This is a genomic window from Bradyrhizobium sp. SZCCHNRI20481, from assembly GCF_032485055.1.
Classification (GTDB): domain Bacteria; phylum Pseudomonadota; class Alphaproteobacteria; order Rhizobiales; family Xanthobacteraceae; genus Bradyrhizobium.
The window spans coordinates 229,793-285,571 of sequence record NZ_JAUEUE010000006.1 but is presented as its reverse complement, the minus strand read 5'-3'; the positions used below and the strand labels follow the sequence as shown (position 1 = coordinate 285,571).

The following is a 55,779-nucleotide window of genomic DNA, read 5'->3' as shown; positions in this document are numbered from 1 at the left end:
GATTGTTTCATGCGTCTCGAAGTAGACGAGGCGCTTGATGCCATAGCGGCGCGTAAAGCTCTCGGCGAGACCTTCGCGGTGCTCATAGACGCGCCGGACGAGATCATTGGTCACGCCGACATACAGCGTGCCGCCCGGCTTGCTCGCGAGAGTGTAAACCCAGTAGGCCATTTGTAAGGATGGATGGCCCGGTGAAGCCCGGCCATGACGGGTTAAACTCGATCTCGCAGCAGTCTCGCCTCACACCCGCATCGGCATCAGCACATACAGCGCGTTGCGGTTGTCGCGGTCCTGGATCAGGGTCGGCGAGCCCGGATCGGCGAGCCGGAGCACCGCGACCTCGCCCTCGATCTGCGCGGCGATGTCGAGCAGATAGCGCGAGTTGAAGCCGATATCGAGCGCGTCCGAGGCGTACTCGACCTCGAGCTCTTCGGTCGCGCTGCCGGAATCCGGGTTGGTGACGGAGAGCACCAGCTTGCCGGGGGAGAGGGCGAGCTTCACGGCGCGGCCGCGCTCGGAGGAAATGGTGGAGACGCGGTCGACGGCGGCGGCGAAATCGGCCTTGTCGACGACCAGCTCCTTGTCGTTGTTCTGCGGAATGACGCGGCCGTAATCAGGGAAGGTGCCGTCGATCAGCTTCGAGGTCAGCACCACCTGTCCCAGCGTGAAGCGGATCTTGCCCTGCGACAGCTCGATCCTGATCTCGCTGTCATTGTCCTCGATCAGCCGCTGCACCTCGCCCACGGTCTTGCGCGGCACGATCACGCCCGGCATCTCGGCGGCGCCGGCAGGCTGGGGCAGGTCGACCTGGGCGAGGCGGTGGCCGTCGGTGGCGACCGCGCGCAGGGTCGGCTGCTTGGCGGTGCCGCCGGCGTGCAGATAGATGCCGTTCAGGTAATAGCGCGTCTCCTCGGTGGAGATCGCGAACTGCGTGCGGTCGATCAGGCTCTTGACGTCCTTGGCGGGAACCCCGAACGCATGCGTCATGTCGCCTGCGGCGAGATCCGGGAAGTCGCTCTCCGGCAGGGTCTGCAGGGTGAACTTGGAACGGCCGGCGCGGATCGCGAGCACTGCGCGCTCGCCGTCGCTCTCCAGCACGATCTGCGAGCCGTCCGGCAGCTTGCGGACGATGTCGTAGAACATGTGCGCCGGAACGGTGGTTGAGCCCGCGGTGGCGGTCTCGGCGGCCAGGGTTTCCGTCACTTCGAGATCGAGATCGGTCGCGCGCAGCGACAGCCGGGCATTCTCGGCGCGGACCAGCACGTTACCCAGAATCGGGATGGTGTTGCGCCGCTCGACCACACGATGGACGTGGCCCAGCGACTTCAGGAGCTGTGCGCGTTCGACGGTCACCTTCATTGCACTATACCCGCCCGTTCCAACTGAGCTTGTCCTGGAATGCCGGCGGGCTGAGCAGCGCCGCGGCCGATGGCACCTCGCGCCCGAACGGCGCTTGGCCAGCGTCCAGGAGCGTGAGGGGGAGGCGTAAAGTGGCGCGGATGAGGCCCGAGCGCAAGGGATGGCGGGCCGATTTCCCACGTTTCGGCAGGTGCTTCCGCGATCCGCAGGCCGGGTCCGAGAACGACGTCCGAGCATGACGTCCGAGGACAGCGTCGAAGGGCCGGGACAACGGCCCGGCTGGGGGCGAACCTTCTGTCCGCTCCCCTGGCCGTGCGTGCCGTCTAGTCCTGCAACTGGCGCTTGAGCGACTCGACCTCGTCGTTCAGCGCGATGTCCTTGCCGACCAGCGCTTCGATCTTGCGCACCGCATGCAGCACGGTGGTGTGATCGCGTCCACCGAAGCGGCGGCCGATCTCGGGCAGCGAGCGCAGGGTCAGCGTCTTGGCGAGGTACATCGCGACCTGGCGCGGACGCACCACGTTGGCGGTGCGGCGCGACGACAACAGGTCGGAGCGGCTGACGTTGTATTGCCGCGCCACGACGCGCTGGATGTCCTCGATCTTGATGCGCTTCGGTTCCTGCGGCCGCACCAGGTCGCGCACCTCGCGCTCGGCCATGTCGAGCGTGACCGGCTGGTTGTTGAGCTTGGAATGCGCCAGCAGGCGGTTGATCGCGCCTTCGAGATCGCGGCCGTTATGGGTGATGGAGCGGGCGAGATAGTCGAGCACCGGCTCCGGCACGTCGAAGCTCGCATGATGCGCGCGGGCCGCGGCGACGCGCGACTTGAGAATGCCGAGGCGCAGATCCTCGCCGAGCGAGCCCATCTCCACGACGAGGCCGCCGGCAAGCCGCGAGCGGACGCGATCATCGAGGCTTTCGAGGTCCGACGGCGGCCGGTCGGCTGCGATGACGACCTGTCGTCCCGCATCGATCAGCGCGTTCAGCGTATGGCAGAACTCGGCCTGGGTCGATTTGCCCTGCAGGAACTGCAGGTCGTCGATCACGAGCACGTCGATGCCGCGCAGCGCTTCCTTGAAGGCCAGCGCGGTCTGCGATTTCAGCGCCGCGACGAAGCCGTACATGAATTTCTCGGCGGTGAGGTACAGCACCTTGCGCTCGCCGCCGGCGTTGCCGGCCCAGGTGACCGCCTGCAGCAGATGCGTCTTGCCCAGCCCGACGCCGGCATGGATGTAGAGCGGGTTGAACATCACGGGATCGCCGCGGCGGCCGTCGGCGACCTGGCGCGCTGCGGCATGGGCCAGCGTGTTGGCGCGGCCGACGACGAAGCTCGCGAAGGTCAGCCGCGGATCGAGCGGCGAGCCGCCGAGCGCGTCATGGCTCGTGGCGAGCGAAGCCGCAGCCGACGCAGTTCGCGTGTCGGCGCTCGTCGCCGGCCGGTTGTCGTTGCGCTCGGCCCGGCGGGCTTCGACGGCGACGGGGGCTTCCTTGACCGGCGTCGCGCAGCGCATTGCGGTGCGAACGGACAGATCGATGCGATGCACCTCCGGCATCTCGGCCTGCCAGCACGACAGCACGCGCTCGGCATAATGCGCCTGGATCCAGCTCTTCAGGAAACGCGTCGGCACCGACAGATGGACGCTTTCGTTCTGAACGGCCTCGAGGTCCATGCGGGCAAACCAGCTCGTATAGACGTCCTCGCCGACGGTCGAGCGCAGCCGCCCCTTCACGCGAGACCAGCGATCCTGTTCCGAATTTGTCATGGCAGTCGCAACTTTTCGAATTGAGTGGTGGTGTCGTGTGATCGCCGGGCAGACGTCCCGTGAAAGGACACGTGTGCCGCAGCGAGACCTCGAGCGGAGGCTCAACTCCAGACATGGCTCGCCGTTCGGCGCGGACGCCGTCGGGCCATCAATGCTGGTGGAAGAAGCTTCTCCGCGAGGTCAGCGCATACTCAGATGCGCGATGGACGCCGGAGGGCCGATCGCCGTGCTGGCAATGGCCGGGCTGGAGATGTCGATCACTTCAGTGTTGACCGCCAAGGGTGCGTTATCCGGAACCAGCCTATGGTGTGTGCCCGCAATGTGTCCGTAAAACATGCAACCTCCCCGCCCTGCCGTGATTGCTCATGGCAAGTTGTCATCCCAATGCCGCCGCGCCTGAACCCCAAGATTCAGCCGCACCGCCGTACATCCCGTCCAACTTGTCCACTCGGTGAGCGAAGCCGCCACGAGCTTCAGCCGGGTCGACCGATGTCGTATTTCTCTTGTTCAAAGCGGCGCAACGATGATGCTGCGCCCGAGAAATTTCGACAAAGTTCAGTCGCTCCCCATATTGCTATGGGTACAGATCCGGCCATCGCTTTGGAAAGCGTCGCCAACGCGCACACCGCCGCCGATTTGCACGTCCGCCCCGTTTCTAAAACCGCGCTGGTCTCAAGATCGTGGGCGCCGCGAGTGATTAAAGAAATACACGATGCGTCGGGACTCGCAATCCATAAGATCGGAGCACGCGTTACGAGTCTTCGCGGCGGTTGCGACGCGGTGTTGCGCGTTAAGAAAGCAACGTTTTGAATCATCGCGAGGAATCTCGGATGTGACAAACAACATCGTCTGCCCAAAATTTCTTCATAATTTTTTTATGTTTCGACCGGCCTCACCCGCTTTTCCAATCACTTGGTCGCGCTATGCACTTAAGTCATTTTCGAAACGATGTTTTTCGCGATTGCTCGAAGCGGGTAACTCCCGCGATGCGCGGTGCGCAAAGTGAGCGGCGCATCGCGCGCTCTTGACAGCGATGCGCAAGCGCGGCGCGCAGATTCGCAGCCGTTTCAGATGAGACAATATTGTCACTGCGTAAAAATACGGAACTTCACGTAGTTCCGACGGAACCTGTGTCAGGCGCGCACGACATCGCGCGGGTTCCACCACGCGCGAAGATCGTATTCGCGATGCGATATCACCATCAAGATGTGACCATCAAATGGAGAAGGCGCGGCGAGCGATGGAGGGATGCGCGACAGCGGAACGCGCAATTGAAAATGGCACAAAAGAAAAGCCCGGCGCGAGCCGGGCTGTTTGCATCTTGATAGTTCGTCAGCCGCGCGATCGCGTCACTTCGCGAGCTTGGCGATCTGATGCGTGAGGCGCGACACTTTGCGGCTCGCGTTGTTCTTGTGAATGATGTTGCGCTGTGCGGCGCGCATCAGCTGCGGCTCGGCATTGGCCATCGCCTTCAGCGCGGCGTCGCGATCGCCCTTCTTGATCGCGTCCTCGACGGAGCGAACCGCGCCGCGCATCTGGGTGCGGCGCGACTTGTTGATGATGGTGCGGCGGGCAATCTTGCGCGTCGCTTTCTTCGCGGAAGTCGTGTTGGCCATGCTCTCAAATATCCTTCGGCGGCGAGCAGTCGCCGCTCTTGCGGGTACGCGCGCGGCCCGCTTGACGCGGCCCCATCGACGCGGTGGGTTGTTCGGACGCCTCTCTGAGAATGCCATGACCGGAGCAGTTGCTCGGCGGATCGGCGCTGCTCAAAGAACAGCGGCGGCGGGATTGCGCCCACCGCCATTGACGACCTTATAGGGGCAGGCCTGGCGAGCGTCAACGGTCTCGGAGCGCCCCGCCGCGGCTGGAATCGGCCAAAACCCGGTTCTAAGCCCCTGACGAGGTTGAATTTCTGCGGGGCCCCCGCTATGGCCTTGCTGCCCGAGAGGGCGTGCGAGAGAGGGCAGGTGAGGCATGATCCGCGGTTTTTTCCGTCTGGTGGGGCTGTTGCTGCTGGCCGGAAGCTTCATCTTCCTGGTCTATGACGGCGCGCGCTGGGTGGCCGACCAGACCCTGCAGTTCACCCGGTTCGGCCAGCTCTGGAACGACGTCCACCAGGCGAGCCAAGCCGCCTTCAAGGCCTGGATCGAGGCCAAGGCCCCGTTCTTGTGGGAGTGGATCGTCAAGGTGTTTTTGGACCAGCCGGTGTTTGCGGTGCTTGGCCTGCTCGGAATCCTGCTGATGCTGCTGTTCCGGCCGCGCAAGCCGCTGATCGGCTATGGACGCGACTGAGCGCGGCGGTTCGTCTCGCCGCGCCGGCAGCAGTACTGGATTCCGCTCGGAGCGTGACGCGGGAACCGCTGGCGCGGCGTAACGGCGCTACTGCTCGTCCCGTAGAGCCCTATATATTCCCCTGACAAGAGGTCATCGCGCCGTGGGCCGTCCCGCGGGCGCTGGCCATGAGCGGAGACATCCCATGTTCTTCATGCGCAAAGCCCCTGCCATGCCGTCTGCCGCCGAGGCGCTGCCCGGCCGCGCCCTGCCGATCCCGACCGCCGCGACGCATTTCGTCAACGGTCGCCGCCTGTTGCCGCCCTATCCGGACGGCCTCGAGCAGGCCGTGTTCGGGCTCGGCTGCTTCTGGGGCGCGGAGCGCAAGTTCTGGCAGCTCGGTGACGGCATCCACGTCACCGCCGTCGGCTATGCCGGAGGCCATACGCCGAACCCGACCTACGAGGAGGTGTGCTCGGGGCAGACGGCGCATACGGAGGTCGTGCTGGTGGTGTTCGATCCCAAGATCATGTCCTACGAGCGCCTCTTGAAGACGTTCTGGGAGAGCCACGACCCGACCCAGGGCATGCGTCAGGGCAACGACGTCGGCACGCAATATCGCTCAGCGATCTACACGTTCAGCGACGCGCAACGCGAGGCGGCCGAGGCGTCGAAGGCGGCCTACGAGTCGGCGCTGCGCGCCAAGGGGCTCGGAGCGATTACGACCGAGATCGTCCCGGCGGGGCCGTTCTATTTCGCCGAGGATTATCACCAGCAGTACCTGGCCAAGAATCCGGCCGGATATTGCGGCCTCGGCGGCACTGGCGTCGCGTGCCCGATCGGTGTCGGCGTGAGCGCATAGGCCGGGCTGAGCGCGCCCGATCACCGTGAACATCGGATCCCTCTCCCACGCCGTGGGAGAGGGATTTTTTTCCGGGCCGCTTTCACCGCGGCCCGTTTGCGACGGGGGGACTACACGCGCCAACGGTTTGTTAACCTTAACCGCGCATGACTAGCGCACATCCTCATTCAAGGATTGTTCGAGTGCGCGCGTTGTTTGTTCCGGTCATTACCGTCCTGTCCGCGATCCTGTTGTCGGGCTGCATGCAGACGATCTCCCCCGTCGCTGCCGTCCAGCCGCAGAGCGATCTCGACGCGATGGCCTATGGAACGCCTTCCACCGGCCCGGTTGCCGCCACCGGGCAGGGTGGAGCGATCCCTACGTTGCGCAACTCGTTCGCTGCCGCCACCCGCGCAGACGCCAATGTCGTTCCCGCCGGCTATGCGCCGGCGCGCCGCGACCCCGCCTATCATCTCGATGCCGGCGACAAGCTGCGCGTGGTCGTCTACGGCCAGGAGGGTCTGACCAACACCTATGCGATTGATGCGTCCGGATCGATCACGATGCCGCTGATCGGCAGCGTGCCGGCGCGCGGCCGCACCACCGCCGGCCTCGCCGCCGAGATCACCGCCAAGCTGCGCAACGGCTACATCCGCGAGCCCTCGGTGGCGGTCGAGATCGAAGCCTATCGCCCGTTCTTCATCCTCGGCGAGGTGCAGGCGCCCGGCCAATACCCCTACGTGCCCAACATGACGGTCGAGAGCGCGATCGCGATCGCCGGCGGCTTCTCGCCGCGGGCGCGGCGCGACGTCGTCACCCTGACCCACACCGATGCTTCCGGCGCCGCGCGCTACGAGGTGCCGCTCGGCACCTCGCTCAAGCCGGGCGACACCATCCAGGTCGGCGAGCGCTGGTTCTGACCTCCATAGGAATCGCTGCACGCTCGCGATGACGCGCGGCGCAGAACGATGCGCCCCCTCTTCTTTCGTCATTGCGAGCGAAGCGAAGCAATTCAGAGTCGCACGCGACGCTCTGGATTGCTTCGTCGCTTCGCTCCTCGCAATGACGGTGGTGCGGTGATCAGCGCAGATGCTGGGCAAAGAACGCCAGGCTGTGCGTCCAGGCGAGGTCAGCGCTCGGCTGGTCGTAGCTGGCGCGCTCGTCGCAGCCAAAGCCGTGCTGGGCGCCGGGGTAGATGAAAATCTCGACGTCCGGCCGCTTGGCCTTGATGGTCTCGACGTCGCTCAAGGGAATGCCCGCGTCCTTCTCGCCGAAATGTAGCTGGGTCGGCACCGTCGGCTTGTCGTCGGCGAACCGCGCGACAGCGCCGCCATAATAGCCGACGGCGGCGCGGAGGCCCGACAGCTTGGTCGCAGCCGCATAGGCGATGCTGCCGCCGAGGCAGAAGCCGATGATGCCGACCGGCCCGACATTCTTCACGACGTCGATTGCGGCCTGGGTGTCGCGCAAAAAGGCCGCCCAATCCGGATTGGCGACGAACTTGCGCGCGACCGCGATCTCGTCGGGCGAATAGCCTGAGGTGAAGCCGGGCTCGACGCGGTCGAAGATCGCCGGCGCGATCGCAACGTAACCCTCGGCGGCGAGGCGGTCGCAGACGTTGCGGATGTGATGGTTGACACCGAAGATCTCCTGGATGACGACCAGCGCGCGCTTTGCAGTTCCGGTCGGATCGGCGCGGTAGGCGCCGAGCTGGAAGCCATCAGATGCCGTCAGCTTGATGTCTTGTCCCACGTTCTGTCCTCTTTGCGGTCGTCAGGCGCGTGTCAGCGCCACATCCAGTTGGTGCCGTAGTCCTCTTTCCAGCCGGTCAGCCGGCCCCTGCGGAACTTCAAGTAGAGGCGGTGATGGTGCGAGACCAGTCCGCTGCCGCCGAGATTGCGCAGTGCCAGAAAGGTCTCGTTGCCGGGCGTGCCGTTCAGATAGATCAACGGCTGCTCCAGCACGCGCGATGTCTCACCGACATCCATGCCGAAGGCAAGCGGCGTGACGTTGGATGACGTCGCTGTGAAAGGCGCGTCGGCGACGCTCAGCGTCTGCCCTGCCGCGGCAGGGGGAACGGCCGACAGGCTCGGCAGCATGGCCGCAGCCAGGCACAGCGTCATACGTGCGGATGGTCTCATGGGCTGAAATCTCCTTTCGCTGTCGCGTTGGCTGCACCTCTTCCTAGCGTGCCCGGCGCCATCAGCCCAGCATCGTTCGCGCTGCACAACGTAAAATGCCAATTCAATTCGCAAGCCGGCGGTCAAATCCCGTTGCGTCGTCGTGGCAACGCGATCATTCTTATGATGGCTGGCATCTATCCGGTGGGTCCCAGCGAATCGATAAAACCGAACTTCGCCCTAAGCGAAGTCGCACGCCGGGCGGGGAAGAAACCAAATGCCCAATCTCACCATCAACGGGCGGACCATGTCCGTCGACGCGGCGCATGACACGCCGCTGCTATGGGTCATCCGCGAGCAGTTGCAGATGACCGGCACCAAGTTCGGCTGCGGCGCCGGGCTGTGCGGAGCCTGCACCGTTCATGTCAACGGCGAGGCCGTGCGCTCGTGCCAGACTATGGTCGGCGACGTCGCGAACAAGAAGATCACCACCATCGAGGGGCTGTCGCAGAAGGGCGATCATCCGTTGCAGAAGGCGTGGATCGCCGAGCAGGTGCCGCAATGCGGCTACTGCCAGTCCGGCCAGATCATGCAGGCAGCCTCGCTGCTCGCCAAGACCACGAGTCCGACCAAGGAGGAGATCGTCGCGCATATGGACGGCAATCTCTGCCGCTGCATGACCTATTCGCGGATCCAGAAGGCGATCCAGCGCGCCGCGTCCGAGATGCGCACCGCGTCCAACACGAGCGACCGGAGGGCGACATGAACCAGCATGTGAAAGCAGCGCCGTCGATGACCCCCGATCTCAGCCGCCGCTCCTTCCTGGTCGGTACCGCCGCCTCCGGCCTCGTGCTCGGCTATGCCGGCCTCGCCGACAGCGCACTCGCAGCCGCGGCACCTGCGAACTTCGAGCCCAGCGTGTGGTACGCGATTGCGCCGGATGGCATCGTGACCGTGACCTGCGGCAAGGCCGACATGGGCCAGCACATTGCGTCTACCATGGCGCAGATCGTCTGCGAGGAGCTCGGCGCCGCCTGGAAGGACATGCGGGTCCAACTCGCCTCCAACGATCCGAAGTACAACGATCCCGTGCTCGGCGCCCAGATCACCGGCGGCAGCTGGAGCACGATGATGAACTTCGACGCCATGAGCCGCGCCGGCGCCGCCGGCCGCATCGCGCTCACCGAGGCGGCCGCGACCGCGATGGGCGTGCCGGCAAAGGAGCTCGTCGTGCGCGACAGCGTTGTCATGCATCCGAAATCGAAGAAGCAGATGACCTATGCCGAGATCGTCAAGAGCGGCAAGATCACCAAGAGCTTCTCAGCCGACGAGTTGAAGGCGCTGACGCTCAAGACTCCCGATCAGTACACGATGATCGGCGTCTCGGTGCCGCAGCTCGACATTCCCTCCAAGACCAACGGCACGGCGAAATATGGCATCGATACGATGCTGCCGGGCATGGTCTACGGCAAGGTCGTCACGCCGCCGGTGCGCTTCGGCGCGACGGTCACGGCGGTCGACGACTCCGAGGCCAAGAAGGTGCCGGGCTTCATCAAGGCAGTGACGCTCGACGACAAGACCGGCTCGACCTCGGGCTGGGTGGTCGCGGTCGCCAATACCTATGCCAACGCCAGAAGGGCGGCGGACGCGCTCAAGATCAGCTACGACAAGGGCCCGTATGCCAATGTCAGCACCGACACCATCATCACCGAGGCGATGCGGCTGCAGGCGCAGGACGACGCCGGGCAGTTCTTCGTCAAGGACGGCGATGCCACGGCGGCTTTGTCGGGCGCGGCCAAGGTGCTGGAGGCGGAGTACACCACCAGCATCAACATCCATGCGCCGCTGGAGCCGATGAACGCGACCGCCGAGTTCAAGGGCGACATCCTGCACATCTACTCCGGCAATCAGTTCGCGACCCGCTCCGGCGCGATCGCGGCAGGTGCCGCCGGGATCGATCCGAAATACGTCGTGATGCACCAGGCCTGGCTCGGCGGCGGCTTCGGCCGCAGGCTCGATGCCGACATGATGGTGCCGGCGGTGCAGGCGGCCAAGGCGGTCGGCAAGCCGGTCAAGGTGATCTACTCCCGCGAGAACGACATGACGATGGACTACTCGCGGCCGCTCACCTACCAGAAGGTCAAGGCGGGCCTCGACAGCAATGGCAAGCTCATCGCCCTGAGCCATGACGTCGTCTCGGCGTGGCCGACGGCGCGCTGGGGCATCCCCGACTTCCTGTCGCCCTCGGTCGACAAGAAGGGGCCGCTCGACTCCTTCACGGTCAACGGCGCCGACTTCTTCTACACGGTGCCCAACCACCATGTGCGCGCGATCAAGAACGAGCTCGCCCACAATGCGACGCCGTCCGGGCAATTGCGCTCGGTGGCGCCGGGTTGGACGTTCTGGGCGGTCGAGAGCAGATCGACGAGATCGCGGTGGCCTCGGGGCAGGACCCGGCGCAGTTCCGCATCGCGCTGCTCGACGGCAAGGGCAAGAACGACGGCGGCGCGCAGCGGCTGCGCAACACGCTGCTGGCGGCGATGGGCCTGTCCGGCTACGGCGCCAAGAAGCTGCCGCCGGGCGAAGGCATGGGCGTGTCCTGCGTGTCGTCGCAGGAGCGCGCCACCGCGAGCTGGACGGCGTGCGTCGCCCATGTCGCGGTTGCCCCTTCGGGGGCGGTCACGGTGAAGAAGCTCACGGTGGCGACCGACGTCGGCACGCAGGTCCATCCCGACAACATCCGCGCCCAGGTCGAGGGCGCGGCGCTGTGGGGCTTGTCGCTCGCGATGTACGAGAAGGCGACCTTGAAGGACGGCGGCATCGAGCAGACCAACTTCGACAGCTACACGCCGCTGAGGATGAGCCAGGTGCCGGAGGTCGCGATCGCCGTGATCGCCAATGGGGAGAAGGCGACCGGCGTCGGCGAGCCCGCGGTGACCGTGGTCGCGCCGGCGCTCGGCAACGCCATCTACAACGCCTGTGGCGCGCGGCTGCGCTCGCTGCCGATCACCGCCGCAGCGGTCAAGGCGGCGATGAAGGCGTAGCGTCGTCGCGAGACCATCGCTGTATCTGGGAACCGCCGGAGCCCGTCTCCGGCGGTTGCTTTTTGCGCCGCAGTCACATCCCCGCGCCGCACGATTTGAACGATTCCCTTAACGTCTCGCTCACCTGAAACGATACAGCTTGAATGATCGGCTTAAGCCGCGACGAACCCGTATGCCGGTAACTTGCATGGGCAGCAAACCGCAGGGGGCGAGCACGTATGAGCGCGACAGCCAAGCAGACCGTGACCCAGACCGCGACCAGGCGCCATCTCCTGCTCGCGTCGGATCGCGGTGACCAGAGCAGCGAGCTGGCGCGCATCCTGCGCTCGGTCGGCGATGTCGACATGATGCCGACCACCGAGATCCCCGAGAACCCCGGCAACCGCTTCTCCGGCGTCATCGTCGACATCAACCTGCGCTCGCCGGAGAGCGTGCAGCGGGTGCGCAAGAAGCTCTCGTCGCGCGCCTATAGCGAGGTGCCCCGCCTGTTCGTGCTCGCCGAGGCGCTGCACCATGCCACCATGCAGGCATGGGCGCTGGGCGCCACCGACACCATCGCGCGTCCGTTCAGCCCCGCCGACGTGCTGCAGCGCATTCGCTCGGCGCTTCCCGCCGACGACGGCTATGACGAGACCGATCGCGGCAAGCTGCTCAATCGCGGCGTCGAGGCGGCGCAGGCCGTCATGGTCAAGATCTTCGAGAAGCTGCCCGCCGGCGTCCAGTTGACGATGGAGGACATCGTCGCGGCCGAGAACAAGATCCTGAAGGCGATCAAGCACTCCTCGCTGCGCGAGTGGATGACCGTGGTCGGCTGCCATCACAACGACACCTATCGGCATTGCCTGTTCGTGACCGGCCTCGCGGTCGGCTTCTCGATTCATCTGGGCATGCGCGACGACGATCAGCGCCGGCTGGTCCGCGCGGCGCTGCTGCACGACGTCGGCAAGGCGTTCATTCCGGTCGCCGTCCTCGACAAGCAGGGCAAGCTGACGGCGGAGGAGATCGCGCTGCTGCGCCAGCATCCGCGCCGCGGCTACGAGGCGCTGTGGCGGCAGGGCGGCTTCCCGCCGGAGATGCTCGACGTGATCCTGCATCACCACGAGTTCCTCGACGGCTCCGGCTATCCCGACGCGCTGCACAACGAGCAGATCAGCGACATCGTGCGCCTCACCACGATCGTCGACATCTACGCCGCGCTGATCGAGCACCGCGCCTATCGACCGGCCTTCACGCATGCGCGCGCGTTTCAGATCATGGAGAACATGGGCCCGAAGCTCGACCAGCAGCTGCTGCAGGCGTTTCGCCCGGTCGCGATGGGCGCGCATTAGGACCGCGTGTCGTAACCTCGGTTCAATCCAGCAACTTGCGCAGCTCGGCCTTTGCGACCTTCTCCAGGGTCGAGCGCGGCATCTCGTCGACCAGCTTCACCTCGCGCGGCACCTTGAAGTCGGCGAGGCCGGCGCGGCAGGCGGCCAGCACCTTCTCGGGCAGCTCCTCGCGCGCGACCCCGGCCTGCGGGATGACGAACGCAACCGGCACCTCGTCCAGCATCGGATGCTTCTTGGCGACGACGGCGGTCTCGCGCACGCCGGGCACGGTGATGATCACCTGCTCGATCTCGGACGCCGCGACGTTCTCGCCACCGACCTTGAGCATGTCCTTGGTGCGGTCGCCGAACTTGATGAAGCCGTTTTCCAGCCGCGTGACGCGGTCGCCGGTGAGGAAGAAGCCGTCGGCATCGTAGCTCGTCCGCGTCGCCTCCTCATTGTAGAGATACTCCGCAAACAGCGACAGGCCGGGCACGCCCTTGATGGCGAGATTGCCGGTGGCGCCGACCTCGGTCGGCCGGCCGTCATCGTCGGTGATGCGGATGGTGTATTCCGGCGCGGCGCGGCCGATCGACATCGGCGCGTTCGGCTGGTCGACCTCGCCGACGATGCCGTGGGTGATGGTCTCGGTCATGCCCCACCAGCCGATGATCTTGATGCCGAACTTGGCGAAGGCGGTCGGCTCCGACATCGCGGTGCCCCACAGCCGGAATTTGTGATGCTTCGGCACCTCCTGGTCGAGCAGCGCCTTCATGCAGAACGGGATGGTCGAGGTCCAGGTGCAGCCATGCTCGAGCGCCACGCTCCAGAAGCGGCTCGCCGAGAAGCGCGGCTGAATCACGCAGGTCGCGCCGACCCAGAGTGTTGCCAGCATCGAGTAGGCCAGCGCGTTGGTGTGGAACAGCGGCAAATAGGTCTGGTGCACGTCGCCCTGGTGCAGGTCCTCGTGCACGGCGTTGACCTTGGCGCCCCACAGCGCATTGGCATGCGTCCACAGCACCGCCTTCGGCCGAGACGTCGTGCCCGACGTGTACTGTACGCTGCACGGCGCGAGCGGATCGACCGCGCGCCGCGGCCGGTCGGCGCTGTCGGCAAACAGCGTCTCGAAGCGATCGCCCACCCCGACCGCTGCTGTGTCCGGCTGCCCCGGATCATGCGAGATGACCGCAAGCCAGCGGATGCCGCGGCAGTGCGCCGCGATCATCTCGGCATAGGCCGGCTGGGTGATCGCCGCCACCGCACGGCAATGGCCGGCGAAATAGCCCATCTCGGCGGCCGCCGAGCGCGTGTTGGTCGTGACGGCGAGCGCGCCCAGCTCGACGCAGGCAAACCAGGCAAGCATCGCCTCGACGCAATTGTCGAGATGGATCAGCACGGCATCGCCAGGTTTGACGCCGCGCTTGACCAGACCGGCCGCCAAGGCGCCGACACGTTCGTGAAACTCGCCATAGGTCCAGCGGCGTGCCGGTGCATCGAACGGCGCGGAGATCAGGAACGGATGATCGCGCCGGGTTTCGCTGCGCAGCTTCAACAGCCACGGCACGTCCATGCCGTCGAACGGCGTGACCGTGCCGGCTGCGATCGTCGTTCCGTTCATTTTCGCTCCCGTCGTTATTGCGTGCGGCCCGTCTCCGGCCGCTTCGTTCTTGTCGTCATCTCTTGCCACCTGGCGCCGCCGCAATCAAATCGGGAATGAACCCGTTTCCGTTTGCGGGCGACCAATGGCGCGGCAAAACACGCCCGGAGGTTTGCATGCAGGCCGAGCCACGACCATGGCGGCTGCCCGATGCCCGCTATTTTCAGATCGCGGCATTGGCGACGCTGCTCGCGATCAATTTCGCCGTGATCGATTTCGGCGCGCGTCCCGCAGCGAGCGTGATCGCGGTCGCGGCGGCGCTGCTCACGCAGGCGGTCTGCTGCCGCATCTCCGGCGCGCCGCTCGATCTCAAGTCACCGTTGATCACCGGCCTGTCGCTCAGCCTGCTGTTGCGCGCCGATGCGCTGTGGCTGCATGCGGCGGCGGCAATGATCGCGATCGGCTCGAAATTCGTGCTGCGCATCGACGGCAAGCATGTCTTCAACCCGGCGGGGCTGGCGATCGTGGTGCTGCTGTTCAGCTCCAAGGGCGTGTGGATCTCGCCCGGCCAATGGGGCACGGAGATCTGGTTCGCAAGCCTGGCTGGCTTCTTCGCGATCCTGGTGCTCAGTGCATCCCGCCGGGTGGATATCGCGGTGTATTTCTTCGCCAGCCATGCCGCACTGCTGCTGCTGCGCGCCGCCTGGCTCGGCGATCCCCTGGCGATCCCCGTGCATCAGCTGCAGAGCGGCTCGCTGCTGATCTTCACTTTCTTCATGATCTCCGACCCGCGCACCTCGCCGGACTCGCGCGTCGGCCGGCTGCTGTTCGCGCTGAGCGTTGCGGTCGCTGCGCACTACCTCACCTTCGTCCTGCAGATGCGGCCGGCGCTCTACGTGTCGCTGATCGCGCTGTCGCCGCTCACGCTGCTGCTCGATCGGCTCGTGCCCGAGACCCGTTTTTCCTGGCGTTCGTCCGTTCCCGAAGGAGGTTCGACATGATCCTGCGTTACAGCAAGCTCTTCCGCACCGGCGTCGCGGCCATCGCGATCCTGGCGAACGCGGCGATGGCGCCGGCGAATGCGTTCTGCGGCTTCTATGTCGCCCAGGCCGACGCGAAGCTGTTCAACCAGTCATCGAAGGTCGTGCTCGCCCGCGATGGCGAGCAGACTGCGATCACGATGGCCAGCGACTTCGAGGGCGACGTGAAGGAGTTCGCGGTGGTCGTCCCCGTGCCGACCTTCATCGAGCGCAAGCAGATCGGCGTGGTCGAGCCGAAGACGATCGACCATCTCGACAAATACACCGCGCCGCGGCTGGTCGAATATCATGATGCCGATCCATGCGCGCCGGTCGTCGTTGCGGCGCGGGCCATGCCGGCGGCGCCGATGATGGCAGGCGCTGTCTATGAGATGGCCCGGCGGAACTATGGCGTCACCGTCGAGGCCAGCTACGACGTCGCCGAATACGACGTGCTGATCCTGTCGGCGCAGGAGAGCGACGGGCTGACGCGCTGGCTGACCGACAACAATTATCGCATTCCGCAGGGCGCGGACGCGGTGCTCGGCAGCTATATCAGGCAGGGCATGCGGTTCTTCGTCGCCAAGGTCAATGTCGAGCGGATGAAGAACATCGGCAACGGCACCCTGCGGCCGTTGCAGGTGCGGTACCAGAGTCCCAAGTTCATGGTGCCGCTGCGGCTCGGCACGGTCAACGCCAGGGGACCGCAGGACCTGATCATCTATGCGCTCACCAGGAGTGGCCGCATCGAGGCGGCCAATTATCGCACGGTGAAGATCCCATCCGATATCGATGTCCCGCTCTATGTGAAGGACGAGTTCGGGCCGTTCTACAAGGCGCTGTTCGAGCGGGCCGTCGCGCGCGAGAACATGCAGGCGGTGTTCGTCGAATATGCCTGGGACATGGCCTGGTGCGATCCCTGCGCCGCCGATCCGATGAGCAACAAGGAGCTGGTCGAGCTCGGCGCGCGCTGGATCGGCAGCGACGATGACACCGCCTTCAGCCTCCGCCGGGGCGCGGCCGGAGCCAATGCCTTCGTGACCCGGCTGCACGTGCGCTACGATGCAGAATCCTTCCCCGAGGACATCGTCTTCGCCGAGACCAAGGACCGCAGCAATTTCCAGGGCCGCTATGTCCAGCATCACCCCTGGCGGGGTGAGGCGTCCTGTGCCGCGGCGAAGACCTACCGGGACAGTCTCGCCGCACGTTTCGCCACGCAGGCGACGGATCTCGCGCAACTGACCGGATGGTCGCGCAGCGAGATCGTCGCGAAAATGGACAAGAGCGGCGAGACCGTGACGAAATGACCTCAGGGCGGCCTCGGCTCAATCCTGATACGAGGAGATCTCGATCAGGCTGCCGTCGGGGTCGCGGCAATATACCGAGCGCAGGGTGCCGCGTGCGCCCTGCTTGGCGACCGGACCTTCCTCGACAGCGATGCCGAGCGCCGTGAGATGCGCCACCACCTCGTCTGGGGTGCTGGCGGTGAGGAAACAGAGGTCGTCGCTGCCGGCCGCTACATGGTCAGCCGTGAACCAGTCGACCTTGTCCGCGTCCTTCGGTCGCACGTTGATCTTCTGGTTCCCGAACAGCAACGACGTGCGCCTCACCTTGCCTTGTCCGGGATCGAACACCTGGACCGTCATGCCCAGCACCTGTTGGTACCACGCCGTCGTGCGGTCGACGTCGGCGACATTGATGACCAGATGATCGAGCGCATCGACCTTGATCGGCATGGGCTCTTCCCTCCTGATGGGATATCGATCTCGCCGCCATCGCGGCACTCTGTTACAGTCGATCCCGGCGGCTCGTTAGCCGCCGCTCAACGATAATGCCTGAGGAAACGCATGATTTCACGTCGTACCGCGCTTGGTCTGATCGCCTCCGCCGTTCCGTCCATCGCTGCCGTTGGCAAAGCGTCCGCGGCCGACTATCCCACCCGTCCGGTCCGCTTCGTGGTGGGTTATCCTCCGGGTGGCGCGACCGACATCCTGGCGCGGCTGATCGGCCAGCGGCTGTCCGAGGCGCTCGGTCAGCAGTTCATCGTCGAGAACAAGCCGGGCGCCGGCAATAATATCGGCACCGATGCCGTCGTGAACGCGGCGGCCGACGGCCACACCGTGCTGCTGGTCAATCCGGCCAACTACATCAATGCGAGCCTCTACACCAACCTGAAGTTCAATTTCGTTCGCGATATCGCGCCGGTGGCCTCGCTCAACCGCGTCCCCAACGTGATGACCGTCAACAAGGACATCGGGGCCAAGAACGTCGCCGAGTTCATCGCTTACCTGAAGGAGAACCCCGGCAAGGTGAACATGGCCTCGTCCGGCAACGGCACCTCGGTGCATCTGTCGGGCGAGATGTTCATGGCGATGACCGGCACCAAGATGCAGCACGTGCCCTATCGCGGCGCGGCGCCCGCAATCACCGACATGCTCGGCGGCCAGGTGCAGGTCATCTTCGACAACATGCCCTCCATCATCCAGCACATCCGCTCCGGCTCGTTGCGGGCGCTCGGCGTCACCACCCAGCAGCGTTCGCCGCAATTGCCGGACGTCCAGGCCGTCGCCGAGACCGTGCCCGGCTACGAGGCGAGCGCGCTGTTCGGCATCGGCGCGCCGAAGAACACGCCCAAGGAGATCATCGAGAAGCTCAACAAGCAGGTCAACGTCATCCTGGCCGAGCCAGAGATCAAGGCGCGTCTGGTCGACCTCGGCGGCGAGCCGCTGATCCAGTCGCCGGAGCAGTTCGGCGCCCAGATCGTCGCCGAGACCGAGAAGTGGAAGAAGGTCGTCGAGTTCGCCGGCCTGAAGGTCGAATAGGACGAAGCGACGCAATCGCTGGTCGGCCGCCGCAACATGTTCTCGATGCGGCGCCGGCCCGCCAGACGGGAGTCGAGGGCTGAAGGCGGCGTGCCGCGCATGCGACACGTCACTGCCTTGGTTGGTGATCCGTTTCGCCGATTTGTCGTTTTTTGACCATGCCGGTGTGGTGCAACCCTCCGGCCAGAAGAGGAACAGATCATGCGCAAGGTGATGATGATGGCAGCCGGCCTCGTCGGCGTTGCACTTGGTGGCGGTATCGCGCCGGCCTCCGCAGGCGGTTACGACTATCCCTGGTGTGTGCAGGGCCGGGGCGTCGGCTATCCCGGCGACTGCTCCTATCACACCTTCGAGCAGTGCCGGGCGAGCGCCTCCGGGCGCAATGCAGGCTGTGGCATCAATCCGCGCGTCGCGTTCGATCCTGCCCGCCGCGGCCCTTCGGTCTATGTCGACATGCCGCCGCCGCGCCGCGTGCACCGCTATTCGTATTACTGACACCCTCGACCGAACTCGGCACGCGCGGCCGATCGGCTGACGCAGGCGCGCTCCGGGTTCGCGCGGGCTTGCATCGACTTTGCGTTCGTATATACTTTGTATTGCAAAGTTGAACGAGCCGGTCCCGGCTTCAGGTGAGACATGCGCGACCTCGACAAGGCGCTGGCGGACATCATTGCGATCCGCAGCCAGCTTGCGGCGGGCACGGCATTTCGCGGCTACGGGCCGGCGACGATGGCCGCGACCTCGGCCGTTGCGCTGGTCACGGCACTGCTTCAGCAGCTGTTTCTGCGCGACCCGACGGCGGACGCGTGGACGTTCCTGCTCGGATGGGCGGCGGCAGCCTGTGTCTCGCTGACGATGATATGGTTCGAGATGCGGGCGCGGTCGCGCCGGCATCATTCCGGCCTTGCGGACGCGATGATCCACCAGGCGGTCGAGCAGTTCCTGCCGGCGGGCATCGCTGGCGTGCTGCTCGCGGTGCTCTTGTGGAAGTTCGCGCCGGAGGCGCTGTGGATGCTGCCGGGTCTGTGGCAGATCCTGATGTCGCTCGGCGTGTTCGCGTCGGTGCGCTCGCTGCCGCGCACGGTGGCGCTGGCCGGCGCGTTCTATTTTCTGGCCGGCTTCGCGGTGCTGCTGGTGGGCAGCGCCACGCATGCGCTGTCGCCATGGACGATGGGGCTTCCGTTCGCGATCGGACAGGGGCTGATGGCGGGCATTCTGTATTTTGCGACCGGAGAGTCTGATGTCGAAGACTGACGGCAGCGCGCCGTTCTCCTATGACGGCCTCGATCGCGTCATCCACGAGAAGGCCCGGCTCGGCCTGCTCACCTCGCTGATGGCGCACCCCAAGGGTCTCGCTTTTGCCGACCTCAAGCAGCTCTGCGGACTGACCGACGGCAATCTGTCGCGGCATCTGCAGGTGCTGCAGGAGGCCGGCCTCGTCGAGGTCACCAAGGGCTATGAGGGCAATCGCCCTCACACCACTTGTCGGCTGACCAAGGCGGGACGCCGCCGCTTCCTCGATTATCTCGCCGTGCTCGAGCGCCTCGTCCGCGACGCTGCGGCCGCTGCCGGCAAGGAGCATACGCCATCGTCGGTCGGCCTGATCCCCGGCCGCGTCTGAATCGCGCATCGCATTTTTTTGACCTGGAGCTTTGCAATGCAAAGTAGTCTGCAACCGAAATCGCCTGCTGTGTCGGATGGCCTGCATGTCGGCATCATCATGGACGGCAACGGCCGCTGGGCGACGCGCAAGGGCCTGTCGCGGCTGCGCGGGCACGAGGCGGGCGTCGAGGCGATCCGTCGCGTCGTCGAAGCCGCGCCCGACCAGGGCATCGGGACGCTGACGCTGTATGCGTTCTCCAGCGACAATTGGCGACGCCCGCGGGCCGAGGTCGCCGCCTTGATGGCGCTGTTGCGGGTCTATCTCGCCAGCGAGGTGGAGTCGCTGGTGCGCAACGGCGTCCGCCTCACGGTGATCGGCCGCCGCGACCGACTGCCCGGCGGCATCGCCGACGCCATCGGCCGGGCCGAAGCGGCAACCCGCAATGGCAGCACCCTGCACCTGCGCATCGCCGTCGACTACTCGGCGCGCGACGCGATCCTCGAGGCCGCAACGAAAGCCCGCGAGATCGACGGCCTGACGCGTGCGGCGTTCTCCGACCTCGTGACGGGCGAAGCCGGCTTGCGCGACGTCGACCTGATCATCCGCACCTCCGGCGAGCAGCGCCTGTCCGATTTCCTGCTCTGGGAAGGCGCCTATGCCGAGCTGCATTTCACCCAGCGGATGTGGCCCGATTTCGATGCCGCAGATCTGGCGCAGGCGCTCGCCTCGTTCCGCGGCCGCGAGCGTCGCTTCGGCGGCCTCGAGGCGGTGCCGCTGGCGCCGGCACCGGTCTCCTGACGCCGACGCAATCTTTCCGCGCATCGGGGAATCATCTACCGCTTGCAGCACGAGCGCAGAGATCCCCTGATGAAGCACAAGCCGCGCCGGCCCGCCGGCAAGCCCCCGGTCAAATCCGGATCGATGGGCCACAGCGATACGCCTGATGCGCTGTGTGCCGCCGCCTTGCGGCTGCTGCACGCCGGACAGCTCGAGCAGGCCGAGGATGCGTGCCGCCGCGCCCTGACGCTGGACGCGGCTTCCATCGACGCGCTACGTGCGATGGGCCGGGTCTGCCTGGCGCTCAAGCGCGCCGATGATGCGATCGAGTGGTTTGCCCGCGCCGTTCGGCAGGACGTTTCCGCAGCGGAGTCCTTCGTCGGCTTGGCGCAGGCGCTGCGGGACTCCGGCCGCGTCGATGAAGCGATCAAGGCCTATGATCGCGCGCTGCAGCTGCAGCCGGATGCGGTGGAGAGCTGGGATGCGCTTGGCGAACTGCTGCAACTGAGGGAGCGGCACGCCGAGGCGGCGCTGGCCTGCGATCGGCTGCTGCAGCTCGCGCCCGATCGTGCCGCGACGTGGTTTCGTCTCGGCGAGGTGCTCGAAGCCCAGGGCCGGCGTGACGAGGCGGCGCTGGCCTTCGATCAGATGGCACAGCTCAAGCCAGATCATGTCGAGGCGGCCAACAAGGCCGGAGCGCTTCATTTCGATGCTGGCCACTACGAGCAGGCCATCTCGCGCTTCGGGCAGTCGCTGGCGGTGATGCCGGATCAGGCGGGCGTGCTGTACCTGAAGGGCATCGCGCTGCGGCGGCTGCGCCGCTACCAGGAAGCCGAGACTCTCGGCCATCGCGCGCAGGTGCTGGCGCCTGACAATCCCGACTTCGCCAATGGCTATGGATGCATCCTGCAGAACCTCGGCCGTCATGATGACGCCGTCGCCATGTTCGACAAGGCGATCGCGCTCCGGCCGCAGACCGCGGATTTCCACAATCATCGCGGCACGTCGCTGGCCGAGCTGCATCGCTTCGCAGAGGCGTTCGAAAGCTTCGATCGCGCCGTCGCGTTGAAGCCTGATCTGGCCGATGCGCACTGGAACGCGGCGCTGTTCCGGCTGTTGACCGGCGACTTCGCCCGTGGCTGGGCGGCGCGCGAATGGGGACGAAAATGTCGCGCCGTCGGCTTCGTCGAGCGCACCTTCGAGGCGCCGCTGTGGCTTGCGGATGCGCCCCTCGCCGGCAAGACGATCCTGCTCCATAGCGACGAGGGGCTCGGCGACACGATCCAGTTTTCGCGCTACGCCACAATGGTGGCCGCGCAGGGCGCGCGCGTCGTGCTCGAGGTCGACGCGCCGCTGCAGCCGCTTCTGTCCGGCCTGGATGGCGTGGCGCAGTGTCGTGCCCGCGGCATCGATGCGTTGCCTGCCATCGACTATCACTGTCCGCTGTCGAGCCTGCCGCTCGCGTTTGACACTCGGCTCGACACGATCCCTGCCGCGCCGTGCTATCTGCCGCGCCCTCCCGAGGCGCGCCGGGCGATCTGGGAACAGCGACTTGGTCCGCATGACCGCTTGCGGGTGGGCCTGGTCTGGTCCGGCAACCCCGCGCATCTCAACGATCACAACCGTTCGATGCCGTTGCCGACGCTCGCGCCGCTGTTCGAGATCGGCGCGCGGTTCGTCAGTCTGCAGAAGGAGCCTCGGCCGTCCGACAAGGCCGCACTCGCCGCGCGTGACGACATTCTCGATCTCACCGCTGACATCCGTGACTTCGTCGATACAGCGGCGCTGATCGATAATCTCGACCTCGTCATCACCGTCGATACCAGCGTGGCGCATCTGGCCGGCGCGCTGGGCAAGCCGACCTGGATCATGCTGCCCTTCACGCCGGACTATCGCTGGCTGCTCGGCCGTGACGACAGTCCGTGGTATCCGAGCGTGCGGCTGTTCCGCCAGGATGCGCGACGTGACTATGCCGACGTCGTCGCGCGCGTTCGCGAGGCGCTCGCCGCACAGCTCGCGACGTTCAGCCCCTGATGAACGCTTGAGCATCAACCAACGCCATAACTGAAATGTGATTGGCTGGCTGAGCCGCCGGCGCGTGCCGCCTGATGGCGATTGAGCTGCGTCAACGGATTTCTGCGTGCGTATGGCAAACGGAACGCCTGCTTCAGCGACGAAGGCGTTTTTGGAATGAATCAGCAGGAATCCGAGCTCGTCAGCGACATCCGGCCCGTTCAGGACGTGCGTGCTGAGCCCGGCGCTGTCGTTCCCGCGTCGGCGGTGCCTGTTCCCGTGTCCCATCAGCCGCGGCGCAGGTGGGCGTTGTGGCCGCTTCTGCTGCTCGTGCTCGCCGGCGGAGTCGCCGGCGGTGGCGGTTATGTCTGGTGGCAGCGGCTGCATCCGCCGCTGCCGCTCGGCATCAGCGTCAGCAACGGTCGCATCGAGGCTGACCAGATCGACATCGCGACCAAATTTGCCGGGCGCGTCGCCGAGCTGCGCGCCGATATCGGTGATCGCGTCGAGGCCGGGCAGATCGTGGCGCGGATGGACACGAAGGAGCTGCAGCAGTCGCTGTCGAAGGCGCAGGCCCAGGCCGAGCAGGCGCAGCACGTCGTCGATCAGGCCCGCGCCAATCTCGCGCAATTGCAGGCGCACAAGACGCTCGCCGAGCAGGAGATGGAGCGCACGCGCAGCCTGCTGCAGAACGGCTGGACCACACGCGAGCTGGCCGATCAGCGTCAGCAGGCGCTCGACAATGCCACCGCCGGCCTCGCCGGCGCGCAGGCGCGAATTTTCGAAGCCGAACGCGCGCTCGAAGCGGTTCGTCACGACGTCGCGCTCTACACCGTCCAGATCGCCGACAACTCCCTGATCGCGCCGAAGCCCGGCCGCATTCAATATCGTCTCGCCAACGTCGGCGAAGTCCTCGCCGTCGGAGGTAAGATCTTCACCATGCTCGACATCGGTTATGTCTACATGGACGTGTTCCTGCCGACCGAGGAGGTCGGCAAGGTCAAGATCGGCACCGAGGCGCGCATCGTGCTCGACGCCTATCCGGATCGTCCGATCCCGGCGAAAGTGTCGTTCGTGGCGAGCCAAGCGCAGTTCACGCCGAAGACGGTCGAGACCCGGAGCGAGCGCGACAAGCTGATGTTTCGCATCCGTGTGCGCGTCGATCAGGACAGATTGGCCGCGCACGCCGATGCCGTGAGGAGCGGGTTGCCGGGCGTGGCGTATGTCCGGTGGAATCCGGACGTCGCATGGCCGGCGCGTCTGCAAGTGTCGCCATGACGGCTGACACGATCGGCGATGCGCCTCCGGTCGCGATCGTCAGGAACGTCTCGCAGCGCTATCGAGACGTCGTCGTGCTCGACGATGTCTCGATCGATATTCCCGCCGGCCGCGTTGTCGGGCTCATCGGTCCCGATGGCGTCGGCAAGTCGTCGCTGCTGTCGATCCTGGCCGGCGCGCGCGCGATCCAGGACGGCCAAGCGCGCGTGCTCGGCGTCGACATGGCGGACCGGCGCGCCCGCACCCAGGTATGTCCGCGGATCGCCTACATGCCGCAGGGCCTCGGCAAGAATCTCTATCCCGATCTCAGCGTGCGCGAGAACATCGCGTTCTTTGCCCGCCTGTTCGGCCAGTCGAGATCCGAGCGCGAGTGGCGCATCGCCGAGCTGATGGAAGCGACGGCGCTGTCCGATTTCGCCGACCGGCCGGCGAAAAAGCTGTCCGGCGGCATGAAGCAGAAGCTCGGCCTGTGCTGCTCGCTGATCCATGATCCCGATCTTCTCATCCTTGACGAGCCGACCACCGGCGTCGATCCGCTGTCGCGCCGGCAATTCTGGGACCTGATCGACCGCTTGCGCGCGCGCAGCACGGCGGACATGAGCGTCATCGTCGCTACCGCCTATATGGAGGAGGCCGAGCGTTTCGACTGGCTGATCGCGATGAACGACGGGCGCATCCTCGCGACCGGCACGCCGGCGGAGCTCAAGGCGCAGACCAAGGCGGCGTCGATCGAGGACGCGTTCGTCGCGCTGCTGCCCGACCGCCCGGCGCGCGACCGGGCCGAGATGCCGGCGAAGTCCGAGCTCGACGGCAGCCACGAGACCGTGATCGTCGCGCGCGACCTGACCTGCCGCTTCGGCGATTTCACCGCGGTCGACCGCGTGAATTTCCAGATCCGCAAGGGCGAGATCTTCGGCTTCGTCGGCTCGAACGGCTGCGGCAAGACCACGACGATGAAGATGCTGACGGGGCTGCTGCCGCCCACCGAAGGCGAGGCGCTGATCTTCGGCCGCTCCATGGAGGCCGGCAATCATGAATCGCGCAGCCGCGTCGGCTACATGTCACAGGCCTTCTCGCTCTATGGCGAGCTCACGGTGCGGCAGAACCTGGTGCTGCATGCGCGGCTGTTCCATCTGCCGCTGGCCGCTGCCGGGAAGCGGATTGCCGAACTGGTCGAGCGCTGCGACCTCACCGACCATATCGACAGCCTCGCGGCCGATCTTCCGCTCGGCATCCGCCAGCGCCTGTCGCTCGCGGTGGCGATCGTCCACGGACCCGATCTGCTGATCCTGGACGAGCCGACGTCGGGCGTCGATCCGGTCGCGCGCAATCAGTTCTGGCGCCTGCTGATCGAACTTTCGCGTCAGGATGAGATGACGATCTTCGTCTCCACGCATTTCATGAACGAGGCGGCGCGGTGCGACCGGCTGTCGCTGATGCATGAGGGGCGGGTGCTGGCGACCGATACGCCGGACGGGCTGATCCGCGCCAAGGGCGCGCAGACGCTGGAGCAGGCGTTCATCGCCTTCCTCGAGCAGGATGCCGGCGTCGCCGATCCGCCGGTCACGCTGACCCAGGCGAAGCCCGATCCGCGTCTCGTCGATCGGCCGCAGGACGACCGGGGGCAGGCCGCCCTCAGTCTGCGGCGGCTGCTCGCCTATACGATCCGCGAAGGTCTCGAGCTGATCCGAGACCCGATCCGGCTGATGTTCGCGCTGTTCGGAACGGCGTTCCTGATGATCGTGATCGGCTTCGGCATCTCCACGGACGTCAACAACCTGACCTTCGCCGCGCTCGATCGCGATCAGTCGCCGGAGAGCCGTGCCTATCTGTCGGAGCTCAGAGGCTCGCGCTATTTCGTCGAAAGGCCACCGCTCGCGGGCTATGCCGAGCTCGAACGGCGGATGAAGAGCGGCGACATCAAGGCCTCGATCGAAATCCCGCCGAACTTCGGTGTCGACATCAAGCGCGGCCGGCCGGCCTTCGTGTCGGCCTGGATCGACGGCGCGATGCCGTTCCGCGCCGAAACCATTCGCGGATATCTCGAGGGCACGCATCAGCTCTATCTCTCCGATCCCGCCGTCAAGACGACGCAGCCGTTGCCGGCCTCGTCGGTCAATGTCGAGATCAGGTTCAAATACAACCAATCCTTCGACAGCATCTACGCGATGGCCCCAAGCACGATCGCGCTGCTGCTCGCGCTGTTTCCGGCCATCCTGATGGCGCTCGCGGTCGTGCGCGAAAAGGAGCTGGGGTCGATCACCAATCTCTATGTCACGCCGGTGACGCGGCTCGAATTCCTGCTCGGCAAGCAGCTGCCTTACATCGCCGTTGCGCTGGTGAACTTCGTGCTGATGTATGTGATGGCGACGGTCCTGTTCCGCGTGCCCCTCAAGGGGGCCCTTCTGCCGCTGATGGTCGGTACGTTCGTCTATGTCGTCACCACCACCGGCTTCGGCATGCTGATCTCGACCTTCTGCCGCACTCAGATTGCGGCTCTGTTCGGGACCGCCATCCTCACCGTGCTGCCCGCCACGCAGTTCTCGGGCATGCTGGTCCCGGTGTCGTCGCTGTCCGGTGTGGCCAAGCTGATCGGCATGGTCTTCCCGATGACGTACTACCGCCCGATCGCGGTCGGCACCTTCACCAAGGGGCTGGGCTTTGCCGATGTCGGCGCCGACATCCTGATCCTTTTGATCTTCATTCCCGTCCTGACGGGGTTCAGCCTGGCGATGCTGCCGAAGCAGGAGGCGTGAGCCATGATGCGCTCGCTCTCCAACGTGTTCTGGCTCGGAACCAAGGAGCTGCGCAGCCTGTTCGGCGACGTCGTGCTGATCGGGCTCGTGATCTATTCGTTCACGGTGGCGGTGATCAGCCAGGCGCAGAGCAGCTCGCAGGAGCTGCATCGCGCCTCGATCGCCGTCGTCGATGAGGACAGCTCCGAGCTGTCGCGTCGGATCGCCAGCGTATTCCAGCTGCCTTACTTCCAGCCGCCTGTCTACATCAGCCAGGGCGAGGTGGAGCGGCTCATGAACAGCGGCCGCTTCACGTTCGTGCTCGACATCCCGCCGAACTTCCAGCGCGACGTCCTTGCCGGGCGGAGGCCGTCGGTGCAGCTGAACGTCGATGCGACCGCGATGATCCAGGCGGGAATCGGATCCGGCTATGCGCTGCAGATCATCAACACCGAGGTCGCCTGGTTCGTGGCCCGCTCCGAGACATCCTCGCCCTCCCCGGTCAATCTGGTGACGCGGATCGCGTTCAATCCCAATGTCACGACCGCCTGGTTCGAAGGCGTGATGGGCATCATCAACAGCGTCACCATGCTTGCGATCATCCTGGCCGGCGCGGCGCTGGTGCGCGAGCGCGAGCATGGCACCATGGATCATCTGCTGGTCATGCCGCTGTCGCCATTCGAGATCGCGATGTCGAAGATCTGGGCCAACGCGCTGGTGATCGCGGTCGCCGTCGCCATCGCGCTCTATGCCGTCGTGCGGTGGTATCTGCACGTGCCCATCATGGGCTCGATCCCGCTGTTCATGGTGGGCACCGTGCTCTATCTGTTCTTCGCGACCGCCGTCGGGTTGTTTCTCGGCACCATCGCGCGATCGATGCCCCAGCTGGGCCTGCTCTATATCCTCGTCGCCGTGCCGATGAACCTGTTGTCTGGCGGGATGACGCCAGTGGAAAGCCAGCCGGTGTGGCTCGCCACGATCATGAAGGCGTCGCCGTCGACGCATTTCGTGTCGTTCGCCCAGTCGATCCTCTATCGCGGCGCCGGCATCGATGTGGTGTGGCCGCAATTCGCTGCGGTCGCCGCTATCGGCGCCGTGGTCCTGGCGCTGACCTTGCGGCGCTTCCGGGCGGCGATCGCGGCGGCCTGACCTGCCCTCGACCCCAACAAAAAAGCCTCGGCACTGGCCGAGGCTTTTCCTTGAATGGCGTCGCTATGGATGACGGCGATCAGTAGCGCGCGGCCACCGGGCCACCAAACTTGTAGTTCACGCCGACCCGGACCGTGTGGAATGAGAAGTCCTGGGACAGGCGCTCGACGTAGTTCGAGCCGGGCGGGGCGAAGGTGCTGCCCGGGACGTAGGCCGAAGTGTAGTTGATGCTGCCGAGGTCGGTGTAGAGATATTCAGCCTTGACGGTCCAGTTCGGCGCAAACGCATGCTCGACACCGGCGCCGACCGTCCAGCCGACTCGCGTCTCGTTGGCCGAGGCGGTCTTGGTGTAGCCGTTCGTCGAAGTCAGATCCCAGCTGCCCTTGACGTTGCCGACGGCGAGACCGCCGGTGACGTAGAACAGCGTTGTATCGACCGCGTAGCCGGCGCGGCCGCGCAGGGTCATGAACCAGTCGTTCCGGATGCTCTCGTTGAAGGTGCGGGTCGTGGGTGGGTTGGCCGCCGTGTAGACCGTCCTTTTGTTGAGGTCCGATCCGTTGATGTCGGCCTCGATGCCGAAGACGCCGGCGCCGCTCTGCCAGTTGTAGCCGGCCTGCAGACCGCCGAGCACGCCGGCTGGATTGAGCCGGTTGTTGCTGATGTTGACGAACTGATTCTGGAAGGCGGCGCCTTCGACCGCCCAGCTGCTGGTCTGGTCCAGCGTCGTGTTCAAGTTCGACCGGCCCCAGCCGTAGCCGACGCTGCCGCCGAAGTAGAAGCCGGTCCAATTGTAGATCACGGCCGGGGGAGGAGCCTTGGTGTAGCGGGCCGGCAGATCCGCGGCGAATGCGCCGAGCGAGCTGGCGAGGAGCAAAGAGACGGCTGAGGCAAGGGTCTTCATCGGTCACAATCCTCAATTAAAATGCGCAACATTGAGACAAGCTTTTCTCACAATTCGGCCTGTTAGGCTGTAGTCCAACTACAACACTCGTGATCGTAGGTGTCTGTGACGGCGTCACTTTCTGCGCGTATGGTCTTAACCTTAAGTCATTGTAAATCCGGATGGGCGGTCAACTGATACCGACCTCTTTCCACGAACCGGACAATCCGCCGCAGTGCGTTAGGCAACGATTCGCCAACCATCCGGACACGCTGTCCCGCCCGCTAACGATTTCGCAAAGCGCGCACGTGCACCTTCGGCGCGTCCTGGAGGACGGAGAGGGAAGTGCATCATGAACGGGGAAGCGGTTCTCGAGAACGTAAGGCGCTATCGGACCATCGCCTCCTTGTACCGCCAGACCGCGGCATTTCGCCCGCATCAGCGCGACTCGCTGCTGATGCAGGCCGCCGAATGGGAAAGCCGTGCGGTCGCCGAGCTCGAGGATTATTTCGTCGCTCGCCAGGCGCCGTCGCAACCGCCGGCGAACATCAACTACAATATGAGCCATCACGGAGCCTCCTCCCGGCCGTCGCACCTGCAGATGGCGGCCGCGTAGTTCTTCGGACACAGCGCGTCATTCCCGCGGCGCGATCGGCGCCCGAGCTACAGCGAGGGAGTTGTCACAGCGCGCCTCCATTTCATCTGCAGGCCGGGGTCTGGCGCAGGACTTGCTGGGTCTGATTTCAGCCTCCGCCAAGGATGGACCTGAATGAGATCGCTCGGGCGCGACCGCGGCATGTGTGCCTGGGACGATTTCGCCCGGTCGTCGACCGATGCCCGGCTGTCGCTGGCGCAGGCGAGATCGGGGCAGATTCCGCCATTCCTGCTGCTCTCGGTGCCCGGCATGAGCGCCGGCGAGCATCGCCTTTGCTCCGAGTTGTGGACTCGCGACCGGATCGCCGCCAGCAGCGCCGAGCGGGCGCGGCTGGATTTTCGCTTCGATCTGACATTCCGCGACAAGCTTCGTGTCGGATACCTTTCAAACGACTTCCACGACCACGCCACGGCGCATCTGCTGATCGAAGTGCTCGAGGCGCATGACCGCGATCGCTGCGAGCTGCACGCCTTCTCATTCGGCGCCGACGATCGCGGCGCCATGCGGGGCCGGCTGCACGCCGTCTTCGACGGCTTCCATGACGTGACCGCGCTGAGCGACAGCGCCGCCGCAGCCGCGGTGCATGCCGCGCAGATCGATATTCTGGTCGACCTCAAGGGCTATACGCGCGGTGCCCGGACCGGAATCCTGATGCTGCATCCGGCGCCGGTCCAGGTGAACTTCCTCGGTTATCCCGGGACGCTGGGCGGCGACCTCTGCGACTACATCATCACCGATCCGTTCATGACGCCGCTGGCGTTTGCGGCCGATTATTCGGAGAGTTTTGCCTACATGCCGCATTCGTACCAGCCGCACGGCCGGGCGGCGCTGGGCCCGGCGCCGACCCGTGCGGAGGTCGGCCTGCCGGACGCCGGCATCGTGTTCTGCTGCTTCAACCAGGCCTACAAGTTCACGCCCGCGGTGTTCGACCTGTGGTGCCGCCTGCTCGACGCGACGCCGGACAGCGTGCTGTGGCTGCTGGCGTCCGATCGGGCCGAGGGCAATCTGCGCGGCGAGGCGCTTCGGCGCGGCGTGGCGCCCGGTCGCCTGGTGTTCGCGCCGGAAGCGACGCAAGGCGAGCATCTGCGCCGACTCCAGCTCGCCGATCTCGTGCTCGACACCGCGCCCTATGGCGCCCACACCACGGCGAGCGACGCGCTGTGGGCTGGCGTGCCGATCGTGAGCTGCGCCGGGCACACGTTTGCCTCGCGGGTCGCCGGCAGCCTGTTACATGCGGTCGGATGTCCCGAGCTCATTGCATCGGACGAGGCCGACTATCTGGCGGTGGCGCTGACGCTCGCCGCCGAGCCGGATCTGCTGCAGGCGGCCAAGGCCAGGCTCTGGCGCAACCGGCTGGCCGCGCCGCTGTTCGACGCTGCCGCCTATGCCCGGTCGCTGCAGGATCTCTACGACCAGATGTGGCACCGCCGCCGCAGCGGCGGCGCGCCAGGGCCGATCTGGGCGTCGAAGTCTTGAGCAGGGACGAGGTGGGCTTGCTGCGCCTTACTGCGCCGCCATGCGTGCGGCAGCGAGGATCCCGATCAGGGCCGTCAGCGCGCCGACGCTGGTCGCGTTGATCGCGACGAGCGACGCGAAATGGGAGTCGGCGACCTTCATCAGCGGCTCGCCAAGGCGGGGATCGATCAGCAGATAGGACACGAATGGCAGTCCCAACAAAGGCAACGACATCAGGCGTTCCGCTGGCCGGAACAGCAGCGCGCCGAGCAGGGCGCAAGGCAGCAAGAACAGCTCGACGCCGCTCTGCACGCCGAACAGCTTGACGGAGAACACCGTGTTGACCGTGCCGGTCAGGACCATCAGGGCGCGGCCGGCGAACGGATTGCGCCGCGCGAGCATAGGCGCGCTGGCGAACAATGGCGCCGTGAGCAGCGTCAGCCAGGCCGGCCACGCCGCCGTGCCCACGATGGCATGGAGATAGAGCGGATAGAACGGCTGGTTGGAGACGATGACCAACGCGACCTTGGCGGCGATGTCGGACTGCGGGTCATCGGCCGACGCATAGGCCTGCACGGCGGCCAGCCCGCGTGAAAACATCTCGGCCATTCAAGTCCCTCAGCTCCGCAAGAAGGTGCGCATCACCGCCCGGAAACGCGCGTGCCCGCAAGCCGGATCATGCGTCGCGCATCGCACGGTCAAGAGTTCAGTGCGGTCCGCAGCATGCGTGCGAGATCGGCGCTCTGATACGGCTTGGTGAGCAGCAGCAGGCCGGCATCGAGGCGGCCGTGGTGGACGATCGCGTTCTCCGTATAGCCGGACGTGTACAGCACCTTGAGGCTGGGACGCCGCTTCAGCGCCTCGATCGCGAGCTGGCGGCCGTTCATGCCGCCGGGCATGATGATGTCGGTGAACAAAAGGTCGATGCGGACCGGACTATCGATCAGGGCGAGCGCCTCGTCGGCCTTGCTGGCCGCGAGCGTGGTGTAGCCGAGCCGCTTGATCTGGGCGATGACATATTCGCGCACCAGCGAATCGTCCTCGACGATCAGGATCGTCTCGTCGCCGCGCTCCATGCCCTCGGCGCTGACGGTCGATAGTGCCGCATCCGCATCGGTATTGGCCTGCGGCAGGTACAGCTTGACCGAGGTGCCGTGCCCCGGCTCGCTGTAGATCTTGATGTGTCCGTTGGACTGCTTGACGAAGCCGTAGACCATGCTCAGCCCGAGGCCGACGCCCTTGCCGACATCCTTGGTGGTGAAGAACGGCTCGAACACCTTGTCGAGCAGGTTGGCGGGGATGCCCTCCCCGGTGTCGCTGACCGCGATCATGACGTAGTTGCCGGGGATCACCTCCGGGTTCATGCGCGCATAGGCGGCGTCGAGCAGGACGTTCTTGGTTTCCAGGGTCAGCTTGCCGCCGTCCGGCATGGCATCACGCGCGTTGAGCGCGAGGTTCAGGATCGCGGTCGACAGCTGGCTGGGGTCGATCATGGCCGGCGCCGAATCGTGCGCCAGCATGGATTCGATCTCGATCTGCTCGCCGAGCGTCCGGCGCAGCAGGCGGGCGGTGTCGACCACCATGCCGTTGATGTCGACGCTGCGCGGCTGCAGCGGCTGGCGCCGGGCGAAGGCGAGCAGATGGCGGGTGAGATCGGCGCCGCGGGCGGCCGCCGAGTTGATCAGGCTGGTGATCTGCACCAGCTGCGGACGGTCCTTCACCGCGTCGGCCAGGATCTCGATGGTGCCGGTGATCACGGTCAGGATGTTGTTGAAGTCGTGGGCGACGCCGCCGGTGAGCTGACCGATCGCTTCCATCTTCTGTGCCTGCCGCACCTGCGCCTCGGTGGCCTCGATCTCCTGGAAGCGCTTGACCATGGCTTCGGCGGTGCGCCGCTGCCGCGTCTCCTCCTCGAGCTGCGCATAGGCGTTACGCAGCTCGGCGCGGGACGGCATCGTCAGCACCCGCGGCAGCATCAGCAGCAGCGCCGAGGCGATGCCGATCGACATGAAGGCCAGGAAGCCCTTGGTGGCCGCCTCCAGGCTGTAGGCCGGAACCCAGATCGTGAGCACCTCGATCAGTCGTGTCATCCCGCAGACGGACACCCACAGCGCGAAGGCCCAGAAGATGTAGCTGAACTGAAAGTCGCGGCGGCGATAGACGATGAAGGCGAGCACGAACGCGATGGTGAAGAAGGCGAAGGAGATGAGGATGTCGGACACCGTGTTCACCCAGATCAGCTCAGGTGTCCACAGCAGGCACTCGCCATGCGGCGTGAGCATCGACATGTCCGATATCCTCAAAAGTGTAGCCGACGGACCGTGTCGCCCCCGCGGCGCGGTCGGTTCCCTTAGTAGAACATCGAATTTCCGCTGAGCACACAAGGGTTCTGACTGTCGCGGCGCGCGCATTCGGTAGAGGGGCACCGCAGGCATAGGCTTCGCGCGTCGACGCGGATTGCGTACGGCCGAGCTTGTGTCGGGCGCTCCGTTCGATATAAGCGGCTTGACGATCTGTACCAATCGGTACAGAGTATGCGAGTTGGTACACAAGGAGATGTCCCGTGAGCACTCTCGCCCCGCCGTTTACGCTGCAGACCGCGACCCAGAAGGTGCGCATGGCCGAGGATGGCTGGAACAGCCGCGACCCCGAGCGCGTGTCGCTGGTCTACACGCCCGACAGCCGGTGGCGGAATCGCGCCGAGTTCATCACCGGCCGTGCCGAGATCGTCGCCTTCCTCACCCGCAAATGGGCCAAGGAGCTCGACTACCGCCTGATCAAGGAGATCTGGGCCCACAGCGACGACCGGATCGCGGTGCGCTTCGCCTATGAGTGGCACGACGACAGCGGCAACTGGTTTCGCTCCTATGGCAATGAGAACTGGGAGTTCGATGCGCAGGGGCTGATGCAGCGCCGCTACGCCTGCATCAATGACCTGCCGATCAAGGCGGACGATCGCAAATTCCACTGGCCTCTCGGGCGCCGGCCGGACGATCATCCCGGCCTGACCGAATTGGGACTTTGAAGCAGGCAGAGCCATGCGGACGCTCAACGAGCGCGCCGACGTCATCCCGCTGATCGCCGAGGTGTTCCGCGAGTTCGGCTTCGAGGGCACCTCGCTCAGCCGGATCACCGAGACGACGGGACTGGGCAAAGGCAGCCTCTATCACTTCTTTCCAGGCGGGAAGGACGAGATGGGGCGCGCGGTGCTGGCGCATGTCGACGCCTGGTTCGAGCGCGAGATCTATGCGCCGCTGCGCAATGATCCGCCGGAGCAGTCGATCCCGCGGATGTGGCGCGGCGTCGACGACTACTTCCGCTCCGGCCGCCGCGTCTGCCTGGTCGGGGCGTTTGCGCTCGACGAGACGCGGGATCGTTTCGCGGCCGCCATCGCCAGCTACTTCACGCGCTGGATCGAGGCCTTGCGCGAGGCGCTGGTCCGCGGCGGCTGGCCGGCGGCGCGGGCCGCCGATAGCGCCGAGGAGGTGGTGCTCGGCATCCAGGGCGCACTGGTGCTGGCGCGCGCGACCGGTGATGCGGCCGTTTTCGGCCGCGCGCTGACCCGGTTCCAAGCGCGCCTGCAACGATCATCTGTCATCTGACTCCCGAAACGCCGGCGGCGTCTGCCTCCGCAAGCGGCAAATGGCGGGCTGAAATATCGGCGCGCGACTCTCGTGAAATCGTGGTTGTCTTGGGCAACGTCTCGCGCAGCGGCGACATTCTGGGAGGTCCGGCATGAACGGCTTAGGTGGTCTCAACAAATCCGACAACGGCGTGGTCATCGGGCTGGTGCAGCTTCAGCTTCCCGTGGTCGCGACCAAAGAGGACCTCGCGCGGCAGACCGAGAAGATCGTCTGGATGGTCGGCAAGGCCCGGCGCAATCTCGGCACCATGGATCTCGTCGTCTTCCCCGAGTACTCGCTGCACGGCCTGTCGATGGACACCAATCCGGAGATCATGTGCCGGCGCGACGGGCCTGAGGTCGCAGCCTTCAGGCAGGCCTGCATCGACAACAGGATCTGGGGCTGCTTCTCCATCATGGAGCACAACCCCGACGGCAACCCCTACAATTCGGGTCTGATCATCGACGACCACGGCGACATCAAGCTGTATTACCGCAAGCTCCATCCGTGGATTCCGGTCGAGCCGTGGGAGCCCGGCGATCTCGGCATCCCCGTGATCGAGGGACCGCGTGGCGCCAAGATCGCACTCATCATCTGCCATGACGGCATGTTCCCGGAGATGGCGCGGGAATGCGCCTACAAGGGCGCCGAGATCATGATCCGCACCGCCGGCTACACCGCGCCGATCCGCGACAGCTGGCGCTTCACCAACCAGGCCAACGCGTTCCAGAACCTGATGGTCACCGCCAATGTCTGCATGTGCGGCTCCGATGGCTCGTTCGATTCCATGGGCGAAGGCATGATCGTCAATTTCGACGGCAGCATTCTCGCGCACGGCACGACGGGGCGGCCCGACGAGATCATCACCGCCGAGGTGCGCCCCGATCTCGTGCGCGAGGCCCGCATCAACTGGGGCGTCGAGAACAACATCTATCAGCTCTGGCACCGCGGCTATGTCGCGGTGAAAGGCGGCGCGATGGACTGCCCTTACACCTTCATGCACGACATGGTCGCCGGCACCTATCGATTGCCGTGGGAGGATCAGGTCAAGATCACCGACGGCACGTCCTGCGGCTTCCCGGCGCCGACGCGCGTGTGCGGCAAGCTCGGCAAGGCGGCGGAGTGAAGCGCACCGGACGCGGCGGGTCGCGGATGACGCTGCCGGAACCTTGACAAGCCGATCGATTGCCAATTATTTTATACTTAAAATAATCTGGCGGACAGGTCCATCATGAGTGCATCGGCCAAGGTGATCCCGCGCGATTGGCTCGACTGGCCGTTCTTCGAGCCGCGGCATCATCGGCTGTGCGAGGCGCTCGATCGCTTCGTCGGCTCGGGCAGCCTCGACGATGTCGATCACAGTGACGTCGATTCCGCCTGCCGCAAGATCGTGCGTGCGCTCGGCCTAGCCGGGCTGCTCGACAGCGCGGTCGTCGCGCCGGACGCGGACGCTACCGCGATCGACTCGCGCGCAATCTGCCTGTCGCGCGAAACCCTCGCTTATGCCGACGGCCTCGCCGATTTCGCCTTCGCCATGCAGGGCCTCGGCTCCGGCGCGATCGCGCTCGGCGGCTCGCCGGAGCTGCGTGCCAGCGTGCTGCCCAAGGTGCGCTCCGGCGAATGGCTCGCGGCCTTCGCGCTGTCCGAGAAGGAGGCGGGCTCCGACGTCGCCGCGATGGCCTGCGCGGCGCGGCTGGACGGCGATACTTACGTGCTCGATGGCGAGAAAACCTGGATCTCCAATGGCGGGATCGCCGACGTCTACACGCTGTTCGCCCGCACCGCCGAGGCGCCGGGCGCGCGCGGCATCTCCGCCTTCGTCGTGTTTCCAGATGATCCCGGTTTCTCCGTCGCCGAGCGCATCGAGGTGATCGCACCGCATCCCCTGGCGACGCTCCGCCTGCAGAATTGCCGCATCCCGGCCAGCCGCCAGCTCGGCGCGCCCGGCGGCGGCTTCAAGCTGGCGATGCAGACGCTCGACATCTTCCGTGCCTCGGTGGCGGCTGCGGCCCTCGGCTTCGGTCGCCGCGCCCTCGACGAGGCGCAGGCGCATGCCTCGAGCCGGCAGATCTTCGGCGGCGCGCTGGCCGACCTGCAGATGACGCAGGCCGCATTCGGCGACATGGCGACCGAGACCGATGCCGCGGCGCTGCTGACCTACCGCGCGGCCTGGCGCCGCGACGTGCAGAAGCTGCCGACCACGCGCGAGGCGGCGATGGCCAAGCTCGCCGCCACCGAGACCGCCCAGCGCGTCATCGACCGCGCCTTGCAGATGTTCGGCGGCCGCGGCGTCCGCAAGGGCGAGATCGTGGAGAGCCTCTACCGCGAGATCCGCGCGCTGCGCATCTACGAAGGCGCGACCGAAGTGCAGAAGCTGATCGTCGCGCGCGAGTTTCTGAAGGCGCGGGCCGGCGTGGTGCGTGGCTGAGGCGCGCTGCGCGTCAGGCCCGCAGACGCAAGGGCGCCTGCCAGCCGGGATCTCTGTCGCACGCAGCCTCGCCCATGGTCACGCGGCGGCCTCGGTCGTCACGCAGCAGTTGGATTTCGATCTCGTCGAAGGCGAACCGAGCGATCACCTGCAATGGGTCGACCACCCGTTTTCCGAACGTCCACGGATCGGAGTTTCCGCGCGGCATGGGAAACGCGAAAGGACGCGAGGGGATGCGGAAGAGAAGGCGGCCATCCCAGGACTCGCGATCGCGCAGCTCAGGTTGCCGCATCAAGCCGACATGACTCAGATAGGCTTGGTAGGCCCGCTCTCGTAGCGAGATGGTCACCCTGAAGCCCATGAAGTCGATGTCGCCGCGCATGTACTGATCGTAGACCAGTGCCTCCTTCACCTCGACGCTGCCCAGTGCGCTGCCGCTCTCGTCCGGCCGAAAAAAGAAGAAGCGGTCCGAACACATGTGATCGTAAGGGACGATGTCGTGGCGCGGCGGTCGCTGCTTCAAAGCCCGATCCAGGCCGCTGCAAAAGCCGATGTCATCTATGTCGCCGCGGACAGGCTCGAAAAAGAGTCCTTTGGGGGGGAGCGACGTTCCATCGAGACGACCGACCACGACCAGGAGCCAGCGTCCCTCGGCATCGTCCGGCAGGATCAAGGGCGTGGTCGTCATCGTGTCGCTTTCTTGCAGGATTGCGGCGCGCCGGTCAACCTCTCGCCGCGCGTACTGGAGTCTGCGCTATGGTTCTGAGCGCAACGTTGCGCTATCGCCGCTGCTCCAGGCCGTGAAGATCGAGATGGTTCAACGCGGCACATCTTCATGCCGCCCTAGGGCTGCTGCGATGGTGGCACGCGACGATCAGAATGCTCGCGCCAGCGAAAAGATACTTCCTGCACATACGTGTTCCCGGGGCAAGGCGATGACAATGCGTTCGGCAGCTTCCCAATCAATGGAAGCACATCTTTGAACACTCCCCGCTATGGGACATCACCCCGCACGTTCTACGTCATAGCTTCGCGAGTATCGCCAACGACCTCGGCTCTACCGAGGTAGCCATTGCTGCGCTCGTGGGCATGCCAAAGGTTCGGTGACCAGCAAGTACATCCATACGCTTGATACGGCGCTCACCATGGCGGCAGACACAATCTCTGGCTACATTCAAGGCCTCCTTGACGGAACGGATTTTAACCAAACGGCGCATGCTTTGGACCGAAGTTCTCGAAAAGCCGCTCTCGTCCGCTTCCTACAGAGGCTTCTTCGTGCAGTGAACTCGAAGAGACCGAGGGAGAGAGCGACTTAGCCGCGTAATCCAACACGTACAACTTGGCAGCTGAGCCAGCGCGCCGTGACGCTGCGACGTCGAGATCCGCTGTCTCGAACCCGACCGCGTCTTCACGTGGAAGTCGGAGGCGTACCTGCTCTGGATACTTCGCCCCCGACCTCTTTCGCAGGAAAAAATTTGAGCTCTCCGGGGGCTTTGCGATCAAGAAATCTGCGGATCAACGGCACCATCGCCTCCGCTTTATCCTTGAGCAACGTGCGACGCTGAGGTCTCTCCAGGTCGGAATGGCGACGGCTGAGCTCTCCGGCTTGAACAATCATTGCGCGGGATGAGCCGTGGTCTGCGGGTGGTCCTCGCCGGTTGGTTCGGCACGGGTTGGTTGCTCCCCGCGCAAATTCGCGACCGCGCGGGTGGCCGGTTCCCCTTCCGCGCGGCTGCGTCCTTTTCCGGCTTGAAGATCCTCCGGATCCGCAACCATGCCGCCAAAGGCCGCAGCCGTGCTGCAGCCGAGGGCCGGATCGGCAGCATTGTCGGCGAAGATGCCGCGATTGAAGCCATCCGACAGATGGCAGCGAACGGAGCTGATGAGCAGGCGATCGATGTGAACACGCGTCGCGTGGTGCATTGCCGAGGCAACGTCGTGCCTGACGTGGGAGCGATCCACGCCGGCTCGGATGATGGAATGCTCGATCGCCGCCGTGCATGGCCCCGGCGGTCCTTCGATCCAGGCACGGACGCTTTCAGGGCGGCCATTCGCCGTCGCGGCCACGAAGTGTTCGACGCCGGAGCTCGCCGTAGAACAGCGTCCTGCAGGTACATCGTAGACGTAATGAACGGTCTCACCTGCGAGCTGCGGTGGCGGTGCCGTCCGGTCCACAGCGCAGCCTGCAGCCAGCACCGCGAGGGCGATGGCGAGGCCGCTTCTGATCGGTGCCATGTTTATCGCTCCTTGGAGGACCGTCATTCGATCAGGAAGCCGGCATCGCCACGCAATCTCCGGCCCGGCACCGGCACCTCGATCGGGCCTGCCCCGGGGCGGGTCGTTCCAAGACGGCCGAATATGATGCGCTCCAGCTCGGAAGGTGGCCCGACGAAGTCGGTCGGGACAGGTATGCGCGCCGACTCGCTGATCGGCCGAACAATCGTCGGCGTGACGATGATGATCAGTTCGGATTCGTTCTTCCGGAACTGTGTCGACCTGAACAGAGCCCCCAGTACCGGCAGGTCGCCCAGCCCCGGCAACATGTCCAGGCCGGTGTTGAACTTGTTCTGCAGTAGTCCGGCGATTACGAAGCTCTCCCCGCTGCCGAGCTCGACTGTGGTCTCCGCCCGCCGGGTAATCAGGCTCGGGACGCGGGCGCCGTTCATGATCAGGGCGCCTTCGTTCGAGAGCTCGCTGACCTCGGGCTTGACCTGCAGGTTGACCAGACGATCGGAGAGCACCGTCGGTGTGAACTCCAGTCCCACGCCGTAGCGACGAAAGTCGATCGAGATGCGGTCCAGCCCTTGGGCGACGGGGATCGGAAATTCGCCGCCTGCCAGGAAGTTCGCCTTCTGACCCGAAACAGCGGTGAGCGTCGGTTCTGCCAGGATTGAAACCAGTCCCTCCTGAGCGAGCGCATCCACGATGGCAGTCACGCTGTAGCTGCCGTTCGCTGGCGTATTGATCCTGCCTGAGGCCGCCGACGAGAGCCCAAAGCTGAAGCCACCGGCCGAGCCTGCGGCCTCCCAGTTGACGCCGAGTTGCTTCACCGCGTTGCGCGAGACTTCGGCAATACGGACCCGCAGGTTCACCTGCGTGCTACCGCCGATCTTCAACTGATTGAGCAGCACCTCGTCCTCGCCGAGGAACTGCGCGCAGGTGGAGCGGACCTTCTCGGCGATGTCGGCGTTGGGCACCAGCCCGCTCAGCACCGCGCCGCGCGGCGTCCGCGACAGCCTGACGTCGAGGTCTGCGAATTGAGCTCGCAGCAGCTGCCGTAGATCACTCTCGTCATAGGCAATCGCGATCCGGAACGTCGCGACGGTCGCGCCGGAATCGTCGAGCGCGAAGAGCGTCGTACGGCCGGGCTTTTTGCCGAAAACGAAGACGCGGTTGGCGGCCGCGACCTGGACGTCCGCAACAGCCGGCTCGGCGACGAAGACCTTGGAAGCCGGACGGGGCAAGGTCAGCATCTCGCCCTGAGACGCGTAGATCCGCACCTGTTGCCGCGCGTTGGATGATGCCGGCGCGCAATGAACCAGCATCGTAAGGATCACCACGATCGAGGTCAGCCACGCGGATGGCGAAATTCGAAACGGTCCCATCGTCAGCGCCGCATCGCCGAGAGCATCTCGAGATTGAGCCTCACGTCCTCTTCCCGAAGGTCGACCCGCGCAAGCCTGGCGGCGCCATCGCGATCTCCGCTCAGCGCCATAGCGATCACGAGGTTCTGGCGTGCACGAGGCGAGGCGCTCTCACCGAGCGCGATCGGCCGCAGAACCGTCATCGCGTCGGCGTACCGGCCCGTCAAGGTAAGCGACAGGCCCAGATTGTTGCTTGCGATCATGTCGGCGGGAGCGATTGCGAGCACCTGACGATAGGCTGTCTGAGCTTCGTCATGGCGGCCGAGCATGTCGAGAGCCACTCCGAGGCCGTTGAGCGCCGGAATGTTCTCGGGGTCCGAGGTGAGCACGCTGGTGAAGATTGCCAGGGCGGGCTCGGCTTGATGTCTGGCGAGCTCGCTTCGCGCTTTTCTGATTCGATCGTCCTTGTCTTCCATCCCGGCGACTTGGTTGGCGGGAGCTGCTGCGGCTGCCGTGGAGGCCGGGAGATTGCGACCCTCGACCGAGGCGCGTGCGGTCGTGGGCGTCGGCACCGGTCCGCCAATGTCTGGGCTCAGCGACGAACAGGCGCAGAGCAGACCGGCGATGCTGCCAGCCAGCGCCATTCGCCTGCAAACACCAGCACTTGGTTTCAGATGGTTGTTGAACGCGGTTTCCCGGCCTTCAGAGCTACGCATGTACTTCCTACGGATATTGCACTGTCTTATAGTTCAGGTCTCGAAACCTCGCAGGTGTCGTCGCGGGTTGACTGGTTCATTGCATCGCCGGGATCGGGGAAGGTTCAGCCTGCTCGCGTGATTCATCCAATCCGAGGACGGCGATCGGCTCGACCCGAAAGTCCTTTGAGATTTCCTGATAGGAGAGCACGACCACATTGAGACCGGACGGCGCAAGCAGCGTCCAGACCACCCGGCGCAGGTCGGCGGAGGCCAGTACAATACTCGGCGATGCGGCAAGATGATCGACGTCGGCAAGCTGCCGGGTCAACGCATCAAGCAGGCGCGTGCTGACGGCAGGATCGAGAGACGTCTGAGCGTTTTCATCGAGGGCGTGCACGGCCGTTCGGATCGCTTCCTCTGTCCGTCGATCAAGCACGAAGCAGCGCAAGGTCCGATCAAAGCCTGAGCTTTCGAAGCAGATCTGCCGGCGCAGCGCCAGCCGCACGTGCTCGACCAGCATGACGCTGCTCTGCTCCCGCATTCCCCACTCGGCCAGCGTCTCAAGAATCAGCCGCAGATTGCGGATGGAGACCCGCTCGTCGAGCAGCCGGCGAAGGACATCGGTGATGCGCTGTGTAGGGACCACACGCAAGGCCTCGCGCACCAAGTCGGCGTAGTCAGCCTCTAACTGGTTGAGCAGGCGCTTGGTCTCCTGTATGCCGAGGAACTCCGGCGCATAGCGGACAAGAACGCGCCGCAGCTCGGCATCGACTGCGGAGATGGCCGGTCCCCCCGCCGTTCGGGTTGCCGGCTGATCCAGTTCACCTGACGAGAGCAGAAGAGGCACGCCATGCAGCTCGATCCTGAAATGACCGGGCGCCAGGGCGCTGCTTTCGTCGACTGCCGCCCCTGGACAGGCGCATCCGAGCCAGTCTGCCACGTCCTGTCGTGTCCGCCTGATCCGATCATGAATACCGGCTCTCCGCAGTTCATCGCACAAGGCGGCTTCCGCGAGGATCATGATCGGTGCAGACTTAGCCACCGGGATAGCGATCCGCGAACTTCTCGCGGGCTCTGACGGGTCGGACCGTTGCGCCGTGCCGGAGGTTCGTTGTGCGCGCCGCCGAGCCAAGAGCATCGCAACGCCGGAGCCGCCGAACACGGTGGCCATAAAAAGGAAAATCGGCGCCGGAAAACCCGGTACGAACGCCAGCCCGAGCATCATGAGACCGGCCAGTTGCAGGGATTGCGGCTGCGACGTGATCTGCTCCATGATCTCGGAACCAAGATTGCTCGGCGCTTCTGTCGCAACCCGGGTCACGACCGTTCCCGCCGCCATCGACACGAACAGCGCCGGGACTTGGGAGACCAGGCCGTCGCCGATCGTCAACAACGAGTAGAGCTGGATCGCTTCGCTGATACGCAGCCTATGCTGCACGGTGCCGACAACGATGCCGCCAACGAGGTTGACGGCGATGATGATGAGACCGGCGATCGCATCACCTTTGACGAACTTCATGGCACCGTCCATCGCTCCGTAGAGCTGGCTCTCGCGCTCCAGCCGGCGTCGGCGGCGCCGGGCCTCGGCCTGGTTGATGTCACCGTTGCGAAGGTCGGCATCGATGCTCATCTGCTTGCCTGGCAGCGCATCGAGCGTGAATCGGGCAGCAACTTCGGCGACCCGTTCAGATCCTTTGGTGATGACGACGAACTGGACGATCGTGATGATCAGGAACACTACGAGCCCAACCACGACGTTGCTGGAAACGACGAACTCGCCAAAGGTCTGAACGATGGATCCGGCATCGGCCTGGCTGAGCACTAGGCGCGTAATGGTGATGGAAATCGAGAGCCGGAACACCGTGGATATGAGAATGATTGCCGGAAGTGCGGAGAATTCGACCGCGGCGTTCAAGTAGAACGCCACCATCAGCAGCAGAATCGACGCGCCGATGTTGACGGACACCATGACGTCGACGAGCGCCGTCGGAATCGGCAGGATCATCGCCATGATCGTGCTGACGATCAGGATGACGACGAGAAGCTCGCGCTTGTCGTTCGACCAGCGGGTCAAGCTCTCGACAATGGCCGTCATAGTCTGCGGTTCCATCCAAGCGGGATCGAGACCTTCGTCACATTGATCGAAACGCAGAGCGGCATGGTCTTACAAGCTCACGGCGAGCAGGTCTGCGCCGCGACGCAATACGACCCGGTCTTGTTCGATTCGATCGACGATCCACCCTTCGCTGATAACGGCGCCTGCGAACAGTTTCTGACCGCGTCCATCAATGACATACGGCCCATTTCCGGCCCAAATCGCCTGAACGGTCAAAGGGGCGCTACGCTTTACAGATTTCGCCTCAACCTGGCTCGTCAACACGATGGCAATGCCGAACGTGCCGTCGAACCATCGCTCAATGTCGCGCCACTTGCCTAACGCCGCGGGTTCAATGTTTCCTCTCGCCGTGATGGCGTTTGAGTCGCTGACAATCTCGACGGTCGTGAGGCCTGCAGTCAGCAATCGCTGGCGCAGCGCGTCCGCCGCGCCGTTCAAATCCGCCACCGGCGCGCCGGGCTCCGCGCCGGCCCGTCCCGTTCTGTCTTGGCCGGGCAGTAATGCGGGGGTAAGGGTGGGGGCGGGCGAATTGGGCGCGTGCCTGCTCGGATATTTCGTCGAACAGTCGGAGTCGCAGCGCGGGGATCTCAGCCGCTCAGCTGTGGCATAGCCGCCATCGCCGGGCACCTTGTCCGCACCAGCGGGAAATCCCTGCAGAAGCAGGGCTAGACAGACCAGGATCGCGGCGGTGCCGAGTCCATACCTCAAGAAGGTATAGCGGGTCGTTCTGCGCTTGCGGGTGCAGCGCAGCTGAATTCCATTCAGAACGACATCGGCCGGATAACGACTGATCCGTGCTTCTCCGGCACCGAGCAGGGTGCCGTTCAGCAGAACATTATCCGCGGTGCCTTCGATTTCGCAACAGTCCGCCTCTAGCGCGAACCGCGCGTGCAAAGGAGCCAGACAGTCATCCATGAGAACGACATCGGCGTCCATCGAGTGACCCACCAGATAGGTCCCGGCGTCGAGTTCTTGCCGGACGCCGGCATGAAGGCCCGATCGGATCGTGAGTTCGAATGGGGACGGTGATGCCGGCATTCTCTGCCTCTCCATCAGGACCTAGCAGCCATGTTGGCAGCGGAGCGCTCGGTACGAACGCCCCGTGCCGTAAGCGGTTGGTAGCTGTCCGAGGGCGATCGCGGGATCAGCCGACGTTCGGGCGCTGCTGCGCGACCGTCTCGATCGATCCCCAGTGCGTCTTCTTGGTCGTGATCTCGGCATTCGTCTTGATCGCTTCGTCGAAGGCACTCTTCATCTTCGCGATCGCGCTGTCGATGCTCGAGTTCGATGACGTCGTCGAAGAAACGGAGCCTGTTGAATGGGACATCGCTTTATCTCTCTATGTTTGTGTTGCGTTGAGGATTGGGCTGTCGGGGAATGCCCTCCAGCCGGGAGGTGATCGTTCGCGTTGTCCACGCTGATCACCTCTCGGCTGAAGCGGCGGCTTGGATCCCGTCCCGAGGCGCACCTTGCGAGGTGCGCCTCTCGCGGCTTCCTTCAACGTCCTGGTCTCATCGCTCTCGTCGCGTTGCGAGAATGAGGCCGCGTTGCTTTACTCAGCTCTGTCGGTGATATGGTTGTCGGCCGAGAGGTGTCCCGCGGAGCGGTCGCATGGCGATCCCGAGCTTGAATCTGCGAGTTGCAGAATGATCGAGGAAAGCTTGTCGAGGATGTTGTTCTTCGTCGCTTGGTCAAGGCCCTTTGCCTCTGAGACTTGGCTGACGAGCTGATTCAGCGTCTTGAGTATCGAGCTGTTCGCGCCGGGTTGATGGGATGGGCCGGACACGAGTTGCTTCAGGATCTTCGCGATCCCGTCGAGCAGCTGACCTTTGGCGGGATCGCTGGGCCCAGTGGAATTCGTGATCTGATGGGTCAGGTCACCAAGGATCTTGGCAACGCGGCCGTTGTTCCGCGCGTCGCACTGGCCCGGTCCGCCCCTCAGGATGCTGATGGCCGCCGAGATCAGAGCCGCCTTGTCTGCAGGTGTCTTTGCGTCCGCGACCAATCCAAGAACATCCGATGCTATGGAAGACGTCCGCGGATCTTGCTGCTGCGAAGCGGGCGGCATCGACGACTGCCACCAATCCCCCGCATCACAGCGATGAGCCGGATGAGCTGACGACCCGCCGGACGTGGGCTGAAATCCTGCAAAGCCGGGCCAGGACGACGCGTGTCCGTGCGGACCCATCATGTGACCGGTGTGAGCTTCACGTGAGGATGATGCGTGGGAGCTGACCCTAGACATGCAACTCTCTCCTTGTTTGCGATCCGATGTCTTATCTGTCTTGTTCTGAGCAAAGGGTATAACGAGGCGTCGGTCGGCATGCTCCGTCACGGATCCGGGGTTGCACTATTCTCGTCGCCGACGGATGCCATCTCCTGAATGCCGTCCTGAGCAACAGTCATAAGCATGAACGCGGCCGCCTGCGGCATTGCGCTGAGAAACGCCTCCTCGAACTTTGCCTGATCCTCAGCCGAGACTGCCTCGCTGCTGCTCGGGGCGCTTGCCGTCGCGGTCGTCATGCTCGATGCTTCTACGGCCATTCTGACACTCCTTTGATCCGTCCGGTCGATCTGGCAGGACTTGCGAACCCGTTGATTTGCGTCATGGCACGTCGCCTGGGGCGTTGAGCTTGACCACTTGGACGTGCTCCCCGCGATAGACGGTGACTGACGATGGCTGGTCAGCTCGAGGCTGCAGTGCTGCGAGCGTACGCTCCACCGCTTGGATGTATTGCGGGGGACCCGAGACCAGGGCCATGTCGGCCTGCTTGATGGATCTGAGTGAGAATCGCGCGTCGGAGAGCGCGAGATCGCGAAGTGCGGCTTCGAGACGCTGGAGCGGCACGGCACCGAGTTGAACGAGCCTGCTCGAAGCTTCCTTGTTGCTGGTGACATAAATCCGGAAGCCGTCGAAATACCAGTCGAGTCCGTAGTTTCGGGATAGATGCTCGATGAATTCTCTGGCCTTGAGTTCAGGCAGAGGCCCGCGCACACGTCCCCGTACGTCCGGGCTCAGCTCTAACCGCAGGCCGGTATTCCGTCCGAATTCCTGAAGAACGCTGCCAAGGTCTTGGTCGACGATGGTGTACCTGTAGGACTCGGTCGGCCAAGCAGGTTCACCCGCGTCTGCGGACGTGGTGTGGATTGCAGCCGCCGAGAGCGTCAGGCAGACGGTCGCGATCGCAGCCACGCTGCGCAATGGGACCAGAACCCGAGATGCCAAATGGTCGCATGGGAAAACGTGGCCTTCGTGCGACCTTGTCGCGGAACAATCGTGGCAATCGTGTAGTTGATCGCGCGTACCCACGAGCAGACTCACATGTACTTGTTGCTATCAGCTCGTCTCATTCAATCACAGCGGTCGCGGGTGCGTCGGAGAATATATTAGGAAAATATTATGCTCTGCCCCGCTGGGCTCCGTGCAAAGCTCTGTCTGATCTGTTGTGCAAGCCATGGCCCGGCTGTCCTTGTGAGTCATTATTTGTTTGGAGTGAGCAATGGCGAAAGCACGAGTAGTCCTGAGACGGCATGGAGCGGCGACATGACGACGGTTGCGCCGTTGGGTGGCGTCACAGCTTCCGGAACAGTTGGTGTCAGTTTCGGAGCCGTTGAGCCCGGAGCGGCCGCCCAGCAGTCGTTTCAGGACGCTCTGCATAGATCGGTCACTAAACTGCCGATGGAGCCTGAGCACGCCGTCGACCAACTCGGCGGCAAGGTGATGGAGTGGATGGAGAGCTCGTACGAGCGGGTCCAGCGCAATGCCGCGCCCGAGCTCAATCTCATGCCGGAGCCGGCGGCATCCGGTCCAGCATCTTCCAACATTGGCGGAGCGGCCCTGGGAGCCGACAAGCCAGACGCGGGCCGTCAGGCCCTGCAAATGCTGGAGCACGCATTCTCGTTTGCCATTGAGGCGACGCTGATGTCGAAAATCTCGACCGAGTCGACCCGAATCTTCAACACGTTCTTGAAGGGACAATGAGAATGGTCGGTTGCGGCAAACAATGGCTGGCCGCTCGAGGGCGCGGATTGAATTTGGCGCTGGTGCTGGGCTTGGCGTTCATGCTGAGCGGTTGCAAGGGTGAGCTCTATAGCCGCTTGAGCGAGAAGGAGGCTAATCTGATGATAGCCCTTCTGCTGCGCAACGGCATCGCCGCCGACCGGCTCCAGGCAAAGGACGGTAGCAATACCGTCAGGGTTGAGCAGGAGCGATTTTCCGACGCTGTGACGCTGCTGAATGCGTCCGGGTTGCCGCATGCGAAGTTCGAAGACATGGGCAGCATATTCTCAAGCAATGGTCTGGTGTCGTCACCCACAGAGGAGCGAGTCAGGTTGATTCACGCGCTCAATCAAGAGTTGGCAAGGACGATCATGGAGATCGACGGAGTCATCTCTGCCCGAGTCCACGTGGTGCTGCCTAAGATAGACCCGTTGCGTCACGATCAGGTTCCGTCGTCGGCGGCATCGGTGTTCATCAAGCATGACGCGCGCGCCGAAATCGCCGTGCTCCTACCGCAGATCAAGACCCTCATTGCCAACAGTGTCGAAGGACTGACGTACGATAGGGTGGCCGTGGTTTTCGTGCGTGGCAGTTCGGATCCCGTCGAGGTCAGCCCTTCCACGTCGATCGAGACGACGGCATCCGTTCTATCTCACGACGGATCTGCCCTGCGTGACGGTCCGCTCATCCTGCAGGTGTCAGCCGCGGTAGGGGTGGGGCTGCTGGGATCGATCGGAATCTTCCAGCTCTGGCGCCGGGCACGCGTGGGATATGCGCAACGCAACGCGCCGCGTCGGGAGGCGCGAAGGCCGGCGCGTGATCCGCTGCGTGTCGTATCCTAGTGCGATTGAAGTGGGCTTGGCCGGCAAATGAGTAGGCTTGTGCAACCTGGAGCATCCCTTGGTTTGCGTGATCCGAAGGTCGGCGGTGACTGCGAACCCGGCGCGCCGGTGGGGCATCGGCCGGTGATCGATATGGACACGTTTTGCCGATTGCCGGCACGCTACATCCACGTTGAACGATTTCTCGCGTGCGTACCGGGCGTTTCGCCCGGGCTTGCCGCACGGATACTCGCCTGCGACCGACTCCACCGAGATATCTCAGAGCGGATCGTTGTGCATCATGAGCTTGATTGCTGCACGGCAGCCGACGTCGCTGACACGCGCAGTCGCATTGCGCTTCTCGACTGCGAGCAGCTATGCCGCGTCGGTGAGCTGGCCGGCGGTGTTTGGCATGCCCACGCAATTCGTTCCACGGTCCTCAAGACTACGCTCCGGGAGCATCTCGGAGAATTCGATTCCCGACTCCACAAGGTCGCGCTCGCCAATATCGATCTGTCGCCTAAACCCGATCGCCCCCCGAATCCATCTGCGCTTGCGGACGTCATCCGAGGTGATGGGATGCAATGTCTCAATGCCGCAATCTGGCGACTCCCCGCCACCCTGCGCAGCCGCATCCTTCTTCGATTTCCGATTGACTCGCCGCTGGGCTCCTCGGTCTCGCGGCGACACCAACAGCTTGGTCCGGAGATTGTTGATCGCGTTCTAGCCGATGGGATGGTGCCGTGAAAGCCCCCGAGAGTGACAAGCCTGCCGGCACGTTCCATCCGCTCGGACCCGTGGTTCGAGCCGAAGAGGCGGAGACCTGGTTTTCCGCGGCTGCCTCTCTTGCCGACACCCGGCGGCAATGCGAGCAGATCGCCGCGCAGGCCCGGCTCGCGTTCGAAGAGCAGCGCATGAGAGGCTTCGAGGATGGTCGTCTCGCGGGAGTTGAGGAGGCGGCCCGCCTGATTGCGGAAACGAAGGTCACGGTTGATGATTTCGTCGCCGATCTGCAAGACGAACTTATCACGCTCGTCGTCGAGATCATCAGGGAGATCCTCGGAAGTTTTGAGCCGGACGATCTCGCCGCGCGCGCCATCACCAGAGCACTCGAAGAGATGCGTTCCGGTACGGCTCTCGTGCTGATGACTGCGCCGCAGGAGATGGAGTCCATCCGTGTACGAGTGGCCACGCTGCTGGAGGATGGGGCCGACCAACTCACCATCGTGTCGGACCCGCAGTTTGCGCCGGGGCGCTGTATGCTTTGGAGCGAGTTCGGGCAGATCGATGTTTCCGTTGACGCTCAACTGGAGCAGCTCGCCTTGGCGCTGCGTGCCGGTTTCGAGGGGGTGGAGCCATGATGCCGGCAGGCTCTGCCACGCACCGACTCGCGCGAATCCTGCCGCAGTTGCGTGAAGCTGCAGGCCGTTCGCAACTGCGCCCGATCCGAGGGCGCGTGGTTCAGGTGTCGGGGACCCTCATCAGGGCGATCGTTCCCGATGCGCGTGTTGGCGATATCTGTTTGCTCCGTTCTGCCCATGCCTCGGCTGATCTGCGGGCCGAGATCGTGGGCATCGAAGGCGGTGTCGCGTTGCTGACGCCTCTCGGAGACGTGGCGGGTCTCTCAACAAGAACGGAAGTCGTCTCGACAAGGCAGGCCCTCGGCATCATGGTTGGGCCAGCGCTGCTCGGCCGCGTCGTCGACGGGCTCGGGCGCCCTCTCGACGTTCAGGAACGAGGATGGCCCGAGTTCGACCAGATTCGACGAGTCCGCGGAGCTGCGCCGCCGCCCTTGGCACGGCGGCTCGTTGACGGCCCTTTGTCACTTGGCATCCGGGCGATCGATGGTCTGCTCAGCTGCGGCGAGGGGCAGCGGATCGGCATCTATGGCGAACCCGGCGCGGGCAAATCGTCGCTTGTCGCCCAGATCGTCCAGAACGCGGACGTCGACGTCTGCGTTGTCGCACTGATTGGCGAGCGTGGGCGGGAAGTTCGAGAAATGGTCGAGCGCTGCCTGGCCGGAGCGGCTCGGGCGCGATCAGTCGTGATTGTCGCAACCTCCGACCGGCCGCCGACGGAGCGCGTCACGGCTGCCTATGTCGCCGTGACGATCGCGGAGTACTTCCGGGATTGCAACGCACGCGTGCTCCTGGTGCAGGACAGTGTCACTCGCTTTGCGAGGGCATTGCGTGAGATCGGACTGGCCGCGGGCGAGCCGCCGACGCGCCGGGGCTTTCCGCCGTCGGTGTTTGCGGCATTGCCCGAGTTGCTCGAGCGGTCCGGTCCCGGAGTCGCCGGCTCGATCACTGCATTTTACACCGTGCTGGTTGAGGGGGATGGTACCGCGGATCCGATCGCGGAGGAGACGCGCAGCATTCTGGACGGGCACATCGCGTTGTCACCTAAGCTCGCACAGTCGGCGCATTTCCCTGCGATTGACATCGTGTCCAGCCTCAGCCGCGTCATGGATCAGGTCGTGACGAGCCGTCATCGCTCTGCAGCCAGGAGGGTGCGTGAACTCATAGCTCGCCATGCAGAGCTTGAGTTCCTGCTGCAGGTTGGGGAGTACAAGGCCGGATCAGATCCGATCGCCGATGAGGCGATCGCCAAGCAGGATGCTATCAAGTCCTTTCTGCGGCAGGGCCTCGGCGAGGCCGTTCCGTGGGATCGCACGATCCATCAACTCGAGCAGCTCGCGTCATGAGGTACGATCCACTGCTCACGCGCATACGCAGGATGCGGATCGTTCTCGGAGAGAGGGAGCGGCGGGCGAATTCCGCGCTTCAGCGCGGCGTGGAGGCACAGGTCGAAGCGGCTGCAGAATTGACGCAGATCAATCATGCGGTTGCGTTGCAAGCAGCGGCGCGTGGCGCACGCGAACGTCAGATCTACCAACAGATGGTAGGGCGTCCAATTTCCGCGCGGGAGATCACCCAACTTGACGCGCAACTCAGGCGCCTCGAGTCGCTGGCAATGGCGCTTGCCGAGCAGCGCCTTGCGAGCATCTGTACGCTCGACCAGGCGCGTAACGAAGTTCAGGGTCTACGCCTCGAATTCGTGAAGGCTCATCGGAGGCGTCGCAAGTGGGATGAGTTATCGCAGCAATCACGTCGCCGTCGCGAGAGCCGTGAGACGTTGCTAGAGGAGATGGCCAATTCGGACGGCAGGGCGGCGGGGCGGCAAGCATGAACGCGCCATTCCCCGCTCGCGGGCGCGGAGCGCCTGACGGTGAGATCACCGAATTTCATCCGGACGTGCTATCCATTGCTGATGTTCTACGTGCCCGTCGTTGGTGTCGGCGACTGGCTGAACTCACCTGCGAGTTGGCGGGTCTGCCGCTGCGGATTTCCTTCTCGGGCGCCTCCTCGGGCGTTTCGAGCCGGCCGGCGTGTCGTCTGCATTTTACGATCGGCGGTGATCCATGCGCCGTAAGTCTGCCTGTAGAGGTGATCGATGCAACGCTGCAGGCGATTGATGGTCCGCCTCGAACTACGCTCGCCGAGCCAGATCTGCTGCTTCTGATCGAGTTCGCCTGCGCCGCCATACTTGATGCAATCGAGGAGGCGCTCGGCCTCCCCGTCATCCTCACGCATGCTTCCTTCGATGGCGGCGTTCCGGACTCGATCGGAATCCTGTGTCGCGGCAGGTTTGGCGAACGATCGTTCAGTGCTTACCTGTCTTTACCAGAGCCATACGAATCCCGTTTGGCAAATCAAGTTCAAGCATTGGGTCCGGCTGCTGCCGCCGGAGTTCCGATCTGCACCGCCTTCCGGCTTGGTGCTACGCGCGTCAGCGCCCGCTTGCTTGCGAGCTTACGGCCGGGAGACGTCGTGATCATCGAACACGCGATGCCGGATGGACGCGTCGCCGCCGTCTTCGGCGAGCGTCGTCTCACCTCATGCCGCTTCGAGGGAAGCGACGCGACAGTGGTGGACACGTTGCACCAGATCAGAGGCGATCTTCATCATCATTGGACGGCTGTGGACATGACGGCACATGAAAGCGTCGATACAGGCGCAGACGATGTGAGCCTGGACGACCTCCAGATCAAGCTCCTATTTGAGATCGGCCAGCTCGAGATACCTCTCGGCGAGTTGCGCATGATCGCGCCGGGCTATGTCTTCAATCTCGGTCGGGATCCGCGACATGCAATTGAGATTCACGCGGGGAATCGGCGGATCGGGCAGGGCGAGATCGTCAGGATCGGCGAGGCAATCGGCGTGCGGATCAACAGATTGTTCAATCACGAATGAGCTGAAGCCGTGACCCAGTTCAATTTGTTCGCTGTTCTCGCGGTCATCGCCGGACTTGGCCTTGTCATCTTTGTCGTCGTGACGATGACATCGTTCGTCAAGATCGCCGTGGTCCTGTTCCTGATCCGGAACGCGCTGGGAGTGCAGCAGACGCCTCCAAACCTCGTGCTATATGCCATTGCGCTGGTTCTGACGGCCTATGTCAGCGCGCCGCTAGTGCAGACCGTGTATGAGCGCGTCAATGATCGTCCCAGCGAGTTTCAAACCTTTACCGACTGGAAAGATGCTGCTGAGCGGGCAGGCCAGCCAATTCGCGAACATCTGAGCCGGTTCACGACGGTCGCGGAACGAGAGTTCTTCGTCACTGCCACTGGCAGCTTATGGCCCGATAGCAGCAGGGCCAAGCTATCGAGCGAAGATCTCGTTATTCTCGTTCCCTCCTTCATGAGCTCGGAGCTCAAGCGCGCCTTCGAGATCGGCTTCCTGCTCTATCTGCCCTTCATCGCGATTGATCTCGTGGTGTCCGCGGTTTTGATGTCCCTCGGCATGTCGATGGTGCCGCCATCGACGATCTCCGTCCCATTCAAGTTGTTCTTGTTCGTGATGGTCGAGGGCTGGTCCAAGCTGATGCATGGCCTGGTGTTGAGTTACGGATAGCCTGCGAGATGGGTAGGGGAAGCAATGGGCCAAGCGACAATCGTCGATCATCTGGTCAGGGGTCTGACGGTCGTTCTCATCTTTGCCATGCCTCCCCTGGGCGTGGCGATGGTTGTTGGCCTCTTCGTCTCAATTCTTCAGGCCGCAACCCAGATTCAGGATCAGGTGCTGCCGCAGACGATCAAACTGATTGCCGTCGTGGCCACGCTGGCGGTGTTCGGCGCAGTGTTGGCGGCACCGCTGATCCAATATGCCGATCAGATCCTCGCGGATTTTCCTGCACTGACGCGTTGACGGGCCTTCCCTTCATCGTGCTCGGAGGGACATGGGCGACGCGGAGTGGCGATGGGGCTTGACCTCATGCCGTTGGACAGCATCGAGGCGGGGGCCAATCTCGTCTTCCGTCATCTTCTTTCGTTGGCGCTCGCCATCGCGCGTCCCAGCGCCTTCGTCATGACCTTTCCCGTGTTTGTTCGCCTCGGGCTGACCGGCTTGATTCGTGGTGCCTTCGTGGTCGCGATCTCGCTACCGGTCATGACCGGACTTGTTGAGGTGCTTCCTCCGATCGGCACGCAAACATTGCGATTGGTCGCGGTCGGGTTCAAGGAAGCGATCATCGGAGGGCTCCTTGGTCTGCTGCTTGGGATCCCGTTCTGGGCCGCCGAGGTCGCGGGCGACCTGCTCGACTACGAACGTCAGGCGCCCGATGCCCAGCTTCAGGATCCCAACGCCATGACCGAGTCCACCGCGTCTGGTACGCTTTTTATGCTCGCTGCCGTGGTTCTGTTCGTCGCTGCCGACGGATTTCATAGCGTCGTCGAAGCCCTTTATGGCAGCTACAGGCTCTGGCCGGTCATTGAGCTCGCGCCTCTGCTGCGCGCGGAGAGCGGCCTATTGGCGCTGGAAATGCTCGTCCGCGTGCTGCAGTTGGCATTGATCCTGGCATTCCCAGTGCTGGCGGCCATGTTCGTTGCGATGTTCGCGCTGATGGTGATTGCCCGTTTCGCACCGCAGTTGAATGTGTTCGATCTTTCGATGGCGGCGCGCAACTTGGTCTATTTCCTGGTTCTGCCGCTCTATGCGGCCTTTCTGCTCGATCACTTCGGTACTCAGCTTGGAGAGTTGACCGGAATCTTGGATCAACTAGGGCAGTTCCTGCGATGAGTGAGGATGGCGGCACTGAGGAGCGGACGCTGCCTCCGAGCGAGCGGAAGTTGCGTAAGGCGCGCGAAAAGGGACAGGTCTTTCGCAGCACCGATATGGTCGCCGGTGCATGCCTGTCGTCCATGCTGCTCTATCTCTGGCTGATCTTGCCGGAGCTTTTCGCGCGGTTACGGGGAGCCATGATGCTCGTGGGCGATGCGGGCGGGCAACCGTTTCGGGAAGCTGCGGGCACGATCGGAACGATGATGTATGAAGCCGTCGTGCCATACCTTGCAAGGGGGGCGGCCATCGTCGTCCTAATGTCCCTCGTCGTCAACGTCGCCGTCACCAAGGGGATCGTCTTCAGCCTTGACCCTATCAAGCCCCGCGCGGAGCGCTTGCATCCCGCAAAGGGTTTGAAGCGGATTTTCGCGCTCAAGAACCTGATCGAGCTGGTGAAGAGTCTGGTCAAGACGACCCTCCTCGTCACGATCTCGGTTTTCGTCCTCGAGATGTCGCTCAACTCCTTGGTTCACACGCCAGGATGCGGTCTTTCGTGCCTCGTGCCAGTGACCGGGGCGGTCATGGCACCGCTCCTCGTCGCGGCAATAGTCATGCTGATGGTGGGCGGCCTTATCGACGTTCTGGTGCAGCGCGGACTGTTCATGCGCGAGATGCGGATGACACGAAGCGAGGCGAAGCGCGAGCGGAGAGACCAGGAAGGCCTGCCGGAGGTGCGCTCTGCGCAACGCCGTCAGCGGCAATCGCTGGCGCACGGTGGAGGGCGGGGAGGAATCGAAAGCGCAACAGTGGTCATCGAGGGCGACGATGTGATGGTCGGGCTGCGTTATGTTCCGGGCGAGACACAGGTCCCAAGACTCGTGTGCAAAGGACGTTCCGTCCGTGCGCACAATCTCACCGAAGCTGCGGCCGAGCTTGGCATTCCTCGTTTCCGCAATCCAGACCTCGCAGAGGAACTCGATCGCCGCATCGCTCAGGACCATTACATCACCGAGGAGTTTTTCCAGCCGGTGGTGTCGGCCTTGCGCGCGTGCGGCATGTCCTGAGTGTAGCCGTGCTGCCCCACAGTATTTTCACAATATATTTCGGATCGGCCGCCGGCTGATGCCCTAAACTGTCGTTCGGACATGATCGCCGAGCGGGCTGCATGGCTGACGAACTGCGTCTGCCAGAGCAGAGCCGCCGCCGCTAACGGGGAGACGCACGAATGCGGATAGATGACGCAGGTGGCTCGGTTGTCGCCAGTCCGCCTCCTCCTCCGCCGCCGCCCCCACCCCCACCCCCGCCTCCTCCCCCGCCACCGCCGCGGCCGAAGTCCGCGGCATCGTCGTCGGGCATGCTCGATCGCAATTCGGCGCGCAGCGTTGGATCATCATCGACCGCACCTTCGCCGCTCTTTCAGCCCCTTCGACCTTTCATAGGTCCGGTTCTGCAGCCGACGCCTGTGTTGCTTGGCCCGCCTGCTCCGCCGAAGGCGGCGGCAACATGTCCGGGAGTTCCCGCCCCGGCGCCGGCGGCGCCGGTCCCGGACGCCGTTTCGCAGGCAAAATCTGTTCAGACAAAAGCGCAGACCACTCTCGACGGTGATGCTGGAAAGCTGCATAAACTGCAGACCGAACTGAATGATGCACAGGGAACGAAGGCTCCGATCGGGTACGGTCGCGGCGCGGGCGCCGCGGTGGCTGCGCATCAAGCCCATATCAGCGATCTGAAGAAGCAGGTTGCGGCCGCTCAGCAGCAAGTCACC

Annotated in this window: 56 protein-coding genes and 2 pseudogenes (2 of these 58 only partly in view); 37 read left to right on the top strand and 21 right to left on the bottom strand. The window is 64.5% G+C overall.

Annotation, left to right across the window (positions count from 1 at the left end):
- The 3 genes from QX132_RS12115 to dnaA form a co-directional block, all read right to left on the bottom strand.
- Positions 1-171 carry the 5' portion of a GIY-YIG nuclease family protein gene (locus QX132_RS12115; RefSeq protein WP_316161280.1) on the bottom strand. Its footprint begins 117 nt before the window's first position, so only the first 171 of its 288 coding nucleotides appear in the window; its start codon is at positions 169-171; the stop codon falls past the left edge of the window.
- Between the two features lie 69 nt (positions 172-240).
- Positions 241-1,359, bottom strand: coding sequence for a DNA polymerase III subunit beta (gene dnaN / locus QX132_RS12110; protein WP_315735522.1), 1,119 nt, complete (start codon positions 1,357-1,359; stop codon positions 241-243).
- Between the two features lie 323 nt (positions 1,360-1,682).
- Positions 1,683-3,122: a chromosomal replication initiator protein DnaA gene (dnaA, locus tag QX132_RS12105; RefSeq protein WP_315735520.1), complete on the bottom strand. Its 1,440-nt coding sequence runs from the start codon at positions 3,120-3,122 to the stop codon at positions 1,683-1,685.
- A gap of 489 nt (positions 3,123-3,611) precedes the next feature.
- Here dnaA and QX132_RS12100 point away from each other — a divergent pair, with 489 nt between their 5' ends.
- Positions 3,612-3,932: a hypothetical protein gene (locus QX132_RS12100; protein ID WP_315735518.1), complete on the top strand. Its 321-nt coding sequence runs from the start codon at positions 3,612-3,614 to the stop codon at positions 3,930-3,932.
- 539 nt (positions 3,933-4,471) lie between these two features.
- On the opposite strand, the gene rpsT is transcribed toward QX132_RS12100, so the two are convergent.
- Positions 4,472-4,738 (bottom strand): 30S ribosomal protein S20, encoded by a 267-nt coding sequence (rpsT, locus tag QX132_RS12095; protein ID WP_315715026.1) that lies wholly within the window; start codon positions 4,736-4,738, stop codon positions 4,472-4,474.
- A gap of 358 nt (positions 4,739-5,096) precedes the next feature.
- Between rpsT and QX132_RS12090 the strand changes: the two genes are divergently transcribed.
- From QX132_RS12090 to QX132_RS12080, 3 genes are all read left to right on the top strand, one after another.
- Positions 5,097-5,414, top strand: a complete 318-nt coding sequence (locus QX132_RS12090) for a hypothetical protein (RefSeq protein WP_315715027.1) — start codon at positions 5,097-5,099, stop codon at positions 5,412-5,414.
- 184 nt (positions 5,415-5,598) lie between these two features.
- On the top strand, positions 5,599-6,255 hold the full coding sequence (gene msrA / locus QX132_RS12085) for a peptide-methionine (S)-S-oxide reductase MsrA (protein ID WP_315735512.1): 657 nt from the start codon (positions 5,599-5,601) through the stop codon (positions 6,253-6,255).
- 182 nt (positions 6,256-6,437) lie between these two features.
- Positions 6,438-7,154, top strand: coding sequence for a polysaccharide biosynthesis/export family protein (locus QX132_RS12080; protein WP_315784356.1), 717 nt, complete (start codon positions 6,438-6,440; stop codon positions 7,152-7,154).
- 160 nt (positions 7,155-7,314) lie between these two features.
- Here the strand turns inward: QX132_RS12080 and QX132_RS12075 are convergent, their stop codons facing one another.
- Together QX132_RS12075 and QX132_RS12070 are read right to left on the bottom strand one after the other, a co-directional pair.
- On the bottom strand, positions 7,315-7,986 hold the full coding sequence (locus tag QX132_RS12075; protein ID WP_316161277.1) for a dienelactone hydrolase family protein: 672 nt from the start codon (positions 7,984-7,986) through the stop codon (positions 7,315-7,317).
- A 32-nt stretch (positions 7,987-8,018) separates the two neighbouring features.
- On the bottom strand, positions 8,019-8,375 hold the full coding sequence (locus QX132_RS12070) for a hypothetical protein (RefSeq protein ID WP_315812147.1): 357 nt from the start codon (positions 8,373-8,375) through the stop codon (positions 8,019-8,021).
- 256 nt (positions 8,376-8,631) lie between these two features.
- On the opposite strand from QX132_RS12070, the gene QX132_RS12065 reads away from it, so the two are divergent.
- The 3 genes and pseudogenes from QX132_RS12065 to QX132_RS12055 all read left to right on the top strand — a co-directional run bounded on the left by QX132_RS12065 (position 8,632) and on the right by QX132_RS12055 (position 12,726).
- Entirely contained in the window at positions 8,632-9,120 is a 489-nt protein-coding gene (locus QX132_RS12065; RefSeq protein WP_315735504.1) for a (2Fe-2S)-binding protein, read from the top strand.
- Positions 9,117-11,398, top strand: a pseudogene (locus tag QX132_RS12060) (molybdopterin cofactor-binding domain-containing protein). The gene QX132_RS12065 and the pseudogene QX132_RS12060 overlap by 4 nt, the downstream one beginning before the upstream one ends.
- Before the next feature lie 218 nt (positions 11,399-11,616).
- A complete protein-coding gene (locus QX132_RS12055; protein WP_315735500.1) occupies positions 11,617-12,726 on the top strand; it encodes an HD-GYP domain-containing protein in 1,110 nt (369 codons plus the stop codon).
- A 22-nt stretch (positions 12,727-12,748) separates the two neighbouring features.
- Here the strand turns inward: QX132_RS12055 and QX132_RS12050 are convergent, their stop codons facing one another.
- Positions 12,749-14,323 (bottom strand): AMP-binding protein, encoded by a 1,575-nt coding sequence (locus QX132_RS12050; protein ID WP_316161275.1) that lies wholly within the window; start codon positions 14,321-14,323, stop codon positions 12,749-12,751.
- 155 nt (positions 14,324-14,478) lie between these two features.
- Between QX132_RS12050 and QX132_RS12045 the strand changes: the two genes are divergently transcribed.
- Together QX132_RS12045 and QX132_RS12040 are read left to right on the top strand one after the other, a co-directional pair.
- Complete coding sequence (locus tag QX132_RS12045; protein WP_316161273.1) at positions 14,479-15,303, top strand: RnfABCDGE type electron transport complex subunit D; 825 nt, start codon at positions 14,479-14,481, stop codon at positions 15,301-15,303.
- Positions 15,300-16,628 (top strand): DUF2330 domain-containing protein, encoded by a 1,329-nt coding sequence (locus QX132_RS12040; RefSeq protein WP_316161271.1) that lies wholly within the window; start codon positions 15,300-15,302, stop codon positions 16,626-16,628. The genes QX132_RS12045 and QX132_RS12040 overlap by 4 nt, the downstream gene beginning before the upstream one ends.
- Before the next feature lie 18 nt (positions 16,629-16,646).
- On the opposite strand, the gene QX132_RS12035 is transcribed toward QX132_RS12040, so the two are convergent.
- Complete coding sequence (locus tag QX132_RS12035) at positions 16,647-17,057, bottom strand: VOC family protein (protein ID WP_315775782.1); 411 nt, start codon at positions 17,055-17,057, stop codon at positions 16,647-16,649.
- A 111-nt stretch (positions 17,058-17,168) separates the two neighbouring features.
- On the opposite strand from QX132_RS12035, the gene QX132_RS12030 reads away from it, so the two are divergent.
- The 9 genes from QX132_RS12030 (at position 17,169) to QX132_RS11990 (ending at position 27,698) form a co-directional block, all read left to right on the top strand.
- Complete coding sequence (locus QX132_RS12030) at positions 17,169-18,143, top strand: tripartite tricarboxylate transporter substrate binding protein (protein WP_315773292.1); 975 nt, start codon at positions 17,169-17,171, stop codon at positions 18,141-18,143.
- Between the two features lie 201 nt (positions 18,144-18,344).
- A complete protein-coding gene (locus tag QX132_RS12025; protein ID WP_315735488.1) occupies positions 18,345-18,638 on the top strand; it encodes a DUF3551 domain-containing protein in 294 nt (97 codons plus the stop codon).
- A gap of 141 nt (positions 18,639-18,779) precedes the next feature.
- Complete coding sequence (locus QX132_RS12020; RefSeq protein ID WP_315735485.1) at positions 18,780-19,397, top strand: hypothetical protein; 618 nt, start codon at positions 18,780-18,782, stop codon at positions 19,395-19,397.
- Positions 19,384-19,764 carry a transcriptional regulator gene (locus tag QX132_RS12015; RefSeq protein ID WP_315735483.1) on the top strand — a complete coding sequence of 127 codons (381 nt, stop codon included), beginning with the start codon at positions 19,384-19,386 and terminating at the stop codon, positions 19,762-19,764. The genes QX132_RS12020 and QX132_RS12015 overlap by 14 nt, the downstream gene beginning before the upstream one ends.
- 36 nt (positions 19,765-19,800) lie before the next feature.
- Positions 19,801-20,544: a di-trans,poly-cis-decaprenylcistransferase gene (locus QX132_RS12010; protein WP_315735481.1), complete on the top strand. Its 744-nt coding sequence runs from the start codon at positions 19,801-19,803 to the stop codon at positions 20,542-20,544.
- A 69-nt stretch (positions 20,545-20,613) separates the two neighbouring features.
- On the top strand, positions 20,614-22,557 hold the full coding sequence (locus tag QX132_RS12005; RefSeq protein WP_316161268.1) for a tetratricopeptide repeat protein: 1,944 nt from the start codon (positions 20,614-20,616) through the stop codon (positions 22,555-22,557).
- Between the two features lie 156 nt (positions 22,558-22,713).
- On the top strand, positions 22,714-23,814 hold the full coding sequence (locus tag QX132_RS12000; RefSeq protein WP_315735477.1) for an HlyD family secretion protein: 1,101 nt from the start codon (positions 22,714-22,716) through the stop codon (positions 23,812-23,814).
- Positions 23,811-26,570, top strand: coding sequence for a ribosome-associated ATPase/putative transporter RbbA (gene rbbA, locus QX132_RS11995; protein WP_316161266.1), 2,760 nt, complete (start codon positions 23,811-23,813; stop codon positions 26,568-26,570). The genes QX132_RS12000 and rbbA overlap by 4 nt, the downstream gene beginning before the upstream one ends.
- A gap of 3 nt (positions 26,571-26,573) precedes the next feature.
- Positions 26,574-27,698 (top strand): ABC transporter permease, encoded by a 1,125-nt coding sequence (locus tag QX132_RS11990; protein WP_315784333.1) that lies wholly within the window; start codon positions 26,574-26,576, stop codon positions 27,696-27,698.
- A gap of 79 nt (positions 27,699-27,777) precedes the next feature.
- Here the strand turns inward: QX132_RS11990 and QX132_RS11985 are convergent, their stop codons facing one another.
- Positions 27,778-28,599, bottom strand: coding sequence for a porin family protein (locus QX132_RS11985; protein ID WP_316161265.1), 822 nt, complete (start codon positions 28,597-28,599; stop codon positions 27,778-27,780).
- 331 nt (positions 28,600-28,930) lie between these two features.
- Between QX132_RS11985 and QX132_RS11980 the strand changes: the two genes are divergently transcribed.
- Together QX132_RS11980 and QX132_RS11975 are read left to right on the top strand one after the other, a co-directional pair.
- Entirely contained in the window at positions 28,931-29,194 is a 264-nt protein-coding gene (locus QX132_RS11980) for a hypothetical protein (protein WP_315773280.1), read from the top strand.
- Positions 29,195-29,347: 153 nt separating this feature from the next.
- Entirely contained in the window at positions 29,348-30,709 is a 1,362-nt protein-coding gene (locus QX132_RS11975) for a UDP-N-acetylglucosamine-peptide N-acetylglucosaminyltransferase (protein WP_316161263.1), read from the top strand.
- Positions 30,710-30,736: 27 nt separating this feature from the next.
- Here the strand turns inward: QX132_RS11975 and QX132_RS11970 are convergent, their stop codons facing one another.
- Both QX132_RS11970 and QX132_RS11965 read right to left on the bottom strand, forming a co-directional pair.
- Complete coding sequence (locus tag QX132_RS11970) at positions 30,737-31,297, bottom strand: hypothetical protein (protein WP_316161261.1); 561 nt, start codon at positions 31,295-31,297, stop codon at positions 30,737-30,739.
- 89 nt (positions 31,298-31,386) lie between these two features.
- Positions 31,387-32,976, bottom strand: coding sequence for an ATP-binding protein (locus QX132_RS11965; RefSeq protein ID WP_315773274.1), 1,590 nt, complete (start codon positions 32,974-32,976; stop codon positions 31,387-31,389).
- Between the two features lie 275 nt (positions 32,977-33,251).
- On the opposite strand from QX132_RS11965, the gene QX132_RS11960 reads away from it, so the two are divergent.
- The 4 genes from QX132_RS11960 (at position 33,252) to QX132_RS11945 (ending at position 36,739) form a co-directional block, all read left to right on the top strand.
- The gene (locus QX132_RS11960) at positions 33,252-33,713 is read left to right on the top strand and encodes a nuclear transport factor 2 family protein (protein WP_315756784.1); all 462 of its coding nucleotides are present in this window, start codon (positions 33,252-33,254) and stop codon (positions 33,711-33,713) included.
- Positions 33,714-33,726: 13 nt separating this feature from the next.
- Entirely contained in the window at positions 33,727-34,290 is a 564-nt protein-coding gene (locus tag QX132_RS11955) for a TetR/AcrR family transcriptional regulator (protein ID WP_315773272.1), read from the top strand.
- Positions 34,291-34,423: 133 nt separating this feature from the next.
- Positions 34,424-35,437: a formamidase gene (locus QX132_RS11950; RefSeq protein ID WP_316161260.1), complete on the top strand. Its 1,014-nt coding sequence runs from the start codon at positions 34,424-34,426 to the stop codon at positions 35,435-35,437.
- Positions 35,438-35,542: 105 nt separating this feature from the next.
- Positions 35,543-36,739: an acyl-CoA dehydrogenase family protein gene (locus QX132_RS11945; RefSeq protein ID WP_316161259.1), complete on the top strand. Its 1,197-nt coding sequence runs from the start codon at positions 35,543-35,545 to the stop codon at positions 36,737-36,739.
- A 13-nt stretch (positions 36,740-36,752) separates the two neighbouring features.
- Here QX132_RS11945 and QX132_RS11940 read toward each other — a convergent pair whose 3' ends face one another.
- Complete coding sequence (locus tag QX132_RS11940) at positions 36,753-37,427, bottom strand: hypothetical protein (RefSeq protein ID WP_316161258.1); 675 nt, start codon at positions 37,425-37,427, stop codon at positions 36,753-36,755.
- 222 nt (positions 37,428-37,649) lie between these two features.
- Here QX132_RS11940 and QX132_RS11935 point away from each other — a divergent pair.
- Positions 37,650-38,055, top strand: a pseudogene (locus tag QX132_RS11935) (tyrosine-type recombinase/integrase); the annotation flags it as partial.
- Between the two features lie 298 nt (positions 38,056-38,353).
- Here the strand turns inward: QX132_RS11935 and QX132_RS11930 are convergent.
- From QX132_RS11930 to QX132_RS11890, 9 genes are all read right to left on the bottom strand, one after another.
- Positions 38,354-39,001: a hypothetical protein gene (locus QX132_RS11930; protein WP_316161257.1), complete on the bottom strand. Its 648-nt coding sequence runs from the start codon at positions 38,999-39,001 to the stop codon at positions 38,354-38,356.
- Positions 38,998-40,239, bottom strand: a complete 1,242-nt coding sequence (locus QX132_RS11925; protein ID WP_316161255.1) for a type II and III secretion system protein family protein — start codon at positions 40,237-40,239, stop codon at positions 38,998-39,000. The genes QX132_RS11930 and QX132_RS11925 overlap by 4 nt, the downstream gene beginning before the upstream one ends.
- Before the next feature lie 107 nt (positions 40,240-40,346).
- On the bottom strand, positions 40,347-41,039 hold the full coding sequence (locus QX132_RS11920; protein ID WP_316161254.1) for a tetratricopeptide repeat protein: 693 nt from the start codon (positions 41,037-41,039) through the stop codon (positions 40,347-40,349).
- A 76-nt stretch (positions 41,040-41,115) separates the two neighbouring features.
- A complete protein-coding gene (locus QX132_RS11915) occupies positions 41,116-43,116 on the bottom strand; it encodes a flagellar biosynthesis protein FlhA (protein WP_316161253.1) in 2,001 nt (666 codons plus the stop codon).
- Positions 43,117-43,185: 69 nt separating this feature from the next.
- Positions 43,186-44,175: an FHA domain-containing protein gene (locus QX132_RS11910; RefSeq protein WP_315784308.1), complete on the bottom strand. Its 990-nt coding sequence runs from the start codon at positions 44,173-44,175 to the stop codon at positions 43,186-43,188.
- A gap of 106 nt (positions 44,176-44,281) precedes the next feature.
- On the bottom strand, positions 44,282-44,464 hold the full coding sequence (locus QX132_RS11905; RefSeq protein ID WP_315797225.1) for a hypothetical protein: 183 nt from the start codon (positions 44,462-44,464) through the stop codon (positions 44,282-44,284).
- 225 nt (positions 44,465-44,689) lie between these two features.
- A complete protein-coding gene (locus QX132_RS11900) occupies positions 44,690-45,142 on the bottom strand; it encodes a hypothetical protein (RefSeq protein WP_316161250.1) in 453 nt (150 codons plus the stop codon).
- A gap of 326 nt (positions 45,143-45,468) precedes the next feature.
- Positions 45,469-45,681 carry a hypothetical protein gene (locus QX132_RS11895; RefSeq protein WP_315715064.1) on the bottom strand — a complete coding sequence of 71 codons (213 nt, stop codon included), beginning with the start codon at positions 45,679-45,681 and terminating at the stop codon, positions 45,469-45,471.
- A gap of 61 nt (positions 45,682-45,742) precedes the next feature.
- A complete protein-coding gene (locus tag QX132_RS11890; RefSeq protein WP_316161249.1) occupies positions 45,743-46,330 on the bottom strand; it encodes a nodulation protein NolW in 588 nt (195 codons plus the stop codon).
- Positions 46,331-46,681: 351 nt separating this feature from the next.
- On the opposite strand from QX132_RS11890, the gene QX132_RS11885 reads away from it, so the two are divergent.
- The 12 genes from QX132_RS11885 to QX132_RS11830 all read left to right on the top strand — a co-directional run.
- Entirely contained in the window at positions 46,682-47,119 is a 438-nt protein-coding gene (locus QX132_RS11885) for a hypothetical protein (RefSeq protein WP_315773265.1), read from the top strand.
- Positions 47,116-47,979 (top strand): type III secretion system inner membrane ring lipoprotein SctJ, encoded by an 864-nt coding sequence (sctJ, locus tag QX132_RS11880; protein WP_316161248.1) that lies wholly within the window; start codon positions 47,116-47,118, stop codon positions 47,977-47,979. The genes QX132_RS11885 and sctJ overlap by 4 nt, the downstream gene beginning before the upstream one ends.
- Before the next feature lie 63 nt (positions 47,980-48,042).
- The gene (locus QX132_RS11875) at positions 48,043-48,705 is read left to right on the top strand and encodes a SctK family type III secretion system sorting platform protein (RefSeq protein ID WP_316161247.1); all 663 of its coding nucleotides are present in this window, start codon (positions 48,043-48,045) and stop codon (positions 48,703-48,705) included.
- On the top strand, positions 48,702-49,319 hold the full coding sequence (gene sctL / locus QX132_RS11870; RefSeq protein ID WP_316161245.1) for a type III secretion system stator protein SctL: 618 nt from the start codon (positions 48,702-48,704) through the stop codon (positions 49,317-49,319). The genes QX132_RS11875 and sctL overlap by 4 nt, the downstream gene beginning before the upstream one ends.
- Positions 49,319-50,662: a FliI/YscN family ATPase gene (locus QX132_RS11865; protein WP_410052860.1), complete on the top strand. Its 1,344-nt coding sequence runs from the start codon at positions 49,319-49,321 to the stop codon at positions 50,660-50,662. Before sctL ends, QX132_RS11865 begins: the two co-directional genes overlap by 1 nt.
- A gap of 32 nt (positions 50,663-50,694) precedes the next feature.
- Positions 50,695-51,147 carry a hypothetical protein gene (locus tag QX132_RS11860; RefSeq protein ID WP_316161241.1) on the top strand — a complete coding sequence of 151 codons (453 nt, stop codon included), beginning with the start codon at positions 50,695-50,697 and terminating at the stop codon, positions 51,145-51,147.
- On the top strand, positions 51,144-52,211 hold the full coding sequence (gene sctQ, locus QX132_RS11855) for a type III secretion system cytoplasmic ring protein SctQ (RefSeq protein WP_316161240.1): 1,068 nt from the start codon (positions 51,144-51,146) through the stop codon (positions 52,209-52,211). Before QX132_RS11860 ends, sctQ begins: the two co-directional genes overlap by 4 nt.
- 9 nt (positions 52,212-52,220) lie before the next feature.
- Positions 52,221-52,868: a type III secretion system export apparatus subunit SctR gene (sctR, locus tag QX132_RS11850; RefSeq protein ID WP_315735421.1), complete on the top strand. Its 648-nt coding sequence runs from the start codon at positions 52,221-52,223 to the stop codon at positions 52,866-52,868.
- Positions 52,869-52,892: 24 nt separating this feature from the next.
- Positions 52,893-53,162 (top strand): type III secretion system export apparatus subunit SctS, encoded by a 270-nt coding sequence (gene sctS / locus QX132_RS11845; RefSeq protein WP_315715074.1) that lies wholly within the window; start codon positions 52,893-52,895, stop codon positions 53,160-53,162.
- Positions 53,163-53,213: 51 nt separating this feature from the next.
- Positions 53,214-54,032, top strand: coding sequence for a type III secretion system export apparatus subunit SctT (gene sctT / locus QX132_RS11840; RefSeq protein ID WP_315751851.1), 819 nt, complete (start codon positions 53,214-53,216; stop codon positions 54,030-54,032).
- Entirely contained in the window at positions 54,029-55,078 is a 1,050-nt protein-coding gene (locus QX132_RS11835) for an EscU/YscU/HrcU family type III secretion system export apparatus switch protein (RefSeq protein ID WP_316161239.1), read from the top strand. Before sctT ends, QX132_RS11835 begins: the two co-directional genes overlap by 4 nt.
- A gap of 290 nt (positions 55,079-55,368) precedes the next feature.
- Positions 55,369-55,779: the 5' portion of a hypothetical protein gene (locus tag QX132_RS11830; RefSeq protein ID WP_316161238.1), read on the top strand. It continues 5,100 nt past the right edge of the window; only the first 411 of its 5,511 coding nucleotides appear in the window; it begins with the start codon at positions 55,369-55,371; its stop codon lies beyond the right edge, outside the window.

Bases quoted from the DNA above. Each gene is read 5' to 3' on its own strand.
- rbbA (WP_316161266.1), top strand. From the start codon at position 23,811: ATGACGGCTGACACGATCGGCGATGCGCCTCCGGTCGCGATCGTCAGG.
- sctQ (WP_316161240.1), top strand. From the start codon at position 51,144: ATGAACGCGCCATTCCCCGCTCGCGGGCGCGGAGCGCCTGACGGTGAG.
- QX132_RS12055 (WP_315735500.1), top strand. From the start codon at position 11,617: ATGAGCGCGACAGCCAAGCAGACCGTGACCCAGACCGCGACCAGGCGC.
- QX132_RS12065 (WP_315735504.1), top strand. From the start codon at position 8,632: ATGCCCAATCTCACCATCAACGGGCGGACCATGTCCGTCGACGCGGCG.
- QX132_RS11970 (WP_316161261.1), bottom strand. From the start codon at position 31,297: ATGGCCGAGATGTTTTCACGCGGGCTGGCCGCCGTGCAGGCCTATGCG.
- QX132_RS11905 (WP_315797225.1), bottom strand. From the start codon at position 44,464: ATGTCCCATTCAACAGGCTCCGTTTCTTCGACGACGTCATCGAACTCG.
- QX132_RS11940 (WP_316161258.1), bottom strand. From the start codon at position 37,427: ATGACGACCACGCCCTTGATCCTGCCGGACGATGCCGAGGGACGCTGG.
- QX132_RS12070 (WP_315812147.1), bottom strand. From the start codon at position 8,375: ATGAGACCATCCGCACGTATGACGCTGTGCCTGGCTGCGGCCATGCTG.
- QX132_RS12090 (WP_315715027.1), top strand. From the start codon at position 5,097: ATGATCCGCGGTTTTTTCCGTCTGGTGGGGCTGTTGCTGCTGGCCGGA.
- QX132_RS11910 (WP_315784308.1), bottom strand. From the start codon at position 44,175: ATGCCGGCATCACCGTCCCCATTCGAACTCACGATCCGATCGGGCCTT.
- rpsT (WP_315715026.1), bottom strand. From the start codon at position 4,738: ATGGCCAACACGACTTCCGCGAAGAAAGCGACGCGCAAGATTGCCCGC.
- QX132_RS12025 (WP_315735488.1), top strand. From the start codon at position 18,345: ATGCGCAAGGTGATGATGATGGCAGCCGGCCTCGTCGGCGTTGCACTT.
- QX132_RS11950 (WP_316161260.1), top strand. From the start codon at position 34,424: ATGAACGGCTTAGGTGGTCTCAACAAATCCGACAACGGCGTGGTCATC.
- sctJ (WP_316161248.1), top strand. From the start codon at position 47,116: ATGAGAATGGTCGGTTGCGGCAAACAATGGCTGGCCGCTCGAGGGCGC.
- QX132_RS12015 (WP_315735483.1), top strand. From the start codon at position 19,384: ATGTCGAAGACTGACGGCAGCGCGCCGTTCTCCTATGACGGCCTCGAT.
- msrA (WP_315735512.1), top strand. From the start codon at position 5,599: ATGTTCTTCATGCGCAAAGCCCCTGCCATGCCGTCTGCCGCCGAGGCG.
- QX132_RS12035 (WP_315775782.1), bottom strand. From the start codon at position 17,057: ATGCCGATCAAGGTCGATGCGCTCGATCATCTGGTCATCAATGTCGCC.
- dnaA (WP_315735520.1), bottom strand. From the start codon at position 3,122: ATGACAAATTCGGAACAGGATCGCTGGTCTCGCGTGAAGGGGCGGCTG.
- QX132_RS12000 (WP_315735477.1), top strand. From the start codon at position 22,714: ATGAATCAGCAGGAATCCGAGCTCGTCAGCGACATCCGGCCCGTTCAG.
- QX132_RS12100 (WP_315735518.1), top strand. From the start codon at position 3,612: ATGTCGTATTTCTCTTGTTCAAAGCGGCGCAACGATGATGCTGCGCCC.
- QX132_RS11985 (WP_316161265.1), bottom strand. From the start codon at position 28,599: ATGAAGACCCTTGCCTCAGCCGTCTCTTTGCTCCTCGCCAGCTCGCTC.
- QX132_RS11835 (WP_316161239.1), top strand. From the start codon at position 54,029: ATGAGTGAGGATGGCGGCACTGAGGAGCGGACGCTGCCTCCGAGCGAG.
- QX132_RS11920 (WP_316161254.1), bottom strand. From the start codon at position 41,039: ATGCGTAGCTCTGAAGGCCGGGAAACCGCGTTCAACAACCATCTGAAA.
- QX132_RS11860 (WP_316161241.1), top strand. From the start codon at position 50,695: ATGCGGATCGTTCTCGGAGAGAGGGAGCGGCGGGCGAATTCCGCGCTT.
- QX132_RS11980 (WP_315773280.1), top strand. From the start codon at position 28,931: ATGAACGGGGAAGCGGTTCTCGAGAACGTAAGGCGCTATCGGACCATC.
- QX132_RS11885 (WP_315773265.1), top strand. From the start codon at position 46,682: ATGACGACGGTTGCGCCGTTGGGTGGCGTCACAGCTTCCGGAACAGTT.
- QX132_RS11955 (WP_315773272.1), top strand. From the start codon at position 33,727: ATGCGGACGCTCAACGAGCGCGCCGACGTCATCCCGCTGATCGCCGAG.
- QX132_RS11930 (WP_316161257.1), bottom strand. From the start codon at position 39,001: ATGACGGTCCTCCAAGGAGCGATAAACATGGCACCGATCAGAAGCGGC.
- QX132_RS11965 (WP_315773274.1), bottom strand. From the start codon at position 32,976: ATGTCGATGCTCACGCCGCATGGCGAGTGCCTGCTGTGGACACCTGAG.
- sctT (WP_315751851.1), top strand. From the start codon at position 53,214: ATGGGGCTTGACCTCATGCCGTTGGACAGCATCGAGGCGGGGGCCAAT.
- QX132_RS12040 (WP_316161271.1), top strand. From the start codon at position 15,300: ATGATCCTGCGTTACAGCAAGCTCTTCCGCACCGGCGTCGCGGCCATC.
- QX132_RS11975 (WP_316161263.1), top strand. From the start codon at position 29,348: ATGAGATCGCTCGGGCGCGACCGCGGCATGTGTGCCTGGGACGATTTC.
- QX132_RS11865 (WP_410052860.1), top strand. From the start codon at position 49,319: ATGCCGGCAGGCTCTGCCACGCACCGACTCGCGCGAATCCTGCCGCAG.
- QX132_RS12010 (WP_315735481.1), top strand. From the start codon at position 19,801: ATGCAAAGTAGTCTGCAACCGAAATCGCCTGCTGTGTCGGATGGCCTG.
- dnaN (WP_315735522.1), bottom strand. From the start codon at position 1,359: ATGAAGGTGACCGTCGAACGCGCACAGCTCCTGAAGTCGCTGGGCCAC.
- QX132_RS12045 (WP_316161273.1), top strand. From the start codon at position 14,479: ATGCAGGCCGAGCCACGACCATGGCGGCTGCCCGATGCCCGCTATTTT.
- QX132_RS12050 (WP_316161275.1), bottom strand. From the start codon at position 14,323: ATGAACGGAACGACGATCGCAGCCGGCACGGTCACGCCGTTCGACGGC.
- QX132_RS11915 (WP_316161253.1), bottom strand. From the start codon at position 43,116: ATGACGGCCATTGTCGAGAGCTTGACCCGCTGGTCGAACGACAAGCGC.
- QX132_RS11945 (WP_316161259.1), top strand. From the start codon at position 35,543: ATGAGTGCATCGGCCAAGGTGATCCCGCGCGATTGGCTCGACTGGCCG.
- QX132_RS11895 (WP_315715064.1), bottom strand. From the start codon at position 45,681: ATGGCCGTAGAAGCATCGAGCATGACGACCGCGACGGCAAGCGCCCCG.
- QX132_RS12030 (WP_315773292.1), top strand. From the start codon at position 17,169: ATGATTTCACGTCGTACCGCGCTTGGTCTGATCGCCTCCGCCGTTCCG.
- QX132_RS12005 (WP_316161268.1), top strand. From the start codon at position 20,614: ATGAAGCACAAGCCGCGCCGGCCCGCCGGCAAGCCCCCGGTCAAATCC.
- QX132_RS11990 (WP_315784333.1), top strand. From the start codon at position 26,574: ATGATGCGCTCGCTCTCCAACGTGTTCTGGCTCGGAACCAAGGAGCTG.
- sctS (WP_315715074.1), top strand. From the start codon at position 52,893: ATGGGCCAAGCGACAATCGTCGATCATCTGGTCAGGGGTCTGACGGTC.
- QX132_RS12020 (WP_315735485.1), top strand. From the start codon at position 18,780: ATGCGCGACCTCGACAAGGCGCTGGCGGACATCATTGCGATCCGCAGC.